Raw genomic sequence first — 57,671 nt, forward strand, 5'->3', positions numbered from 1 at the left:
TTCATCTGCATGATCCGCAGGCACTGGATGAAATCGAGATGATGTACGGACAGCGCAGTGACCTGATATTGCATCATGATCAATATGAAGCTGTACACAACGTACATGGGTTATGTGTTTTAACGGCCTGGAAACAATACTGGAGTCCGGATTTCAAACAGTTAAACCAATTGATGCAACATCCCTTAATTTTAGACGGTCGCAATATTTATGACCCGCACTATGTAAAAGCACAAGGTTTTGCCTATATGGGAGTGGGGCGTTAAAGATGACAAAACAGATACATCCTTTTCCGGTCAGGGAACAGACTTCGGTGGTAGAACAGTTAGCGGTTTTACAGAAACAATTTAAAGACCTGCATCTTAATACCCTGTTTGCAGCAGATGAGGCACGTTTTAAACGTTTTTCCGCTGAGTATGACCAGATTGTTTTTGATTTTAGTAAACATCGGATTGATCAGCAGGTTTTAAGCCAGCTGGTAGATTTGGCGCATGCGCAGGATCTGGATGGATGGATTAAACGTCTATTTTCATGTGAGCAGATTAACTACACGGAACAACGTGCTGCGATGCACTGGGCCTTACGCTTACCCAAATCCAGTCCAACGCTGCCCGTCGTGAATCAGGCGGTCCAAGCGCAACTTGAGCAAATGTATGCACTGGTTGAAAAAATTCATGCCGGCCAATGTCGTGGCGCAACGGGTGAAGTGATTCAGGATGTGGTGAATATTGGGGTCGGTGGATCAGATCTCGGTCCACTCATGGTCACGCATGCGCTTTCAGATTTTAAGGTCAAAACGGCAAAGCCCTTAGATATTCATTTTGTTTCAACCATGGATGGCAGTCAGCTCTCCGGGTTGTTGCATCAGCTGCGCCCTGAAACCACCTTATTTATTATTTCCTCCAAGTCGTTCGGGACCATTGATACACTTTCCAATGCCCAGACCGTACGTCAATGGTTAGAGAAAGCCTTAGGCAATAATGAAAAAATCCTCAAGAATCATTTTGTGGGGGTGTCGACCAAACCGGATAAAATGACCGAATGGGGTATTGCACCGGATAAGCAGCTTTTACTGTGGGATTGGGTCGGTGGCCGTTATTCATTATGGTCGTGTATTGGTCTGCCAATTGCACTGACCATTGGCGTGGAAGGCTTTAAGCAATTCTTGGCCGGGGCATACGCCATTGACCAACATTTCCAGACGGCCCCGTTTGAACAGAATATTCCGGTATTAATGGGCTTGTTAGGGGCATGGAATAATAATTTTCTCGATATCCAGACCCACGCCGTGCTGCCTTATGACGGGCGGCTCAAGTATTTTGCCGCTTATTTGCAGCAACTGGAAATGGAGTCGAACGGCAAATCCATCCAGCGCAATGGCGAAAAGGTCAGTTCAGTGACGTGTCCAATCGTTTGGGGCGAAGTGGGGCCGAATGCGCAACATGCATTCTATCAGTTGCTGCATCAAGGTACCCATTCCGTCAGTTGTGACTTTATTGCTCCGGTCAAACGTTATAATGCCAATCAGTTTACCTATGCAGAAAGTGCCGAAGCCTTAGTCGAGCAACATCATCTGGCTTTATCCAACTGTCTGGCCCAGTCACGCCTGCTGGCTTTTGGTAATCAGGCCTTGGCGGCAGATGAACTGCAAGGCCTACCTGCCTATAAGCAATATGAAGGCAATCAGCCGAGTTCAACCATTTTACTCAAAGAGTTGAATCCATATAGCTTGGGGATGCTGATTGCGATGTACGAACATAAAGTGTTTGTGCAATCGGTATTGTGGAATATCAATCCCTTTGATCAATGGGGCGTTGAAAAAGGCAAGGAAATTGCCAATCAGCTGTTGCCGATTCTTAACCGTGAGCAGGAAGATCTATCTAGTTTTGATGCATCAACGCAAGGCTTGCTTAAAATATTGCTAGGAAAAACAGATGGCTAAGATTTTAGTCACCGGCGGGGCTGGCTATATCGGTTCGCATACCTGTGTAGAATTATTGGATGCAGGCCATGAGGTAGTGGTATTCGATAATCTATCCAATAGCTCGGAAGAGGCTTTACGCCGTGTCGAAAAACTGGCCAATAAAAGCCTGGTATTCATACAGGGTGATATTCGCCATGCCCATGAACTGGACCCTGTTTTTCAAAATCATCAGATTGATGCGGTGATTCATTTTGCTGGCTTAAAAGCAGTGGGAGAGAGCCAGCAAATTCCTTTGGCATATTTTGATCATAATATTGCGGGAAGTATACAACTGTTTAAATCGATGCAAAAAGCGGGCGTATTGCGTTTGGTCTTTAGTTCCTCTGCAACGGTATATGGTGAGTTAAATCCTTCGCCCTATCAGGAAGACATGCCGCTGAGTTTGCCGAATAACAATTATGGTTATACCAAACTGATCATTGAACAGATGCTAGAAAAGATGGCGCTGGCAGATACAAAATGGTCGATTGCCTTACTGCGTTATTTTAATCCGGTCGGTGCACATAAAAGTGGACAAATTGGGGAAGACCCGCAAGGCATCCCGAACAACCTGATGCCGTATGTGACCCAGGTTGCTGTGGGACGACGTGAAAAACTATCTATTTTTGGTCATGATTATCCGACTAAAGATGGGACCTGTGAGCGGGACTTTATCCATGTAGTGGATTTAGCGAAAGCCCATGTGCTGGCGGTCACCAACCGGTTAAACAATCACGGTTGTCGGGCCTGGAATATTGGAACAGGTACACCAATTTCGGTTCTACAAATTAAAGAAACCTTTGAAAAAGTGAACAGGATTCAGATTCCAACCGAATTTGCGGAGCGCAGAGCCGGGGATTTGCCAGCATTTTATGCAGATGCTTCACGAGCGCAAGCTGAGCTCGGTTGGCAGCCGCAATATACGCTGGAAGATATGTTGGCAGACAGCTGGAACTGGCAAAAGCAAAATCCAAACGGTTTTAACTGATTCTCGGCAGCAATAAAAAAAGGAGCATAAAGCTCCTTTTTTTATTGCTTGGAATTAGCCCTGAATCAACGCGGTTAATTCATCGACATAGTGTTGCATCGGTTGCGGATTTTGATCGGCACGGCTTTCAATATTTAAGCGCAATAATGGCTCAGTATTCGATGCACGGACATTCAGACGCCACGCACCAAAATCCAGACTCACGCCATCGGTACGGTCCACTTGCGGATTTTGACCGGCATAATGATCAAAGATTTTTTGTACCGTCGCTTGGGTATCTGCAACTTTAAAGTTGATTTCACCACTGCATGGGAATTTGGCAATCATGTTTTCAACCAAGGTGGAAAGCGATTGACCTGTTTCTGACAGTAGCGCAATGGTGAGTAACCACGGAATCATCCCGCTATCACAATAAGCAAAATCACGGAAATAGTGATGGGCGCTCATTTCGCCGCCGTACACTGCATTGTGTTCACGCATCACGTCTTTAATAAAGGCATGGCCCGATTTCGACTGTACCGCGACGCCTTGATATTGATCGACGATATCAAAGGTATTCCAGACCAGGCGTGGGTCATGCACGATTTTTTCACCTGATTGTTTGATCAGGAAGGCTTGTGCCAATAAACCGACAATGTAATAGCCTTCAATAAACTGCCCTTTTTCATCAAACAGGAAGCAACGGTCAAAGTCACCATCCCAGGCAATACCCATATCGGCTTGATGCTGCAGTACAGCATCGCGGGTACTGTCGCGGTTTTCAATTAAAATTGGGTTAGGAATACCATTCGGGAAGGTGCCATCCGCTTCATGGTGGATTTTAATAAATTCCACAGGGATGTTGAGTTGCTGGAATTTTTGTTCAATCGCATCAATCACATGACCTGCTGCGCCATTGCCGGCATTCACTACCAGTTTAAGTGCTTTGATTTTTTGCGGGTCAATATAAGTGAGCAGATGCTCAACGAACTCAGGCAAAATATTATAGTTTTGCATAGTACCTTTATTCGCAACTTCAGTGAATTGCCCTGATTCCGCCAGTGCCTGAATTTCTTTTAAGCCTGTTTCCGCACTGATCGGGCGTGCATTTTCACGCACCAGTTTCATGCCGTTGTAATCCATCGGGTTGTGGCTGGCAGTGACTTCAATCCCGCCTTGTACATCGAGATGGAACGCTGCGAAATACACTTCTTCGGTGCCGGTCATGCCCAGATCAAGCACATTGACGCCTGCATCATTCAAACCACGAATGGTGGACTGTTTTAGACCTTCACTGCTTAAACGGATATCACAACCAATCACGACGGTTTTAGGCTGATAGATCTGTCCATAGGCACGACCAATGTTATAGGCAATCTCTTCATTCAGTTCGGTACCGAGTTTGCCGCGAATATCGTAGGCTTTAAAGCAAGTCAGTTGAGTCATATTGTTCAATTCATGGTGATGTGATTTGAGTTGTGACCACATTATACAGATATCGTCAGCAAGTCATATTTATAGTTCTTTATTGGTGGGTTTAAGTTGAGTATGAAGCTGAATAAAGATCGTAAAGGTAAATCATTTATCAGACTTTAGTCGAATAGCGAATAAAACGGCCAAGCTAAATGGATTGATTTAATTTAATTATTATTGGTCATACCAATTATTGTTTTGTTGATAGGGTTGCTCCTTTTAATTCGGGTAATTAAGATGCATAAAGATTGCAAATGGATGATATTTGCCGGTATAGTGAATATTGGTCATACCAATATAAAAAGATTCGTTCAAGATCGAAGTGAAAACAAAATGACGCCCAGCATTTCAAGGAGATGAGAATGCTAAATGTGTGGCAACAAATTTATGATCCTTTCAATAATATCTGGCTATCCAGTGCGGTGGCGCTGATCCCGATTATTTTCTTCTTTTTGGCTTTGGCGGTATTTCGTTTAAAAGGCAGTGTGGCAGGGACCTGTACCGTCATCATTGCCCTGCTGATTGCGTTATTCTTTTATCAGATGCCCGCTGAAATGGCATTTGCTTCGGTGATTTATGGCTTTTTTTACGGCTTATGGCCGATTTCCTGGATTATTATCGGTGCGGTGTTCCTGTATAAAATTTCCGTCAAAACCGGGCAGTTTGATGTCATCCGTTCCAGTATTTTATCGATTACCGAAGACCAGCGCTTACAAATGCTGTTGGTCGGTTTTGCCTTTGGGACATTCCTTGAGGGTGCGGCAGGTTTTGGTGCGCCTGTTGCGATTACCGCAGCCCTGTTGGTGGGATTGGGTTTTAAGCCGCTTTATGCTGCGGGACTCTGCCTGATCGTCAATACTGCCCCAGTTGCTTTTGGCGCAATGGGCATTCCGATTATTGTGGCGGGGCAGGTCTCGGGTGTAGAGACCATGGAAATCAGCCAGATGGTTGGTCGCCAGTTACCCTTCTTAACCCTTATTGTGCTGTTCTGGATCATGGCGATTATGGATGGCTGGCGCGGGGTAAAAGAGACCTGGCCTGCGGTACTGGTCGGTGGTAGTGCTTTTGCAATCGCGCAATATCTAACCTCTAATTTTCTGGGGCCCGAGCTACCGGATATTACGGCATCGATTGCTTCACTGGTCAGCCTGACCTTACTGTTCCGCGTCTGGAAACCAAAGCATATTTTCCGTTTTGAGGGTGTAGAGCCACAAAATACAAGCTCAGCAGCGCATACGCCACAACGCTATAGCATTGCGCAGATTGCCAAAGCATGGTCGCCGTTTATGATTTTAACCGTGATGGTGACGATCTGGAGTGTGCAACCGTTTAAAGCCTTATTTGCTAAAGATGGAGCCATGGTGGACTGGATGGTTAAAATCGAAGTGCCGTATCTGCATAAGCTGGTAGAAAAAATGGCACCGATTGTGCCTGAAACCACGGCCTATGAAGCGATCTATAAATTTGACTGGTTCTCTGCGACAGGGACCGCGATTTTCATTGCCGCCCTCATTACCATCATTTTCCTGAAAATGAAAACCCGTGAAGCGGTCAGTACCTTTGCTGAAACCTTGAATGAATTAAAAACCCCGATTTATTCGATTGGTATGGTGTTGGCCTTTGCCTTTATTGCCAATTACTCTGGTCTGTCTGCGACGCTGGCTTTGGCGTTATCGCATACCGGTCATGCCTTTACCTTCTTCTCACCCTTTTTGGGCTGGCTGGGTGTCTTCCTGACGGGTTCGGATACCTCATCTAATGCCTTGTTTTCGGCCTTGCAAGCGACTACCGCTCAGCAAATCGGGATTCCAGAAGTATTGCTGGTGGCTGCCAATACCAGTGGTGGGGTAACAGGCAAGATGATTTCACCACAATCAATTGCGATTGCCTGTGCCGCGGTGGGCCTGGTGGGGAAAGAATCAGACCTGTTCCGTTTCACGGTAAAACATAGCATCATATTTACAGTCTTTGTTGGCATCATTGTCACGGTTCAGGCTTATCTGCTGCCGTGGATGATTCCATAACTCTACTCAAGGAAATGTGATGAGAATCTCCGATCAAGTGGTCATGAAATTACAGGCACTCATTGAGCAACGCCAGATGAAACAAGGTGATCGTTTGCCCGCCGAGCGTCAGCTTGCGACCAGTTTAGGGGTCTCTCGTCCGTCCTTACGTGAAGCGATCCAGCAATTGAATAGTCAGGGCGTGCTCAGTAGCCGCCGTGGTGACGGGACTTACATTCAACAGTTACCAGAGCAATGGTCACAACAGTTGATTGTGAATCCGATCAGTAACCTGATTGAAGAAGATCCGTTGTACCGTTTTGATGTGCAAGAAGCGCGTCTGTTACTGGAAGGCGGCACCGCATGGTATGCGGCATTACGCTCAACCGCTGAAGATCGCGCCAAAATCCATCATTATTTTGATGAGATTAGCCGCCATCAGAATGCTGGGGATTCGGCTCAGGCGGCAGTGGCGGATGCTGAATTCCACTTAGCGATTGCTGAGGCCTCGCACAATATTGTGCTGATCCAGATGATGCGTGGCTTGTTTGACCTGTTGCAATACAACGTCTTACTGGGACGCAAGAAAGTTTATAACGATCCTGTCAATGGTGACTTGCTCAGTGAGCAGCATTTTCAGGTGATGGATGCGATTGATCGTAAAGATCCCGAAGCTGCACGCCAGGCGGTGTGTGGTCATATTGAATTTGTGATTAATCATGTACGTGCTCTGGATGAAGATGAAGCTCGCCAGAAACGTGCAACACGTTTAAGTAGAGTTGACTCAAAATGATTATTTCTTCTGGCAATGATTATCGTGCTGCGGCACAACGTCGTTTACCGCCATTTTTATTTCACTATATCGATGGGGGCGCCTACTCGGAATACACCTTAAAACGCAATGTACAGGACCTATCTGAAATTGCCTTACGCCAGCGGGTGCTGAACGACATGTCGGCATTGAGTCTGGAAACCAGACTGTTTAACGAAACCTTGTCCATGCCAGTGGCTTTGGCCCCTGTGGGTTTAACCGGTATGTATGCACGTCGTGGTGAAGTGCAAGCGGCGGTGGCAGCGGATAAAAAAGGTATTCCATTTACCTTGTCGACCGTGTCGGTTTGTCCGATCGAAGAAGTGGCACCTGCCATTCAGCGTCCAATGTGGTTTCAGCTCTATGTGTTGCGTGATCGTGGCTTTATGCGCAATGCCCTAGAACGTGCCAAGGCAGCAGGATGCTCAACACTGGTGTTTACTGTGGATATGCCGGTGCCGGGTGCACGCTATCGTGATGCGCATTCTGGGATGAGTGGACCGAATGCGGCGATGCGCCGTTATCTGCAGTCGATGTTGCATCCGCATTGGGCATGGAATGTCGGGATGTGTGGTCGTCCGCATGACTTGGGCAATATCTCCAAATATCTGGGCAAACCGACTGGGCTGGAGGATTATATCGGCTGGTTGGGGTCTAACTTTGATCCGTCGATTTCTTGGAAAGATCTGGAGTGGATTCGTGAGTTTTGGGATGGCCCGATGGTGATCAAGGGCATTCTGGATCCTGAAGATGCCAAGGATGCGGTGCGTTTTGGTGCGGATGGCATTGTGGTCTCCAATCATGGTGGACGTCAGCTGGATGGGGTGATGTCCTCTGCACGCGCTTTACCTGCGATTGCGGATGCGGTGAAGGGTGATCTGGCGATTCTGGCAGACTCAGGTATTCGCAATGGTCTGGATGTGGTGCGAATGTTGGCCTTGGGTGCGGATACGGTGTTATTGGGTCGCGCCTTTGTATATGCCTTGGCGGCAGCAGGTGGGCAAGGGGTGTCGAACTTGCTTGATTTGATTGATAAGGAAATGCGGGTGGCAATGACGTTGACAGGTGCCAAGTCGATTCAGGAGATTAATGCAGATTGTTTGGTACAAGCCATTAAACAAGGTTTTTAAGAATAATTTGCTAAGTGATGCAGTAGGCACTGCCTCATCATTGGGTGACTTGCGGGTTTCTAGTGTAGAGGCGTTTGTCACTTTTGAAAGGTCAAAAGTAACCAAAAACCTTTTGTTGAGCAAACCGTACCTCCCTGTACGGTTGCTCAACAGGCGGCATCCTTGCCGCCTTCCGCGATAGCAAATACAGGGCTGATTCGTATTGAAGAATGAGCTACTTAAATAGTTACTTATAAACAGTAAGACTCCGTTGTGCTGATCTAGTTTGAGCATGCATAAGATATAGCTAGATTTTATATGGATGATCCAAAGGAGCCATCATGCGAACATTTTCTCCCAAAGTGGTGATTGATCGTTTACAGCAGATTGTTGGACGTCAGCATGTACTGAGTGATGACCAAAGTACACGGCAGTATCGTCAGGGCCGTCGTTTTGGTGAAGGCAAAGTATTTGCAGTGGTCATCCCGGGTACCTTGCTGGAACAGTGGCAGGTGCTGCAAGCGGCGATTGCAGCGGATTGTATCGTCATCATGCAAGCGGCCAATACGGGGCTGACGGGTGGCTCAACCCCTTATGGCGATGATTACGACCGCCCTGTATTAGTGATGAGTACACGCCGTTTAAAAGGCATTCAAGTCATTCATGAGGGTAAGCAGGTGATTTGTTTACCGGGGGCGACCTTGGACAATCTGGAGCAGATATTAAAAGGCTATGACCGTGAGCCGCATTCGGTGATTGGTTCTTCCTGTATCGGTGCTTCGGTATTGGGGGGTGTCTGTAATAATTCAGGCGGTGCCTTGGTTCGTCGTGGGCCTGCCTATACCGAATTGGCGCTGTATGCACAGGTCAATGCCCTAGGTCAGCTGGAATTGGTCAATCATCTGGGCGTCAACTTGGGTTCAACTCCTGAAGAAATCCTGACCCGTTTAGAACAGCAACGCTATCAAGCCGCAGATATTTTAGATGATGCTGAAAAGCAGGCATCCGATCAACATTATGCGCAAGATGTCACACAAGTGGATGCTGATAGTCCGGCGCGTTTTAATGCCGATCCTTCACGCCTGTTTGAAGCCTCGGGTTCGGCAGGCAAAGTCTGTGTCTTTGCGGTGCGTCTGGATACCTATGAAAAGGTAGAAAGCAGTGTGTTTTATATTGGTACAAATGATGCCGATGACCTGACTGCGATCCGCCGTTATTTACTGACTTCCTTGCCAAACCTGCCAATTGCAGGCGAATATATTCACCGTGATGCGTATCATATTGGTGAAAAATACGGCAAAGATACCTTCCTGTTTATTGAAAAATTTGGCACAGCCAATGTACCCAAGGCCTTTGCACTGAAAGATAAGGTCGATGGCTTTTTAGAAAAGTTTAAAATCAAAGGGCTGACCGATCATATTCTACAAGTGATCACGGCTTTGTTACCGAGCCATCTACCTAAACGGATGACCGAATATCGTGATCGTTACGAGCATCACTTGATGTTACGCGTTGAAAACAATTGCAAGACTCAGACCGAGCAATTTTTACATGACTATTTTGCAGTGCATTCATCAGGCAATTTCTTCCTGTGTGATGCTGAGGAAGGGCGTAAAGCCTTTTTGCATCGTTTTGCAGTGGCAGGTGCAGCAATTCGTTATCGTGATACCCATCGGGATGAAGTTGAAGATATTGTGGCGCTAGATATTGCCTTACGTCGCAATGACCGTGAATGGGTTGAACAATTGCCTGCCGAGATGGAACAGCAGATCCTTCATAAGCTCTATTATGGACACTTTTTCTGTCATGTCTTTCATCAGGATTACATTCTGAAAAAGGGCCATGATCCTTTAGCAATGGAACATCAAATGTGGCATTTACTTGATGCCCGCCGTGCGGAATATCCTGCCGAGCATAATGTCGGTCATCTGTATATTGCCAAGCCTGCACTGGCCAATTTCTACCAGAAACTTGATCCGAATAACTGTTTTAATGTCGGGATTGGACAGACCTCTAAATTGAAGTATTGGGGCAAGGCCAAGTCCTGACTTTCAATAAAACAGGCCATAAAAAAAGGCGCTTGAAGCGCCTTTTTTTTTAGGTGTTACAACTTAAGCGGTTGCAGCAGATTTTGCTAAAACTTCAGCCACTGCTTTGGCAACTTTGTACACGTTGTTCATGTTCAGACCTGCAACACAGATACGACCACTGCGTACCAAGTAGATTGCATATTCTTCACGAAGAATGTCTACTTGCTCAGCGGTTAAACCGGTGTAGCTGAACATGCCTTTTTGGTTGACAAGGTAGCTAAAATCACGGTCTGGGAGTGCTTTAGTTAGCTCATCTTTTAAGATGCTACGCATTTTGATAATACGCTCACGCATCTCTTTCACTTCGCCTTGCCATTGTTGATTGAGATCAGCGTCATTTAACACTTGATCAACCAACCAAGCACCTGTTGTAGGTGGGCTAGAGTAGATACGACGTACTGTGGCTTTCAACTGACCGAATGTGCATTTTGCTGCTTCTGCATCGTCACATACGAAAGTCAAACCGCCAACGCGCTCACCGTAAAGTGAGAAGATTTTAGAGAACGAGTTACTGACAATAAAGTTCAGACCCGCTTGGTCTAGAGCACGGATGGCATAAGCATCCTGTTCCATACCATCGCCAAAACCTTGATAGGCGATGTCGAGGAATGGAATCAGGTTACGTTCTTTTAATACCACAATCACTTGATCCCATTGTGTCGGGTTCAAGTCTGCACCTGTTGGGTTATGGCAGCATGGGTGCAATAACACAATGCTTTGTTCTGGCAATGTTTTTAACGTAGACAACATCCCCTCAAAATCAACGCCACGTGTTTCAGCATCGAAGTACGGGTAGAAGTTGCTCTTGATGCCTGCACCATTGAAGATGGCAACATGGTTATCCCAAGTTGGCTGGCTGACCCAAACTTCTGAATTTGGGAAGTAGGTTTTCAAGAAGTCTGCACCGACTTTTAATGCACCTGAACCACCAAGCGTTTGAATCGTTGCAACACGACCTTGTTGAATTGCAGGGCTATTTGCACCAAATAATAAGGCTTGAATCGCATCACGGTAAGGCTTGAAACCTTCCATTGGTAAATAAAGCTTGGTTTGCGTGTTTTTAGGGGCAATACGTTTTTGCGCTTCGATAATGGTATCAAGCTGAGGAACGATACTGTCTTCGTTATAGTACAAACCAATACTGAGGTTTACCTTTTCAGCACGCGAATCAGCATTGAACTGTTCCATGAGTGATAGGATCGGATCGCCTGCATAAGGTGGGATATGTTGAAACATTAACAATGTCCTTTTCTTCAACAAAGTGCATAGATGTCTGGGGAGGTCGGCGCTTCTGAAGCGGAACCTTCGATGCCCAATAATGTATCAATAAAGACTGCATGAAGCACGCTGTTATTTACATTTTGGTGCAGTATTTACTTACAAAATTTGTCGCCATGTGATCATTATAAAGATTGTCTACAATCAGGCTGTCATACCATGGTCGTAGCATGAACAGTCTAAGCCTGCCCAGTCGGTCGGATTGCAGGACTAAATGATGCGTAGAGCCGTAATTAAGTTATTGTTTTATCTATTTATATATAAGTTTTTTGATAGTACATTGATTCGCCGTTAAGTCAGGCTCATACAGTAGGATTGAAAGCATCAGTCTAATTTATTGTCGACAATCCTATTGCATTTTTTCTTTTACCTCGTTATAAAATCATCAAAACCGTAGAGATTGTCGACAATATGCAAGATACCCTTGTTCCTCACGCCCTCAGCACCAGTCAGGGAATGACCCTGACGGAACACGTATTCAAGCAAATTCAGTCGGCGATTGTATTGGGACAGATTCCTGCGGGCAGCAAGATTTCAGAACCTGAGCTGGCACGGATGTATGGCATCAGTCGAGGTCCATTGCGTGAGGCGATTCATCGGCTGGAAGGGCAAAAGCTGGTGGAACGAACGGCCCATGTTGGTGCGCGTGTGGTGTCACTGTCGTTACAGCAGTTTCAGGAACTCTATCAGATCCGTGCATCATTAGAAGGTTTGGCCTGTAAATTGGCCGCGCAGCATATTGATAAAAAACAGATTCTGGCCTTGCGTGATGTATTGCGTATGCATGCCGAGGATGAAAATTTTAAAGCAGGTAAGGGCTACTATTTGCAAGAAGGTCAGGACGACTTCCATTACTGCATTATCAAAAGCAGTGGTAATAAGACCCTCGAAAAAATGTTATGTGATGAGCTGTATCACCTCATCCGTATGTATCGAATCCAGTTTTCAAATACCCCAGATCGACCAAGCAAGGCTTGGGATGAACATATCCGCATTTTAGATGCGATTGCTGAAGGTGACGGTGAGCTTGCCGAAATGCTGATGCACCGTCACATCAATGCATCCTACAAAATTGTTGAGCAAACATTGCTGCAAAATCAAGGAGAACAACAACATGGCTAAACAGTCAGCTGGTCAGCTATTCCGCGACGCGGTCGCAAATGAAAAACCATTACAGGTGGTGGGTGCGATCAATGCCAATCATGCGTTATTGGCAAAACGCGCTGGCTACAAGGCGATCTATTTGTCTGGTGGTGGTGTTGCCGCAGGTTCTTTGGGCCTACCTGATTTGGGCATCAGTAACCTTGATGATGTATTGACCGATGTACGCCGTATTACAGACGTGTGTGACCTGCCGTTATTGGTCGATGTCGATACCGGTTTCGGTGCTTCTGCCTTTAATATCGCACGGACCACCAAGTCGATGATCAAATTTGGTGCTGCTGCCATGCATATCGAAGACCAGGTGGGTGCCAAGCGTTGCGGTCATCGTCCTAACAAGGCAATTGTAAGCCAGCAAGAAATGGTCGATCGTATTAAAGCCGCAGTTGATGCACGTACCGATGACAGTTTTGTGATCATGGCGCGTACCGATGCACTTGCGGTTGAAGGCTTGCAGGCAGCGATTGACCGTGCCGGCGCGTATATCGAAGCGGGTGCAGACATGCTGTTCCCTGAAGCCATCACTGAATTGGCGATGTATAAGCAGTTTGCAAATGCCACCAAAGTGCCTGTTTTAGCCAATATCACTGAATTTGGTTCAACGCCATTATTTACCACGGAAGAACTGGCTTCTGCCGATGTCAGCATTGCGCTGTATCCACTTTCTGCATTCCGTGCCATGAACAAGGCCGCAGAAAATGTTTATGAGACGCTGCGTAAAGAAGGTACGCAAAAGAATGTTGTCGATACCATGCAAACCCGTCAAGAACTGTATGAACGCATTAACTACCACGCGTTTGAACAATATCTTGATGGAACTTTTGCGAAGACTAAATAAGTAAAACCTTAATTCATAAGAGTTTAGGTTGAAATTTGCTATGCAGAAAAGTCATCTGCAACCTGCGCGGTTTAAACAATATATTGTTTCTGCGATAGATTGATTAAATGGTGTTATTGGACAGGTTTTGCAGATGACAATGGTTTTGCCTACTTTTCCCGAATGAAAAGTAGTTCGAACCGAAGGTTTATCCTGAAATAGGATGAGAACTCGGCACGACTCCGTTGAGTTGCTCAAAAATAAATTAAATAGATAGAAAAGGACAATCTTATGAGCAGTAATGAAACAACAACAGGCTTTAAACCAAAAAAATCAGTGGCCCTCAGCGGACAAGTGGCAGGCAACACCGCACTGTGTACCGTAGGCCGCAGCGGCAACGACTTACACTACCGCGGCTATGACATTCTCGACCTTGCAGTCGGCAGCCAGTTTGAAGAAGTGGCACACCTGCTGGTACACGGTAAATTACCAAACAAAGCCGAACTCAAAGCCTATAAAGCAAAATTAAAGGCACTCCGTGGCTTACCTGCAGCACTGAAAACTGCACTTGAGCAACTGCCGCCATCAGCACACCCAATGGATGTGATGCGTACCGGTGTATCAGTTTTAGGTTGTTTAACCCCTGAACATGAAGACCACAACGAAGCAGGCGCAAAAGACATCGCTGATAAATTGATGGCTAGCTTGGGCTCAATGTTGTTGTACTGGTATCACTTCAGCAACAACGGTCGTCGTATCGAAGTTGAAACCGATGATGACTCGATTGCTGCGCATTTCTTGCATCTCCTGCATGGTGAAGCGCCATCGGAAGAATGGATCCAAGCGATGCACACCTCTTTGATTCTGTATGCAGAGCATGAGTTCAACGCTTCAACCTTTACCTCACGTGTGGTGGCAGGGACAGGTTCAGATATGTATTCAGCCATTACTGGTGGTATCGGTGCGCTACGTGGCCCTAAACATGGTGGTGCCAATGAAGTGGCATTCGTGATTCAACAACGCTATGACAATGCTGATGAAGCCGAAGCTGATATTCGTAAACGTGTTGAAAATAAAGAAGTCGTGATTGGTTTTGGTCATCCGGTGTATACCGTGTCTGATCCACGTAACGAAGTGATCAAGCAAGTGGCGCGTGAACTGGCTGAAGCACAAGAAAATACCAAGATGTACCTCATCGCTGAGCGTTTAGAAGCGGTGATGAAAGAAGTGAAGAACATGTTCCCGAACCTCGACTGGTTCAGTGCAGTAAGCTATCACTTGATGGGCGTACCAACGGCCATGTTCACGCCATTATTCGTGATTGCACGTACTGCTGGCTGGTCTGCACACGTGATTGAACAACGTCAGGACGGCAAGATCATTCGTCCAAGCGCCAACTATACCGGCCCTGAAAACCTTGAATTCAAACCATTGGCGGAGCGTGGTTAATGAACACAAAATATCGTAAACCGCTGGCAGGTACCCAGCTCGAATACTATGACGTGCGTCAAGCCGTTGAAGATATTCAGCCAGGCGCATACGCAAAGCTGCCATACACCTCGAAAGTACTGGCTGAGCAGCTGGTGCGTAAAGCTGATGCCGAAAATTTAACGGCCTATTTAACCCAGCTGATCGAACGCCGTCAGGATCTCGATTTTCCGTGGTACCCGGCACGTGTGGTCTGTCACGACATCTTGGGACAAACCGCACTGGTGGATTTGGCTGGTTTGCGTGATGCGATTGCCGATAAAGGTGGTGATCCTTCTAAAGTCAATCCTGTGGTGCCAACCCAGTTGATCGTGGACCATTCATTGGCAGTGGAATATGGTGGTTTTGATCCGGATGCCTTTGAGAAAAACCGTGCCGTAGAAGACCGTCGTAATGAAGACCGTTTTCACTTTATTGAGTGGACCAAGACCGCCTTTAAAAATGTTGATGTGATTCCTGCGGGTAACGGCATCATGCATCAGATCAACCTGGAGAAAATGTCTCCAGTGATCCAAAACCGTGATGGTTTGGCGTTCCCTGATACCTGTGTCGGTACCGATTCACATACGCCACATACTGATGCATTGGGTGTGATTTCAGTCGGTGTCGGTGGTCTGGAAGCTGAAAACGTGATGCTTGGTCGTGCATCCTGGATGCGTCTGCCAGACATCATCGGGGTTGAGTTTGTCGGTCAGCGTCAGGCCGGTATCACCGCAACCGATATCGTGTTGGCATTGACTGAATTCTTGCGTAAAGAGCGTGTTGTTGGTGCTTATTTAGAGTTCTTCGGTGAAGGTGCTGACAGCATGTCGGTGGGCGACCGTGCCACCATCTCGAATATGACCCCTGAATATGGCGCAACTGCGGCGATGTTCTATATCGACCAGAACACCATCGACTATTTACGTCTGACCGGTCGTGAAGATGCGCAAGTGGCTTTGGTTGAGCAATATGCCAAAGAAATCGGGCTTTGGGCATCGGATATGACCCAAGCTGAATACCCACGTGTCCTTCGTTTTGACCTTTCAACAGTGACCCGTAACATTGCCGGCCCATCAAACCCACATGCACGTGTCTCTACGGCTGACTTGAAAGAGAAAGGCATTGCTGGTGTAGTTGAAAACCGTACTGATGGCTTAATGCCTGATGGCGCAATCATTATTGCGGCCATTACCTCTTGTACCAATACCTCTAACCCGCGTAATACCGTGGCGGCAGGTCTGTTGGCACGTAAGGCCAATGAGCTCGGTTTAGTGCGTAAACCTTGGGTGAAATCCTCATTTGCACCGGGTTCAAAAGCGGCTGCACTGTATCTTGAAGAAGCGGGTGTACTCAAAGACCTTGAGAAGCTGGGCTTTGGTATCGTGGCTTATGCTTGTACCACCTGTAATGGTATGTCAGGCGCACTTGATCCCGTGATTCAGCAAGAAATCATTGATCGTGACCTGTATGCGACTGCGGTACTTTCGGGTAACCGTAACTTCGATGGCCGTATCCATCCATACGCAAAACAGGCATTCCTTGCATCTCCGCCACTTGTGGTGGCTTATGCGATTGCAGGAACCATTCGTTTTGACATTGAAAAAGATGCGCTGGGTACAGACAAAGACGGTAAGCCGATTTACCTGAAAGATATCTGGCCTTCAGATGCTGAAATTGATGCACTTGTGAAAGAAGCGGTGAAGCCTGAACAGTTCCGTAAAGTCTACATTCCAATGTTTGACTTGGGCGAAGTTGAACAAGCCGAAAGTCCGTTATATGACTGGCGTCCGCAGAGTACTTACATCCGCCGTCCACCATACTGGGAAGGGGCGTTGGCTGCACCACGTACCTTAGCCAATATGCGTCCGTTAGCGATCTTGGGTGACAACATCACCACCGATCATTTGTCACCATCGAATGCGATTCTGATGGATTCGGCTGCGGGTGAATACCTGCATAAAATGGGCGTACCTGAAGAAGACTTCAACTCGTATGCAACCCATCGTGGTGACCATTTAACGGCACAGCGAGCAACCTTTGCCAACCCGAAACTGTTTAATGAAATGGTAGTCCGTTCCGACGGCAGCATTAAGCAGGGTTCAAAAGCGCGTGTCGAGCCAGAAGGCGAAGTGATGCGTATGTGGGAAGCGATTGAAACCTACATGAACCGTAAGCAACCATTAATCATTGTGGCGGGTGCGGATTATGGTCAGGGTTCAAGTCGTGATTGGGCTGCGAAAGGTGTTCGTCTTGCAGGTGTTGAAGCGATTGTGGCTGAAGGTTTTGAGCGTATTCACCGTACTAACTTGGTAGGTATGGGCGTTTTACCGCTTGAGTTTAAGCCGGGTGTGAACCGTAAAACCTTAAAGTTGGATGGTACGGAGCTGTATAGCGTGATTGGTAATATTGCACCGCGTTCGACATTAACGTTAGTGATTGAGCGTGCTACAGCGGATGGTAAGGAAGAAATTCTGGAAGTGCCTGTAACCTGTCGTTTAGATACAGAAGAAGAAGTTTCTGTATATGAAGCGGGTGGGGTATTACAGCGTTTTGCACAAGACTTTTTAGAAGGCCAAGTGGCGTAATACTTTGATCTGAAAATAATTGATTCAGTTTAATAAAAGCCCTATCTTAATGATGGGGTTTTATTTTTTGAGTGTATATGCGAGATTTAGGACAATTAGGTGAAAGCACTTTTGCAATGTGGTGTGCTCAAGTTGGTTTAATTGCAAATAATTCATCAATTGATAAAACTGGATGGGATTATTATGTAGAATTCCCAATATCTTCAAATATAACTACTCATGAATTACATAAATCAGCTTTTGAATGTAAAGTCCAAGTTAAAGCAACGGATAAGCAAGATAGAAAACTACCTGTTACTGTTTCAAATCTTCGGCGGATGGCAACTTTACAAATGCCAGCGTTTTATATTTTTCTAGAGTTTGATGGTAAGAATGAAGTTCAAAATGCATTTGTTTTACATATAGATAATGAATTGATTTATAAAATTCTTAAAAGAGTCCATCAAATAGAACAAAGTGAAAATAATAAAGATCTAAATAAGAGAACAATTACTCTTACTTATAGTGAACAGCAAAGAATTGAGAAATTAGATGGTGAAAATCTAAAACAAACTCTGCTGAAATATATAGGTGAAAACTATTCTGACTACATAGTTAGTAAAAATAAATATTTACAAGAGTGTGGTTTTGAGGATGGATATGGGACGGTTCAATTCTCTATTGAAGGTGAAGATGGTATTCGGAAAATTATTGATGCTTCTTTGGGGTTAGAGGAGGAGATAGATGTCCAAAATTTAATTAATATTGAAAAGAGATTTGGAATACCATCTAAAAAGTCTAGTTTTGAAATACCTAACGCCAAATTAAGTTTAGGGATGCATCCACCAAAAAGAGGAAAAATTAGATTTAAAGAAGACAGCCTCTCTAGTGGTTTAGTATTTGATATAGTTTTTTATAACTCACCTTTTAGTTTTAATGAGTTTAGAGAATTTGCAAAATTTAGAGTTGTTGGTGATTTCTTTGATATGACTTTAGAGCCATATAAAAAGCAATCTAATTATAGTTTTACTTTAGGTGAGAATAAGAGGTTTGAGTTAAAAAAATTAAAAGATGCTATTGGTTTAATTGAGCTGATGAGTAGAGATAACCAAAATATTATTATGGTGTTGGAAATAGAAAGTTTTAAGCCTTTACTATTTGATTTAAAAACTAAATTTGTAAAAAGAGAGTTAAGTATATTTGATGACTTGTTGGATAATGCATTACAAATATGTTTTAAAAATAAAATTTATGATGAGATATCTATTTCTATACAGGAATTATATAACTATAGAGAAGAAATTAAACAGTTTCATACTATAATTACTAAAACGAATGAATGTGATTTTAGAGCTGAGTTTGAGGTGGATAGTAAATATACATTTGAATTCGAGAAAACGACTTCGATTTCGGCTGTATTTTGTAGGTTAGGTAGTCATTGTATAGGAGCAATCCTAACAATTATTGGTAAACCTGAGGAAATATCAGAAAATAAATTTAGGATTGATAAAGGTGAGTTAATGATAGAAAGAATCCTGATTTTTACGCGAGAACATGAAAATATTAATGAAGATATTAGTAGAGTAATAAAAAGTACAATAAGCAAATATACAGATACATATGATGTTTTTTATAACTGGGGGGATGAAGCTGTATAGAATGCCTGACATTCCTATAGAAATATTTCATATATGATTTGTGCCGTATTTTATGAAATTATTTTTAGAGAGAAAAGTATAAATTTTACTCTTCACCTTTCCGCCATCACCACTCGTCGGAAAGGTCAATAAATAATCAAAACTATCACGCTATAGTATATGTACCATTTCTAAAATCTATGGAGAGCAAAGATGGTAACTGCTGGCGAAAAACCTGGAACAGGCTTCTATTTTTGTGTTCAATGCGGACACCGCACCTATTTAGAAATTGGTACTGATCGTTTACCTCCGTGTACCAAATGCCTTGGCAATCAATTCAACAGTAAGAATGCCTAAGCCGCAAAATACCAAACAGTTACCCACTGTTTGAATAAAAGCCCTATCCCTTGATAGGGCTTTTTGTTACCTTAAAAATAAGATTTAAATAACAAGACCTGTCATAGGCATAGAAAGGTAATCCGTGATGGAAACAATTTTAGGACTCTGTATTGGCGTTGGACTCAGCGCAGCCTGTGGATTTCGTGTCTTTGTGCCGCTGTTGGCGATGAGCATTGCTACCCTCATGGGATGGTATCAACCTGCCCAAGGCTTTGAATGGCTGGCTCTTCCATCGGTGTGTATGGCACTGGGTTTTGCTACCATTTGTGAAATTGCAGCCTACTATGTGCCGTGGGTAGATAACCTGTTAGATACCATTGCGACACCTGCAGCTGTAGTGGCAGGGACACTGACCACGATGGCAGTCAGCAGTGGCGAAATGTCGCAGTTTGCGACTTGGGCTGCTGCATTGATTGTCGGTGGTGGAACCGCAGGCGTGGTGCAAATGAGTACGGTAGCGGCACGCGGGGTTTCGACGGCAACCACAGGTGGGCTGGGTAATTTTGTGGTGGCTACCGGTGAATTGATTGGCTCGATCTTATTATCCATTCTCGCCTTTATCATGCCTGTGCTGATTACCGTTGTGGTGATCATTTTAGTGATCGTCACGGCACGCTGGATTCGTGCAAAACGCCAGCAGAAACTCAGCCATTCCCTGTAAAGGCCATAACAGTAATCACGCCCTAAATGATGAAATAACAATGAAGAAGAAATGTATTGCACTGATCTTGGCTTGCTCAAGCCTATCCATATTGCCGCAAACAACGTTTGCTCAAGCACAGCCAACGGCAGAAGAGCTGAAGCTGCGCAAAGATAAAGTCACTTATAAAGCTTATCTCCCTGCAAAATATCAACTGTTTGAAACGATTGAAGGCGACCTGAATAAAGATGGTTTGAAGGATGTGGTACTGATCGTCAAAGCCACCGATCCCAAAGCCTTTGTACAGGATGAATATCGTGGGCGCTTAGACCGCAACCGCCGTGGTGTGATTGTATTGCTGAATCAAAAAGGTACATACAAAGCGATCGTCACTAACCTAAATTGTTTTAGCTCGGAAAATGAAGATGGCGGGGTCTATTTCCCACCTGATCTATGGTTTGAAATTAAAAATAATCTATTGAGTGTCTATTATTCGCATGGACGTTATGGTTATTGGCGTTACCTGTTCCGTCTGGAAGGCAATGATCTACGCCTGATTGGTTATGATGATTCAAGTAATCATGGCCCGCTCATTCAAAGCCAGACCAGTATTAACTTTTTAACGGGTAAAAAACTCATTCGTGAAAATTTAAGCCAAGACCCAGAAGAAGATCCAAGATTTAAAGAAACATGGAGCAAAATCAATCAGCTACCGATCTATCTGTCCAAAGTGAAAGACTTTAATGATTTAAGTTTTTAAGCACTGACGACTATCGAAAAAACAGTCAGAACCGCGTAAATTAGCGGCACTGATAATATTGCGTTCAAGCTTATGATGATTACTTGGATTCTGTTCACCCTGATGGCTGCATTCATGCAGGCTTGGCGCAATGCATTTCAAAAACAACTCAGCACTACTGTCGATGTCTACGGTACCACGCTGGCGCGATTTATCTTTTCACCGATCTTTGCCTTTAGCTATCTGGCCTTTCTGTATCTGCATCAGCCTGTCACCGCATCGGTGCATTTTTCCGATAAATTCTGGTTCTATATTGTGATTGCAGGCATTAGCCAGATTTATGCTACGGCCTTGATGGTGAAACTGTTTCAGCAAAAGAACTATGCCATTGGCGTGGGACTCGCCAAAAGTGAAGCGATCTTGGCCGCCTTGGTCGGGGTACTATTCTTACAGGAACATCTCAGCACATGGGGCTGGGTCGGGGTGGTGATTGGGGCGCTGGCGGTATTCTTACTGAGTAAAGGCAAACAACAGTCTGATCTGTCCTTGAAAACGCTGATGATTGGGCTGGGTAGCGGGCTGTGTTTTGCCATCACCTCTTTATTGGTGCGTGAAGCCAGTCTGGAACTGAGCATGTTGCCATTCCTGCATCGTGCCGCTTGGGTGTTGTGCAGTCTGATCAGCTTTCAATGCATGGTATTGCTGATCTATCTCGGTTTTTTTAGTCGACCAACGCTCTATAAAATGTGGCAGCGTGTTGGACTGACCTTAAGAGTGAGTATTTGTAGTTTTCTGGCCTCGGTTGGCTGGTTTAGTGCCATGAGTATGCAGACCGTCGCTATCGTCAAAACGCTGGGGCAGGTTGAAATCTTATTTAGTTTGTTGATTTCGGCCTTTTTCTTTAAGGAGAAACTCGCCAAAACCGATCATTTAGGTCTGTGGCTGGTGATTGTGGCCGCGATTATGGTGATTTGGGCCTAAATCACAATCTCTTTTTGAAAAAATACACATGTAAATTTGAATTTATCGGAATATAAATCGTAGTTTTTTAACAGAAGTGGGAAATATTTCAATATTTATTTTTTGGCATGAAAAATTATTTCATTGGGCGTAAAAAATAGCAGTTTTTAGGAAAACAATCCCGCCGTGATCTGCCTAAACTATGTCTCAAGGGTGTGAAAGGGATCGAAAAGAGTAGCATGCACCGACGCTTATAAAGCAAGTGTGTACGTACCCAAAAGGTCTCGATTCGGCTTAGGACGCTATAGATCAAAAGTTTATAGGCAAAGGTTATGGCTTACAAAGTCATAGGTGTTGAAGTAAACAACCTCTGTTTTCCCTTGATACCCTAAAAAATTTAACCAAATAGAAAATAATAATCAGCGCCAAATAATAAACACTGCATCAATAAAATCAAAAACGAATGTGATATCCATCCTGTAATCCTGCCATTATGAAGATAAGTCGATATTTTTATATTAAAAAACAAAATGATATAATTTTCTTTATACCTAAAAATCAAAACATGATCACAGGAACAGGTCAATACAAGAATGAATCAGTTTGAGCTTAAAATCCGCTATCCCCATCAGATCAATCGTAATGAAATCGATGCGATGGGGACATTTGACCTGGCCTCGATTTTAATTAAATTTGACGAGATGAGCTGGCGTCAGCAACTGGTTCGTCAATTACAGCTCAACGGTGCCGATACCCGTTTTATCGTGACCGATCTTGATACCGGTCAGACTATTGCCATTACGCTGGATGCCTATGCCAAATCACAACAACTGGAATTTAAACTGGACAGCGATGTTGTGGTGATTGTGCCGAAAAAAGATGTATTTGGACTGGTGACCCGTAAAAGTAAAGACACCATCGCCTTTAAACAGTTAAGTCTGGCGCGGGCAAAAGACTATCTGATTGCCTTTTTAAACCGGGACATTGCCTTGCTGGAACAGAAATATAAAGACAACTTAAGCAAAGGCATCAAAGTTCATTTTTAATCATTCACCGCTCTGGCCGATAACATCAGCCTGTTGCGAAACTGTTGTGCAGCACTATAATCGCTGCTGTTTCCGTCCTCGTGCCTGCCTGGCTATTTTCTCATGCCTTTAAATGACAACTTTGTATATGCTCCTCCACAACATCCCTTAGAAATCATCTATGAAGATGAGGACCTGATTGTGGTGAACAAGCCTGCGGGATTATTATCGGTGATGGGACGTTTACCCGAGCATCAGGACAGTGCCTATTTACGGGTTTTACAACAGCATCCTGCGGCCAAAGTGACGCATCGTCTGGATATGGCGACCTCCGGGCTGTTGATGTTTGCCAAGCATCGTGAAGCAGAAGTCGCCGTCAGTAAAATGTTTCAGGCACGAACCGTCAAGAAATACTATCAAGCACTGGTACAAGGCGAGATTCAGGCCGAGGGCAGTGTTGACGTTCCGCTGATTACCGATTGGGAGAACCGTCCACGCCAGATGGTGCATTTTGAACTGGGCAAGCAGGCCAAAACCTTATTCCAGCGTATCGATTATGATGCGGCAACCGATCAAAGCCGTGTCCGTCTGGAACCGGTAACAGGGCGTTCGCATCAATTGCGGGTGCACATGATGCACATTGGCCATCCGATCATGGGCGATAAACTGTATCATCCTGAGCCTGCCCGCTTTCATTTAACCCGCATGGCACTGCATGCCGCTTATCTGGCCTTTCAGCATCCACTCAGGCAGCATCAGGTTGAAATTCATTCTGAGGTAAACTTCTAAAAGACCATAAAAAACAGGCAAGCTGATGTATTCGATTCAACAGGTGCTTTGGCAGACCTTGCTGCCTACACAACAACGGCAACTCAAAACCTTGTTGCTGGAGGCCGATCCGGATTGGGCGGCGATAGAGGCCTATCTATTTAACTCAGATATGTTTGTGCTGCTCAATCAGCAGGCACAGATCATTGCCCAGCTGTGTTTATGCAAAAGCGATGATCAGGCTGAAATTAAAAATCTGGCTGTAGATGCAGGTTATCAAGGGCAGGGTTTGGCTAAAACACTGATTCAGCATGCGATTGCGTATGCTCAACAGCTGAAGGTTCATACGTTATGGGTCAAGACGGGCAACTCCAGTCTGGATCAATTGGCGCTGTATCAAAAATGTGGTTTTAGGCTGTCACATATTGAAGCGGATGTTTTTAAAGATTATCCGGCGCCGATTTATGAAAACGGGATTCGCTGCCTCGATCAGGTGGTGCTATCGATTGTATTTGAGTGAGCGAATAGATCATTCACTGAAAGCTATTTATTTTTTCACTACAATAATGTTATCAACACGTCTAAAAACTGCAATAAAAATCGGTTAATCTATAGCCAAATATCAAGTCCAAAACACAACAAAGGATATGCATATGACACGTGATTATGACAAATTTCCAGATAATGATAACGGCAACGTCCTGTGGCAGATGGTTGAAGATGGCAATGACCTGAATGAACCCCATGAAGTTGAATTTTCGATTGTTTTTGAGACGCAGGAACAAATTGAAAAATGTGCCTTACACCTTTTACACCAAGAGCAAAAAATCTCCCTTTATCAAGAAGAGCAACATTCAGACGGGTCGGATCTGTGGGTGCTGAATATCCATGTGAATATGATCCTGGAATATGAAGATATTGCTGATCTGGAAGAGTGGATGACCAAGATTGCTCAGGAGTTTAATGGTGAATATGATGGCTGGGGCTGTATGAGCTACATTTATGACGAAGAAGATGAGTAAGCGGATCACTGTTTGAGTAAAGGCCCTGTTTAAAGGGCTTTTTTATTGTGTATGCTTGGAGGCTAGACACCCATATCCAGATATAAAGATTCTTTCACTTCCTCCATCACCACATAGCTATGCGAAGAAGCAGAGGCAGGTAGTTTTTTCAGTAAATCCCCTAACAGACGACGGTAGGCGCTCATTTCTTTGAGACGTGCTTTCACCAGATAATCAAATTCTCCTGAAATCAGATGGCATTCCAGAACCTCTGGAATATCCACCAGATCACGTGCGACCTGATCAAAGACATCGCCCGATTTCGCCGACAGTTTGATTTCCAGAAACACCAACAGGTTTCGGTCGACGTATTCCGGATTGAGGCGGGCGTAGTAGCCCATGATGATGCCTTCACGCTCCAGACGCTTGACCCGTTCTGAACAGGGTGTGGTCGATAAGTTGACCCGTGAAGCCAGCTCACTGATCGCAATACGTCCTTCCCGCTGCAGAATATCTAAAATCAGGCGATCAATCCGGTCTAATTTACGCATCATATATTCCCTTTTATTTTAATTTTTCCGTGACGAAAACATCAAATTACCTGGATTATACCCATAAAATCAGTGAAAAAAACTATTGATCCAAAAATATACTAGTTAAATAAACTAGTGTGTGCGTGAGGGAACGACGATGCGCGTAATCGTTTTAGGAAGTGGCGTCATTGGTGTGGCAAGTGCCTATTATCTTGCACAACAAGGTGCGCAAGTGACGGTACTTGACCGTCAATCAGGACCTGCAAAAGAAACCAGCTTTGGTAACGCAGGCCAAATCTCCCCAGGATATTCAACGCCGTGGGCAGCCCCTGGCATTCCGTTTAAAGCGGTTAAGTGGATGTTCCAGCATCACGCGCCCTTAGCGATTAATATTGATGGCAGTATGTGGCAGTTGCAGTGGATGGCACAGATGCTGAAAAACTGTAATCCACAGAGCTATGCGGTCAATAAAGAACGCATGATGCGTGTTGCAGAATATAGCCGTGACTGCTTACGTGATCTAAGAGCGCAAACAGGCATCAACTATGAAAACCGCGCCAAAGGTACGCTACAGGTGTTCCGTAGCGAAGCGCAGCTTGAAGCGGTACAACGTGATATTGAAGTGCTGAAAGAATGTGGCGTTGATTTTGATTTACTCAATGCTCAGGAACTGGCAAGTGTTGAACCTGCTTTAGCGCATACCGATAAACTGGTCGGTGGTTTGCATTTACCGAATGATGAAACCGGCGATTGTTATCTGTTTACCAATGCCTTGGCGAAACTGGCTCAAGACTTGGGCGTAGAGTTCAAGTTTGATCAAAATGTCGAAAACCTGATTGTTGAAGGCGACCAGATCAAAGGTGTTGTAGTCAATGGCGAAGTCCTGACTGCGGATCGCTATGTTCTGGCCTTTGGTAGTTATTCACGTGATTTCCTTAAACCGCTTGAGCTGAATTTGCCTGTGTATCCGGTTAAGGGCTATTCACTGACCATTCCAATTGTGGAACCAAAATTTGCACCACAATCAACGGTACTGGATGAAACCTACAAGGTTGCCCTGACCCGTTTTGACCAGCGTATCCGCGTTGGTGGTATGGCAGAACTGAGTGGTTTTAATTTGGGACTGAAAGAAGACCGTCGTGCCACGCTGGAAATGGTGACGCAGGACCTGTTCCCGGGCGGTGACTTATCTCAGGCTTCATTCTGGACAGGCTTACGTCCGATGACCCCAGACAGTACCCCGATTATTGGTGCAACAAAATATAAAAATCTGTTCCTGAATACCGGTCATGGAACGCTTGGTTGGACCATGGCGTGCGGTTCTGGCAAGTTGATCAGTGATCTGGTTATGAACCATCGTCCAGAGATCAGTACCGACGGTTTATCCATTCAGCGTTATTCACACGCTGCATAACCACGCTTTACAAGGAAGTTTAGTATGCCTCGCCCGATTACTGCGGTGATTCATGCCCAGGCCTTACGCCAGAATCTGGCGGTCGTCAGGCAGTCGGTTCCTAACAGCAAAGTCTTTGCCGTGGTCAAAGCCAATGCGTATGGACACGGGATTGAACGGGTCTATGACGCTTTTAAAAGCGCCGATGGTTTTGCCTTACTCGATCTCGAGGAGGCAAAACGTCTACGTGCTTTAGGCTGGACCGGCCCGATTTTATTGCTGGAAGGAATTTTCTCTCCGCAAGACCTGTTTGATTGTGCGCAGTATCAATTAAGTTTTACCGTGCATAGTGAGCAGCAGCTGGCCTGGTTGCAGCAACATCCGTATCCTGCCCAGTTTGATATTTTCCTGAAAATGAACAGTGGTATGAATCGTTTAGGTTTCAAGCCAGCGCACTATCGTGAGATCTGGCAGCAATTGTTTTCGTCTGCGAAAGTGAGTTCAGTGACCCATATGATGCATTTTTCTGATGCCGATGGTGATCGTTTCGGTCAGAAGGGCATTGACTATCAGCTCAGCGAGTTTGAAGCCACGATTCAGGATTTACCCGGCCAAAGATCGGTCAGTAACAGTGCTGCAATCTTAAGATATCAAACGCAATTACAATCGGATTATGTGCGTGGCGGCATCATGCTGTACGGCAGTTCTCCCGATTATCCCAAACACAGCATTCAGGACTGGGGCCTTGCGCCAACCATGAGCTTGCGCAGCGAAATCATTGCCGTGCAACAGCTCAATGCTAATGAAAGTGTCGGTTATGGCTCCAGCTATATAGCCGAACAGCCAATCAGGATCGGTATTGTGGCTTGTGGTTATGCCGATGGTTACCAACGTATTTCAGCGACTGGTACGCCGGTACTGGTAAACGGAATCCGGACCCGTACCATTGGTCGTGTCAGCATGGATATGCTGGCGGTGGACCTGACTCCGATCAGTGATGCACAGGTGGGCAGTGAAGTGGTGCTGTGGGGCCAATCCAGCACAGGAACAATTTTACCGATTGACGATGTCGCGGCGACTTCAGGCACCATTGGTTATGAACTGATGTGCGGTGTCACGGCACGTGTCAATTTTATCTATCAGGAATAAGGAAATAAGCATGTCAAATTCAGATATTCAAAAGATCAACACCAACGAAGTCATGAGTGCGGTAACGGTATTCAATAAAGTGGTGTATTTGTCCGGTCAGGTGCCTAAAAATGCCGATCTGGATATTGAAGGACAAACCCGTGAAGTGCTTGCCACCATCGAGCAATTACTGGCTTCAGCAGGAACCGATAAATCACGCTTGCTCTCTGCGCAACTGTTTTTAAAGGATCTTTCAGATTTCCCTGTGGTGAATAGCATCTGGATTGACTGGTTAAAAGGTCATGTTGCGCCTTCACGTGCCACCATTCAGGCAGATCTGGTCAATCCAAAGTGGTTGATCGAAATTGCGGTTGTTGCAGCACAAAAATAAAGCGATCCGCTTTATTTTTGCTTAAAAAATATAAAAAAAGAAGAAAAGTAACGTATTTGCAGTAGATAAAACGTAGTGAGATACGTATTTTCTTGCAATTAAAAATGAGTCAGCCCGCAGGAATGGACGGCTAGCAATAGCACAACAATAACAGGCTGGCTCATGAGGGAAACGTAAAAAGGAACTTTTGGTTATGACGGTTACACATCAACAGTCAGAAGGCGAACAGTCGCCCAATGACTTGCAGCGCAAACTCTCCAATCGCCATTTGCAACTGATTGCAATTGGCGGTGCCATCGGTACGGGCCTGTTCATGGGCTCAGGAAAAACCATTTCACTGGCAGGCCCATCGATTCTGTTTATTTACATGATTATCGGCGGGATGTTCTTCTTTTTGATGCGAGCACTCGGTGAGTTGTTGCTGGCAAATTTACACTATAAATCTTTTGTCGACATGGCGCATGACCTGATTGGGCCATGGGCCGGCTACTATATGGGCTGGACCTACTGGCTGGGCTGGGTACTGGTCGGAATCGCCGATCTGGCCGCCGTGATCAACTATTTAACCTTCTGGCTGCCCGAAGGCACCATGTTTACCCCGATCGGGCAGGCCGCAATCAGTGCCGGTTGTGTGCTGTTTGTGTTGTTCCTGAATCTGCTGACGGTGCGTCTGTTTGGCGAAATTGAATTCTGGTTTGCCCTGATCAAGATTCTGGCCATCCTCGGGCTGATTGGTGTCGGCGGTTATATGATCTTTAGCCATTTCCATGCTCCACATGGTGCGGTGGCATCACTGAGTAATGTCTGGTCGCATGGCGGGATGTTCCCTAAAGGACTGGATGGTTTCTTGGCGGGTTTCCAGATCGCAGTCTTTGCCTTTGTCGGGGTGGAGCTGATTGGGACCACAGCGGCAGAAACCAAAGATCCGCATAAGAACCTGCCAAAAGCAATTAATGCAATTCCGATCCGGATTATCCTGTTTTATGTACTGGCTTTACTGGTAGTAATGTCGGTCACGCCATGGAATATTATCCGTGCCGACAAGAGTCCGTTTGTAGAATTATTCATGAATGCCGGGATTGTCACCTCGGCTATTATCATGAATCTGGTGGTGCTATCTTCGGTGATGTCATCGATGAACAGTGGCGTATTCTCGACCAGCCGTATGTTATTTGGCCTGTCTAAAGATGGTCAGGCACCGAATGCATTTGCACGGTTATCCAAAAGTGCTGTACCTGCTAATGGCCTGATCTTTTCCTGTGTGTTCATCATGGGTGGGGCAGTACTGCAATACTTTGTACCGAATACGCTTGAAGCCTTTACCTTGGCGAGTTCATTGTGTGTCATTCTGTTCATCAGTGTCTGGAGTCTGATTATGGTGTGCTATATCCGCTACCGTAAGTTACGCCCAGAATTGCATGCACAATCGAAGTTTAAAATGCCGGGTGGTGTCTTCATGTCTTATGTGGTGATTGCCTTCTTGCTATTTGCACTGGTGATTCTGGCATTGGAACCGGATACCTTAAAAGCTCTGTACGTCAGTCCGTTATGGGTGATTCTGTTGGCGGTGACCTATCAGTTGCTATATAAGCCAAGAATGAAAAAACTCGGTCGTGAACTGGTGCAATAAATCCTGCCGAGTGGATGAAAGCCGATCTATAGTGATCGGCTTTTTTTATGCTCCGGTTGAATTGTGCTAGTCCACCAGTAACTGTTGGTATTGATCTGCCTGCTGTCGTAAATAATCCCAGACCAGTTTGATGCGCGGATCATGTTGTAGATCAACAAAAGTCAGCATCCAGAAGGTATGGGTAAAGCGCACCTGTTGTTGCAATACCGCTTCAAGCTCAGGTTTATCGTCGGCCAGAAACTTGGGCAAAATCGCCAGTCCTGCGCCTGCACTGACTGCAATCTGTTGCGCCAGAATACTGCTACTCCGGAAGTTGGCGCTCAATTTTAAGGGTAAGCGTTCCAGACAATACAGCTCCGGGCTATACACCAGATCATCAATATAATTGACGAAACGATGCTGGGTTAAATCATCCAGACCCTGAATCGGCGGGTTTTGGGCTAGATAGCGCTGGCTGCCATAAATTTTTAAACAATAATCGGAGAGTCGGGTAATGATATAAGGCCCCGAGGTTGGACGCTCAATCGACACCACAATATCCGCTTCGCGATGCGACAGCTTGATCATTTTCGGTACCGGAATCAGGTCAATGGTGAGTAACGGGTACTGGATCGAAAACTCTGCCAGCAAGCGGGCTAAAAATGCGGTACCAAAGCCTTCCGGTGTGCCAATTCGCACACGTCCTTGCAAAGGCTGATCGGGCTTTTCAATTTGCAGAAAGGCCTGTTCCATTTGTTCGACCCGCGGGACCAGCGCCATTCCTTCCAGCGTCAGCTCATAGCCTGTGGCTTCACGCTTAAACAGGGTCGTGCCTAAGGTCTGCTCCAAGGCCTGAATCCGTCTGGCGACAGTACTATGTTCGACGCCAATCACGCGTGCTGCATTGGTCAAGGTCTTGGTTCTTGCCAAAACCAGAAAAAATTGTAGATGATCCCAATCCACTTTCATTGTTATTGTATTCCCTGTGCATATTTGCACAATAATCGTGCATGAATTTGCATTGGTGGTCAAAGCTTTCTTTGTTAGTCTCAAATAAAAGCCCAATCAGGAAAATACCACCCAAGTGTATTTCCGATGATTTAACACAATAAAAATACGACCTATGGAGAGGTTATGAACACAATCCAGAACATCCAGTTGGACACCGCCAAATTACTCATTAACGGCAATTTTATCGAGTCTGAAACCCAGCAATGGCAAGACATTGTCAACCCTGCGACGCAGCAAGTGATTGGTCGTGTACCCTTTGCAACGGCGCAGGAAGTTGATGCGGCGATCCAGGCTGCACAAGACGCTTTTGCATCGTGGCGTCAAACCCCGATTCAGGCACGTATGCGCATCATGCTGAAACTGCAAGAACTGATTCGTGCCAACATGAAAGAAATTGCACAGGTACTAACTGCCGAACAAGGTAAAACGCTGGCGGATGCGGAAGGTGATATTCAACGCGGTTTAGAGGTGGTTGAGCATGCCTGTTCAGTCGGGACCTTGCAAATGGGTGAATACGTCGAAGGGGTGGCGCGTGGTGTCGATACCTATACCTTGCAGCAACCGTTGGGTGTGTGCGCGGGCATTACCCCATTTAATTTCCCTGCCATGATTCCGTTGTGGATGTTCCCGATGGCGATCGTCTGTGGCAATACCTTTGTTTTAAAACCATCCGAACAGGATCCGTTGTCGACCATGATGCTGGTGGAACTGGCAATTCAGGCAGGCATTCCAGCGGGTGTGCTCAATGTCGTGCATGGCGGTAAAGAAGTGGTGGATCGCCTATGTACCCATCCTGATATTAAAGCGATTTCATTTGTCGGTTCGACTGCGGTCGGTACCCATGTCTATAACCTTGCAGGGCAACATGGCAAACGTGTGCAGTCGATGATGGGCGCGAAAAACCATGTCGCGGTAATGCCTGATGCCAATAAAGAACAAACCCTGAATGCCTTGGTGGGGGCCGCTTTTGGTGCAGCAGGACAACGCTGTATGGCATTGTCAGTGGCGGTGATGGTCGGTGACAGCAAGCACTGGATTCCAGAACTGGTTGAAAAAGCCAAGACTTTAACAGTCAATGCAGGGCATGAGCCGAATACCGATATTGGCCCAGTCATTTCAAAACGTGCCAAAGCCCGTGTACTGGACTTGATCAATAGCGGGGTCGAGCAAGGTGCAGAACTGCTGCTTGATGGTCGTGAGGTTCAGGTGCAAGGTTATGAAGCAGGTAACTTTGTCGGGGCGACAATTTTTAGTGGCGTGAATACCGACATGCGCATTTATAAAGAGGAAATCTTTGGCCCAGTACTGTCGATTATCTGTGTCGATACGCTTGAACAAGCGATTGCGCTGATCAATGCCAATCCATTTGGTAATGGCGTGGGCTTATTCACGCAAAGTGGTGCGATTGCGCGTACTTTCCAGAACCTGATTGATATCGGTCAGGTGGGAATCAACATTCCGATTCCAGTGCCTGTACCGTTCTTTAGTTTCACGGGTTCCCGTGGTTCAAAACTCGGTGATTTGGGACCTTATGGCAAACAGGCAGTGCAGTTCTATACCCAGACCAAAACCATTACCAGTCGCTGGTTTGAAGACAGCCACGAAGTTGGTGCTGTTAATACCACCATCAGTTTACGTTAAGGGGATCACGGATGAATATCGCCTTTATCGGTCTAGGCAATATGGGCGGCAGAATGGCCCAGAACCTGCTTAAAGCCGGACTTACAGTCTATGGTTATGATCTCAGCGACGTGGCCATTCAGCACTTTGCCGAGGCGGGTGGTGTGGTTTGCGACAGCCCGCAGGCAGCGGCGAAAAAAGCCGATGTCGTGATCAGCATGTTACCTGCGGCAAAGCATGTTAAAGACGTTTACTTAGGTGACAATGGGGTTTTGGAAGTACTGAAAGCAGGCAGCTTATGCATTGACAGCAGTACCATTGACCCGCAAACCATCAAAGACATTGCAGCAGTTGCGCAAGCTAAAAATATTCATATTTGTGATGCGCCTGTTTCAGGTGGCACCATTGGCGCACAAGCCGGTACGCTGACCTTTATGGTCGGTGCCAATGATCAGACCTTTGATGAAGTGAAACCGGTACTCGGTCACATGGGCAAAAACGTGGTGCATTGTGGCGATGTCGGCGCAGGTCAGATTGCCAAAATCTGTAATAACCTGATTCTCGGGATTTCCATGGCGGCGGTGGCGGAAGGCATGGCACTGGGCGCCAAACTTGGCATTGATCCGCAGGCTTTGGCTGGTGTGATTAACACCTCAAGCGGTCGTTGCTGGAGCTCGGAAGTCTGTAACCCGTGGCCACATATCAGTGAAAATGCCCCTGCTTCACGGGGCTATCAGGATGGTTTTGCCACCCAGTTGATGCTGAAAGATTTGGGTCTTGCAGTTGAAGCCGCAGGGCAGGTGAAGCAGCCTGTAGTGTTGGGCGGGATGGTGCAGCAGCTATATCAGCAAATGTGCATGCGTGGTAATGCACACCTTGATTTTTCCAGCATTATTCAGCAATACCTGCCGCCAGAGGCATAAAAGCTAAAGCCAAAGGATGGCTTTTATTCAGAAATTAAACCCTGTCATGAATAACAATGAATCCAGACTGAGGGAACACAGATGTTGAATTATAAAGAGACGGTACAGGCTTTCGATCTGGAAAGTACTGCAAAACAAATGCTATCCGGTTCAATGGATGCACTGAATGCCTGTTATGAATGTTGTGATCGACATGCGCAAGGCGACAAAATCGCGTTGTACTGGCAAGGCAAAGATGGTCGTAAGCAACAATACACCTTTCGCCAGTTGCAGCAATGGTCGAGTCAATTTGCCAACTTTTTAAAGTCGCAAGGGGTGCAGGCGGGTGACCGTATTTCAGGTCTATTGCCGAGAACGCCTGAACTTTTGGTGACGATTTTTGCGGCTTGGCGTATTGGCGCTGTCTATCAGCCCTTATTTACAGCCTTTGGCCCAAAGGCAATCGAGCATCGTCTGCAACTGGCACAAAGCAAGTTGGTGGTGACCGATGTGACCAACCGCAGCAAACTGGATGAGATTGCACACTGTCCCGCGATTGTCACGGTTGCTGATCCACACGGTACGCCGCTGAAGTCAGGTGACTTTAACTTTTGGGATGCAGTCAAACAGCAGTCTGATCAATGCGAACTGGTGATGCGAAGCATCCAGGATCCTTTTTTGTTGATGTTTACCTCGGGCACCACAGGGCCTGCCAAACCGCTAGAAGTGCCGTTAAAAGCCTTGCTGGCGTTTGGTCGTTATATGCAAGATGCCATTGGTTTGAGAGAAGAAGATTCGTTCTGGAATATTGCCGATCCAGGTTGGGCTTATGGTTTGTATTACGCCATTACCGGGCCACTATTCTTGGGCCATGCCACCTTGTTCTATGAAGGGGGCTTTAGTACCGATAGCCTGTGCCAAATTGTGAAAGATTATCAGATTACCAATCTGGCGGGTGCACCCACAGCGTACCGTATGATGATGGCGGCTGATCCGGCACAGATGGCGCCGTTAAAAGGCCAGTTCCGAGTGGTCAGCAGTGCCGGTGAACCGCTTAATCCTGAAGTGATTCGTTGGTTTAAGCAGGTGCTGGATGCGCCGATTTATGATCATTATGGCCAGACCGAAGTCGGCATGGTGGTGTGTAATCATCATGGTTTAAATCATACCATCCGTGCAGGTTCCGCCGGTTTTGCCAGCGCAGGTTATCGCGTTGCGGTGGTCAATGAACAGGGTGAGGAGCTTCCAGCGGATACCCCCGGAATTCTGGCCGTGGATATCAGCCAGTCGCCGATGATGTGGTTTGGCGGCTATAAGGAAAGTCGCAAATCGCCGTTTGTCGGGCACTACTATCTCACAGGTGATACCGCCGAGTTACATGCCGATGGCAGCATGAGCTTTGTTGGACGTAGTGATGACGTGATCACCACCTCAGGCTATCGGATCGGGCCGTTTGATGTGGAAAGTGCCTTGCTGGAGCATGATGCGGTGGTTGAGGCAGCGGTCATCGGCGTGCCTGATCCGGACCGTACCGAGGTGGTGAAAGCTTTCGTGATTCTGGCGGCGGGGATTCAACCTCTGGAACAGTTGGCGGAAGAGTTGAGCCAGTTTGTGAAAAAACGCTTATCAGCACATGCTTATCCACGACTGGTCGAATTCGTGACTGAACTGCCGAAAACACCAAGTGGTAAGATTCAGCGCTTTTTATTACGTAATCAGGAAATTGCCAAACAGCAAGCAAAGGCAGGGTAAGGAACACAAGATGCAATTGACCGAAGAACAAGTCTTAATACGTGATATGGCGAAAAGTTTCGCCCAAGAACAGCTTAAACCCAATGCCAGTGATTGGGATCGACATGGTACCTTTCCCAAAGATGCGCTTGCACAAATGGGGCAGCTCGGTTTTATGGGCATGCTGATTCCCGAGCAATGGGGCGGTTCGGACACCGGTAATCTGGCCTATGTGCTGGCACTTGAAGAAGTCGCTGCGGCCGATGGTGCGACCTCAACCATTATGAGTGTACATAACTCGGTGGGCTGTGTGCCGATTTTAAAATTTGGTAGCGATGAGCAAAAAGAACGCTTTTTAAAACCCTTGGCACAAGGTGAAATGATCGGTGCTTTTGCCCTGACTGAACCGCATACAGGTTCAGATGCCGCAGCCATTAAGACCCGTGCAGTAAAAGATGGCGATGACTATATTCTGAATGGCGCCAAGCAGTTTATTACCTCGGGTGATAACGCAGGTGTGATTATCGTATTTGCCGTGACTGATCCGAGCGCCGGTAAAAAGGGCATTAGTGCCTTCCTTGTGCCACGTGATACTCCGGGTTATGAAGTGATTCGGGTTGAAGAAAAACTCGGCCTGCATGCTTCGGATACCTGCCAGATTGCCCTGACGGATGTGCGTATTCATAAAAGCTTGATGCTGGGTAAAGAGGGTGAAGGTTTAAAAATCGCGCTGGCCAATCTGGAAGGGGGGCGTATTGGTATTGCCGCACAGGCCGTCGGTCTGGCACGGGCGGCGCTGGAAGAGGCCACCCGCTATGCCAAAGAACGGCTGACTTTTGGCAAACCGATCTTTGAACATCAGGCACTGGCATTCCGTCTTGCCAGTATGGCAACCGAAATCGAAGCGGCACGACAACTGGTGCACTACGCTGCACGACTCAAAGAAGCAGGGCAGCCCTGTCTCAATGAAGCTTCAATGGCCAAGCTGTTCGCTTCGGAAATGACCGAACGGGTCTGTTCAAATGCATTACAGGTATTTGGTGGCTACGGCTATCTGAAAGACTTCCCGATTGAGCGGATATACCGTGATGCACGTATTTGTCAGATTTATGAAGGCACCAGCGATATCCAGCGTTTAGTGATCGCACGTAGTCTATAAAAGCAAAGCAAGGAATCAAGCATGCAGTGGAACAGTATTTTATTAGAAAAGCGTCATGGGGTTGGGCTGATTACCCTGAACCGTCCGCAAGCCTTGAATGCGCTGAATAGTGAATTGATTAGTGAAATCAATCAGGCTTTAGACCAGCTCGAAAAAGATCGTGAGATTGGCTGCATGGTATTGGCAGGCTCGGAAAAGGCTTTTGCCGCCGGTGCCGATATTAAGGAAATGGCTGATCTGGCATTTCCAGATATCTACTTCGACGACTTTTTCCATCTGGCGGACCGTATCGCGCAGCGCCGTAAACCGCTCATTGCAGCGGTGAGTGGCTATGCTCTGGGTGGTGGTTGTGAACTGGCACTGATGTGTGACTTTATCTATTGTGCCGACAATGCCAAGTTTGGTTTACCCGAAGTGACCTTAGGGGTCATCCCCGGCATTGGTGGTACACAGCGTTTAACCCACGCAATTGGCAAAGCCAAAGCTATGGAAATGTGCTTTACCGCACGGCAAATGGGTGCGATCGAGGCAGAGCAAAGTGGTTTGGTGGCACGTGTATTTAGCAAAGAACAATTACTAGAACAGACCCTACAAGCCGCAGAAAAAATTGCAGCGCGTTCTTTAACCGCCAACATGATGCTGAAAGAAACCATTAATCGTGCTTTCGAGGTCAATCTCACTGAAGGTCTGCGTTTTGAGCGCCGTATGTTCCATTCGATTTTTGCGACCTTAGATCAAAAAGAGGGCATGCAGGCCTTTGTAGAAAAACGGCAGGCAAACTTTAAAAATCAATAAGGGATCAAGAGAATGAATACAGAAAATCACTTAATGATTGAGCAACAAGGTAGCTTAGGCGTCATCAGTCTGGATCGGGTCAAGCATTTAAATGCGTTATCGCTCGATATGATTGAAGGCATCTGCACACAACTGGAGCTGTGGCGCAATGATGCTACCATTCAGGCGGTTTTGTTCAAATCGAATAGTCCCAAAGCCTTTTGTGCGGGTGGCGATATCCGTTATCTGTATGACAGTTATAAGAATGAAACGGCTGATTATAAAGGCTATTTCAGCGCTGAATATACCATGCTGAATCTGCTACGCGAATATCCAAAGCCTGTGATGGTCATCCTCGATGGCTATGTACTGGGTGGCGGTTTTGGCTTGGCCCAGGCCTGTCATATTGTGGTGAGTAGTGAAAAGTCCAGATTTGCCATGCCTGAAACCGCGATTGGCTTTTTCCCAGACGTTGGTGCAACCCATTTCCTGTCTCGGCTGGATGATATCGGCGTATATATGGCGATTACGGGAGAACAGATCAGCAGCAGTGATGCGCTCTATCTTGATCTGATCGATTACCATGTGCCGAGTCAGCAATTGTCTGCCTTACAGGCGGCGTTGATTGCAGCACCGAACCTGAGCAAGGCCAATATTGAACAGATCATTGCCCGCTTTATTACCCGTCCTGCTGAAAGTGAACTCCAGCAATTGGTCGAGCCGATCCGTAAGCATTTCGGTTTTCAGCATCTGGATGAGATTGAGCACAGTCTTGCACATGAACAGGAGGAACCGTTCAAAGCATGGACCAGCAAGCTGCTGGAGATTTTGCAACAGCGTTCCTTTATCGCCAAGCAAACCAGCCTGAAATTACAGTATCTGGGCCGTGGACTGTCTTTGCAGCAGTGCATGCAACTGGAACGGGATTTACAGGATATCTGGTTTGAACATGGTGATTTTATTGAAGGTGTACGCGCCTTAATTGTCGATAAAGACAAACAGCCCAAATGGCAACAGCGTAATCCAGAGCTGGAACAGATTCTGGAAAAACTAAGCTAAATACACTCTCCCTTCTATCTACAAACCTCAAGGAGTATCAACCCTCTGAACATGCTGCTGATCAGGATTGAGCATCAGCACAAAAATATAAAACAAGAATATCCAAGCAAGGAAAATGACGATGCAAACAATACATGGAAACGGTTCATCTCCTAACAAGTCATCTCATCGACTGGCAGGTATCTCCAGTATGGTGGGGACCACCATTGAGTGGTATGACTTTTTTATCTACGGCGCAGCAGCCGCCTTAATTTTCAATAAATTATTTTTCCCGAATCTTGACCCGTTGACGGGCGTACTCGCTGCCTTTGCCACTTACGCGGTGGGCTTTATCGGACGGCCACTTGGTGGTCTGGTGTTTGGCCATTTTGGTGACAAGATAGGCCGCAAATCGATGTTACTGTTGACCTTGATGCTGATGGGAATCCCCACCGTGCTGATCGGTCTGTTACCGACCTATGAATCAATTGGTTACTGGGCTGCCATTGGCTTGGTGATCTTGCGCTTTATCCAAGGGATGGCGATGGGTGGTGAGTGGGGCGGTGCCGTGCTCATGGCTGTTGAACATGCGCCAGAGGGAAAAAAAGGCTTCTGGGGCAGTCTTCCTCAGGCCAGTACGGGCGGCGGGCTGATGCTGGCTTCGATTGCCTTGGGGCTGGTGTCTTTATTGCCTGAACAGGCCCTGTTTAGCTGGGGCTGGCGGATTCCCTTCCTGGCGAGCATTATTTTACTGGTAGTCGGTTGGTATATTCGGGTGAAGGTGCCGGAGTCACCAGACTTTGAAAAAGTCAAACAACAGGCTGAAGCAGTTAAAGTGCCGGCCTTACAGGTATTCAAGCAACATCCCAAGCAATTGATCAGCATTATTGTGGCACGTGCGGCGGAGAATGCATGGTTTTATATTGCCTCTACCTTTACCTTGGCCTACACCACCACACAACTGGGCATTGACAGACAGGAAATTTTATTTGCCACCATTTGCGGTGCCGCCGTGATTTTAGTGATGACACCTTTATGTGGGCATTTGTCCGATAAGGTTGGGCAGCGCAATATGTTCATGTTCGGTCTGTGTGTGCTGGCGCTGTATTGTTATCCCTTCTTTAGCATGCTCAATAGCAAAGACCCGGTGCTGGTGTGGACGGCAATTGTATTGGCAATCGGTGTGGTCTTTCCGCTCATGTATGCACCGCAGGCACAATTGTTTGCACGGCAGTTTCCCGCAGAGATCCGTTATAGCGGTATCTCGATTTCGGTCCAGCTGGCAGGTGTCGTCGGTGGTGGTCTTGCACCGCTGATTGCGACCAAACTATTAAGCGTTGGCGGTGGCAATCCTTATCTCATCATGTTGTATATTGCTTCGATGGCAGTTGTTGCCATTATTGCCACTTCATTTATGCCACGAGATCACCATCAGCAGGCATTGGCCACAGAGAACAACAAGCAAGGCGTCAAATTGCAAGCCAAGATGACAGAATAGCGGTTTATTCAAAATGAAATGAAAAAGGTGTCTTTCGATGCAGAGGGGCACCTTTTTATTTTTTAAGGATTTTTATGCAAGGTGGGGAAATCTAATATTAGCGCTTAATTATTTTTGATGTTCCACGTGGAGCATTATCTTTAGACAAAGAAAAAAGCCCTCATCTTTTGATAAGGGCCTTTTAAATTTGGAGCGGGAAACGAGACTCGAACTCGCGACCCCAACCTTGGCAAGGTTATGCTCTACCAACTGAGCTATTCCCGCATATTGAGCAGTTTTTACTAAAACTTACACTTAAAAAAACCAATCTGGAGCGGGAAACGAGACTCGAACTCGCGACCCCAACCTTGGCAAGGTTATGCTCTACCAACTGAGCTATTCCCGCGTGCCAGCTATAATACATTAAGCAAAATAAGGGTCAACAACTTTATGCAAAGAAATTGTTTAATTGCATAAAATAAAAGCATTTTCATTCAAAAATAACCTGAAAAGCAAAAAAATGGATAAAAGTTTCGCTTCAAGAGAGGTCATGTATACTAATGAACTATCTCAATCTGACCGGACAGCCTGACTCATGAATTTAGAACAACAGTTGATTGAACGTTTACAAACACTGGCACCCACTCATCTCGAAGTGATTAATGAGTCAGCAGGACATGGTGGTTATTTCCCAGGGAAAGAATCACATTTTAAAGTGATTGTGGTCAGTGATGAATTCCAAGGCTTACGTCTGGTACAGCGTCATCAAAAGATTTATGCCGTTGCTGCCGAGCTAATGAGCCCGGGTCGTATCCATGCGCTGGCGATTCATGCCTATATCCCGAGTGAATGGCAAGGTGAAGCACCAGCCAGTCCTGACTGTGCACATGCACCAAAAGCTTAAGGACGGATCATGGACCTACATCTCATTACGAAAATGCTGCATCTGCTTGCAATGAGTCTGTTGATTATTGCTTTTGTATTACGCGGTTCGACCTTATTTGTGGGTATACAGGATCAGCAGCCCAATCTAAAGGCCCGTAAAGCGATGGTTGGCTTACAGCATTTATCGTTGACCCTGATTATTGTTACGGGTGTGATCTTGCTGGCAATGAAGAATTTTGATGTACAGCCGTGGTTCTATGCCAAAGTGATCCTGTTCTTTGTGTTGTGGTCGTCATTGATCAAAACCTATAAGCAAGACAGCAGTATCTTGCTGGAACAACGCCGTGCAGGGTTGCTGATTGGTACAGTGGCCATGGTCGGGATTCTCGGTCTTGTGATGATTAAACCGGTTTTTGCCTGATTGTTGGACATTGTATTTAGAAATTGTTTTTGCACTAGGTTAAACTGCGTGCAGTTTAAAAAAAACAGGGTAGAGGGAAATCATGTTAACGCGTGTGGTGTTTAACCAGAAAGGTGGTGTGGGGAAATCGAGTATTACGGTTAATCTGGCCGCAATTAGTGCAAAACAGGGCCTGAGAACACTGGTCATTGATCTTGATCCACAAGCAAACTCAAGCCAGTACCTGTTAGGTGAGGATGCCACCTATTCGGCGGACAAAGCCGCGTTAGAACCCAATATTGAAAATTTCTTTGATGACGTTTTAGGCCAGACCCAGCAAAAAGGGCTGATTGGCAATGCTATTGGTTCGATTTTAAAAGCACCTCGTGGTAAGGGACTGGACAGCTATGTGCATCGCTCATCATTCGAGAATCTGGATGTCATTCCGGCCAGTCCAAGTCTGGGTAGCTTAGAGCATGCACTGGAAAGTAAACATAAAATCTATAAATTGCGTGATTCGATTCAGTCACTCAGCGCACGTTATGACCGGATCTTTATTGATACGCCGCCTGCCTTTAACTTCTTTACCTTATCTGCGTTGATTGCAGCAGATCGTGTACTGATTCCATTCGATTGTGATGTATTCTCCAAACGCGCGTTACAAACTTTGATTGAAAATGTGCTCGAAACCCAAGATGATCATAATGATCGCCTTGAGATTGAGGGAATTGTGGTCAACCAGTTCCAGTCTCAGGCAAAGTTACCTCGAGAAGTGGTTCAACAACTCAAAGATGAAGGTTTGCCTGTGCTGGATAGCATGTTGCCGCCGTCGATCTTGATGAAAGAATCACATCAAAAGAATTTACCATTGGTTCATCTGGCATCTGAACACAAGTTGACGCTTGCTTATGTCACCCTGTTCAATGAGATTGAATCGAAGCAATAAGAGAACATTATGAAACGTTTATATTGGATGCCTGTTCTGGCGGCAAGTATGCTTTTGGGTGCTTGTGCATCAACGGTTAAGCCAGCTTATGTTTCACCGACGCAATATCAGGGCTTGAACTGTCAGCAATTACAGGCCGAGTACAACCGTATTCAGTTGTATATTGAAAACGGGGTTCAAACACCAAAACGTACCGGTATGGGCGTGGGGGTAGGACTCGGTGGCGGCTGGGGCCGTGGTGGTTGGGGCTTCGGTCCATCCATTTCTGTCAACATGGGTCAGTCGATGAATACCAAGAATACCGAACTTGCCAATGTGCTGGGACAGCAAGATGCGATCGTGCAGGCAGCCAAGTTTAAAGGTTGCCCGATTATCGTAAAACAGCGTCCGAAATCTTAATTTTTACCCGTTTATCACCATAATTCGTTATGGTGATAAATAACTAAATTATCGCAAAATGTTTCAAAAAATAATCATAAAAATCAATTTTTTAAAAAATTATCTCGTCTAAATCCCGCTATTTTTACTGCTGTTTTTATTACCGAAATTTGTATTTTTGCCCTAAATTCGTTTAAGGTGGCGCCCATGTATAGTCGTTCGGTATGTGTATGATTGAGAGTTGGTTTTTTGTTTTGGCGATGTTGGCAGTGTTACTGATTCCAGGTCCGACCAACGCTTTACTTGCCAGTGCAACCCACCAACAAGGTGTACCCAAAACCATCAAATTTATTCCAATCGAATGGTTGGGATATATGTACGGCATCAGTTTATGGGCACTGTTAATTCATCTTTTTGATCCGATCTGGCCTGCACTGGGTGCGATTTTACATACCGCAAGTTTGCTTTATGTGCTCTGGATGGCTTTTCATCTCTGGAAAAGTTCACATCTGCAAAAACATGATCAGCATCATCCGCATATCCGCAAGCGACAGTTGTTCATGTCGACCTTAAAAAATCCGAAAACGGTGTTGTTGGCCGCAGGCATTTTCCCTAGTGAAACCTGGAATTCAATCGAAAATGCGCTCATGGTATTTGCCGTGTTTAGCCTGATTCTTTTACCGGTCAGTATTTTCTGGATGATCTTCGGACGTGCATTAATGGCGGGAAGTCTGATTGGAATTAAAGCCGATCATTTATATAAAGGATCGGCTGTGTTATTGCTGATTTGTATGTTACCGATGATCTTCCGCCTGTTTTAAAGCGGCTATCGATTATTGACCTTTACGGTTACTGAGTTTCTGACGAATAAAACCAATCACACCCGGTAACACACTGATAATAATGATACCGAAAATCAGGTGCGTGAAATTATCCTTTACAATCGGCATGTTGCCGAATAAATAACCCAATGTAATAAACGATGCAATCCAGCAGAACGCACCAATCACGTTATAAGTCAGGAAGAACTTATAGTTCATGCTGCCTGCACCGGCAACAAAAGGTGCAAAAGTACGGGCAAAAGGCACAAAGCGGGCGAAAATAATGGTTTTACCGCCGTGGCGTGCAAAGAAATGCTGGGTTTTGATCAGGTGCTGTTTATTGATAAAGCGTGAATTGGTTTCAAAGACCCGCGGACCAATATAACGTCCAATATGATAATTTACGGTATCGCCGAGTACGGCAGCAATAAATAATAAAATACCGAGTACCCATGGATCCATGGCACCTGTTGAAGCGGCGAGTGCCCCTGCTGCAAATAACAGGCTGTCACCGGGTAAAAATGGCATCACCACCAGACCGGTTTCAACAAAGATAATTAAAAATAGGATGGCATAAATCCACACGCCATAATTGGTAATAAATTCTAAAAGGTGTTCGTCAACGTGCAGAATAAAATCAATGAGTTCCATGAAGATGTTAACACTGTAAATGTGAGCTAAATCCTAGCAGTGCCTCTATAGAATGTCAGTATAAAAAGCAAATTAATTGGTAACTTTGCAGGGGGGTGAGGGGAGGGAGCACATTCAGATCATGCTTTTATTGTTGCAAATAAAGAACGATATGTTAACTAATTTGGTATTTATTGCATAATTAAAGATACATAAACTTGCTAACATGTTAAAAAACAAACCGTATGGGATCAACCATGTTTAATCCGAATGTTGTTTTAAAAAATATCGTAACGCAAACTGGCGTAGCAAATGGTGTTATTTTGGTTGCACGTTTATTGCTCGCTTATATCTTTCTTGTGGCTGGCTGGGGCAAGATTGTCGGCTATGCAGGCACCGCTGGCTATATGGAATCCATGGGTGTTCCGGGTGCTCTATTACCCTTAGTGATTCTGGTTGAGTTTGGTGGTGGCTTGGCCTTACTATTTGGCTTCCAGACCCGCTTTGCATCATTGGGCTTAGGTATCTTTAGCATTCTCACTGCATTCATCTTCCATGGTGGGCCAGATGATGCGATTAACTTTATGAAGAACTTTGCAATGGCAGGTGGTTTCTTCGCGTTAATGCTGTATGGCGCAGGCCGTTTCAGTCTGGACCATCTCATCGAAAAATAATCAAAAAATCCTAAAGCCCGCGCTGAGACGCGGGCTTTATTTTGTCCGTACATAAAGTTCACGCTTGATTACAAACTTAAGCCGACATGCACCTCTATTTCTGTTTAGATCATAAGTCTTGAGAATAAAACAGGAGATGACATGAAAAAATTCATCGCAAGTTGCGGGATTGTGATTTTAGCGGGACTATCAACCACGAGCTGGGCAGGTAAAGATGACCACGTGATTGTGCAGGAAGCGGCAAAGAATGTGGTAACGGTCAGTCAGGTGGCAAAACTTGCCGATGAAACCGGCATTACGCTCACGGGTCAGATCACCAAACAATTAAAAGGTGATCACTATGAGTTTAAAGACAAGAGCGGGACCATTGGAGTCGAAATCGATGATGACATCTGGCGTCAGGCCCAGCTCAAAGTCGGTGATCATGTCCGTTTGGTTGGCGAAGTCGATACGCATCGTTATAAGCCGACCGATATTGAAGTGGTCAAAATTGAAAAACTTGCCCATTAATTAAAAAAAAGGAAGCCTAAGCTTCCTTTTTTACTATCTTTCATTACTTTAAAGCATAAAGTGAATCTGCATTTCCCCAACCAGAAAACCCAGTACCGCACCGACAATAATCAAAGACCATTCATCTTCTTTAAAGGCCGGGCGCAGCATGCCTTCAAACTCTTCCGGACTCAGTTTTTGCATGCGCTCAACCAGAGTATTACGCACGTTCATGGCATCTTCAGCATAAGATTCCACGTAGCGCATGGTGTCTGGAAGCTGTTTTAAAATCCGCTCCGCCACATCAGCTTTCAGGTTTTGATATTTTTCACCGCCAATGGCGTAGACCACCAGTGGGCGAACAATACCGGCCTGTAAATCAATTTCCTGTTTGACCTGACGGCTGACCAGTTCGATGACTTTGTCCGAATGGGTGCCGGAAAACAGCTCTTCCATCATGTTACGTGAGGTGAGGAGCTGTTTTGAAATCAGGGCTGCATAATCAGCCGCCACTTCATTCTGACGTTTAATGAATAAACCTTGCCAGGTATAGCCCATAATCTTTTTCGGATATAAAGGGCGGAACATCATTTGCAGCGCCATCCAGTCACTAAAGAAACCGACAAAGCCACCAAACATCGGCAACATCCATGGATATTTACCTTGTGTGACGATCCAGCACAGCATCTGCACCACACCAATCGCGAAACCAAATACAAAACCGACATTACTAAAGAACTTGAATTCCTGTTTGCCAACTTTTTTAAAGATTTCATTCAGCAGGCGTTTATCTTTGAGCAGGTTGTTGACCACCATATGTTTGATATCGAAGTACTTGGCCACATCTTTCTGTACTTCACTCATGATGTGTTCAACAATTTCCGGGGCTTTGGCCTGAACCCGCTTGATCAGTCGCTGACGGGCAAACTCTGGCATGCCTTCCCATAAACCCGGCTGGTATTGCTGCGCGACTTCACGGGTAATATCTTCGGCAGCCGCCATTAACGGTTTTTCAATTTCCTGAGCAATACGTTTGGGGTCGAGTCTGGCAAAGATTTCTTCAGGTTTGATGAGTTTGGAGGTCATCAGCTCAACGGCTGTAGTTGCCATTTTCTCAGCTTTGCGCGGCACGATCCCTTGCCATCCGAGTGGAAGTCCAAATAATCTCAACCCTTTAAATTCGAGGGGAGAAAACATCATTTGAATGGCAATGACTTTGGTCACATAACCAATAAAGCCGCTGATAAATGGAATGGAAATATATAGCCAGAAATTTTGGTGAAAATCCGCAATCATTTCTTGAAACATTATTTTATTGGTCCTTCAAGTCCTAATTGTTGCTCGTAGTCGGGCAAGCGCTAGATGATAGTAAAATGTTTTAGGACCTTGGTGATTTACCAAGACCTTGTGATGCTTAATTACCTTTTTATTTTTCCTTTCATTCAGGACATCACAATCGCATAAAAAGGCAATGATGCTGTCGATTGAATACCTGTCCGTGGTAATCCCTATTTCGAGTCATCATCTTAGCACCAATTTTTGTTTTGTGTTGAGCAGAATAGGCAAGAATTGTTGATTTAACTCTCCTTATTCTGGAGGTATTTATGGAATTTTACTTTAAATTTCAGTGCCGATTTTCAGGTCCAATTAAAAAACAAGATAGATGATGAATTGCGGTGCGTCAAAGCGTGAAAAATGTTAGAATGTGGCGCTTAATTCATTTGCCTTTAAGATGAACCATGACGACCAATACTCAAATTACTGAAGATCGTATCCTTATTCTGGATTTCGGCTCTCAATATAGCCAGCTCATTGCACGTCGTGTACGTGAAGCGGGTGTCTATTCTGAAATGTATGCATTCGATATGTCTGAAGAAGACATTCGTGCGTTTAATCCGAACGGGATTATTTTATCAGGTGGCCCTGAGAGCGTACATGAAGAGGGAAGCCCACGCGCACCGCAAGTGGTATTTGAATTAGGCGTACCGGTATTGGGTATTTGCTATGGTTTACAAACCATGTCTGAGCAACTTGGCGGTAAGGTAGAGCCGGGCACAGTGCATGAGTTTGGTTATGCGGAAGTTGATATTCTGGTCCGTGATAAATTGATCGGTAACTTGCAAGATCGCGAAAACCAGCTCCATGTCTGGATGAGTCATGGCGATAAAGTCAGTGCGATTCCGGAAGGCTTCCAGGTGACTGCAAGCACGCCAAGCTGTCCATTTGCTGCAGTAAGTGATGAAGCACGTCGTTTCTATGGCGTTCAGTTCCACCCAGAAGTGACTCACACCGCTAAAGGTGCTGAATTACTGTCTAACTTTGTTCATCAGATTTGTGGTTGCCGCGGTCTGTGGACCCCTGAGCACATTATCGATCTACGTGTAGAACAGTTACGTGAACAAATCGGTGATGAAAAAGTTCTGTTAGGTTTATCAGGTGGTGTAGATTCATCAGTGGTTGCTGCGCTGTTGCATAAAGCCATTGGCGATCAGTTAACTTGCGTATTTGTAGACAATGGTTTACTTCGTTTAAACGAAGGTGATCAAGTGATGCAAATGTTTGCAGACAACATGGGCATCCGTGTAATCCGTGCACAGGCTGAACAACGGTTCTTGTCGGCATTGGCAGGTGAAGTTGATCCTGAGAAAAAACGTAAAATCATTGGTCGTGAATTTATCGAAGTCTTTGCTGAAGAAGCGCGTAAACTGGATGGCGTGAAATTCCTGGCGCAAGGTACGATTTACCCAGACGTGATCGAATCTGCTGCAAGCAAGCAAGGTAAGGCACACGTGATCAAATCACACCACAACGTGGGTGGTTTACCAGAAGATCTAGCCTTTGATCTGGTTGAGCCATTACGTGACCTGTTCAAAGATGAAGTCCGTAAATTAGGTACCACGCTTGGTTTACCGCATAGTATGATTTACCGTCATCCATTCCCGGGTCCAGGTTTGGGCGTGCGTATTTTGGGTGAAGTGAAGAAAGAATATGCTGATATTCTTCGTCTTGCAGATGACATCTTTATGCAAGAACTGCGTGACAGCGGCTGGTACGACAAAACTGCTCAAGCATTTGCGGTCTTCCAACCGGTGAAATCAGTCGGTGTTGTCGGTGATGGCCGTCGTTATGCATGGGTGATTGCACTTCGTGCGGTTGAAACGGTTGACTTTATGACAGCCCGTTTTGCGCACTTGCCATATGAACTGGTTGATAAAATCTCAACCCGTATCATGAACGAAATTAAAGATGTTTCACGTGTTGTATATGACGTGTCATCTAAACCACCAGCTACGATTGAGTGGGAATAATTAAATGAAAAGGCAGGATGAACATCCTGCCTTTTTTTATGCGATTGTTAAAGAGGTAAAGCATGTCCGAAACCTTGCAACTGGAACAGTTAACAGGATATTTACAGCAGCTTTTGGGTGAATCCCTCTTTGCCATTTATCTGTATGGATCAGCTGTTGATGGCGGGCTAGGTCCAGAAAGTGATCTGGATGTTCTGGTTGTGCTGAGTCAAGCAATCACACTTCCGCAACGACAGCAACTGGCAGAAACCTTATTACAAATTTCGCACCCGATTGGTGCTGCACATCGTGCACTTGAAGTCACCATCGTACGCAAAGACCATATTCTTTCGGGAAGTTATCCCCTCAGCTACGAACTACAGTTTGGGGAATGGTTGCGGGATGAGTTAAGCCAAGGCGATATACTTAGCGAACATGCAGACCCAGATCTGAGTATTTTGCTGAAGAAAGCGCAAATGCATCACCAAACCTTGTTTGGGCCAGATCTAAATTCTTGGTCGGTTATGATTCCGGATCAGCAACTCTGGCAGGCGATGGCAGATACCTATCCATCGATAGTGGCGCATTGGGATGAAGATGCGGATGAGCGTAACCAGATTTTGGCCTTATGCCGTATTTATTTTAGTTTGGTGACGAATGAGATTGCACCTAAAGATCAGGCTGCGCAATGGGTGATTGCTCAGTTACAACCGCAACATCAGCCTGTTTTGCAGCGAATGGTGCAAGAATATAAAGGTGGGATTGAAAAGCAAAACTGGCAACAACAGCATCATGCTTTACAACCTGTTGTTGATTTCCTGACTTCAAAAATTGATGAACAGTTTAGACAGAGAGGCTTATTAAGGATTGATGAATAAAGAAGTTATTTGCAATTTCTTAATCAAATTCATTCTAGCAAAAGCACCAAAGTGCTCTTTTTCTATTTTGAAAAATCATCTATTCCTCATTTTATATAATTTAAGACATATCCAACTTGCTGAAGCAGAAGCTTGATGATTAATCAACGATTAACAATTTAGCTCCTTTTGAAGTAAAAGACTGATGAGGTTCTGAATGATCACCCACTTGATAACTCATGCCTGAGGTTAAAATAAATTTCCTTCCATCTTTTAATCTGCTTTCTAACTCGCCTTCCAAACAGAATAAGATATGACCTTTTTCACACCAGTGATCAGCTAAATAATTAGCAGAATACTCAACGAGTCTTACTCTAATTCTATTGCCTTCTTCACCAAAATATTGTGTTCTCCAATATGCTATTCCTGTTTCACCATAATGCTCTGTTTTTTCTATTTGAGCCCAATCGGTTATTTGAAATGGGAAAGGTGCAATATTCATATCATTTTTACTCCATACATTTAATTATTTTTACAGCAATGACCAAAATAGTTCAAATCGTTCTATTCAGCCTAAAAGCTAAAAAACGCAACCTTAAAAATTTTTTATAAAAAATAATTTATTAGATATCAAAATCTTAAAAATTAAAGATATATCTTAACTTGCTATAAGATATATTAAGATATATCTTAATATGCATAAATTAAGCAATCCGAGAACAATAAAGATGAAACAGGCATCAGCTCATCACGGCAGCCAAGGTGATCTTCAGCATGCAGAGCAGCATCGCTCAGGCCGCCGTGGACGCCTTTTTGAATCAGGCCGCATGAAACTTTTGGTCCTGCATCTCATTCAGCAAAGTCCAAAGCATGGCTATGAAATCATTAAAGAAATTAGTGATCTGGTCGGCGATGGCTATTCACCCAGTGCAGGGACTATCTATCCCACCCTGACAGCTTTGGAAGAGATGAATTGCATCTCGTTGCTTGATGCTGAACGTAAGCAATATCAGATTACCGACTATGGCGACAGCTATTTAAAAGAGCAGCAAGACATGCTGTTGGCACTTCTACAAAAGCTGCGACTAAGACGTGAAATTCACAATAATGACCAGCTGATAGATATTCACCGTGCCATGGAAAATCTCAAAACCGCATTACGTTTAAAACTGAATATCGCGGACTTAAAGCCCGAGCAAATTCACCAGATTGCAGAGCAGATCGATCAGGCCGCGATTGCCATTGGGCGGCTATAGACGGGAATGAAAGCTGTTAGGGCGACAGCAAAAAAACAAACAGGTGCAATTGCTGCGTTCATTAAAAATAGTATTTAACCCATATCTGGTTGGCCTGATGCAGGTCGAAATTAAGAAGAGTGCCTAAGCATTCTGGAGTAGAACGATGAAACAACATCAATATCATGTGACTGTACAACACTTAAAAGATAACAAAGGACAGGCGTCGACCTATACCGAACGTCTGGAATTTTATACTGGCAATCATGATGACATTTTCGAGATTGTTGAGCGTTTAAAGAAGGGCGAGTTTTTTGATGATCAAACCACCAAATCATTTGCAGTGGGTTTAAAGCTGTTTAGTGAAGTCATGCTGGAACATCGTGATCATCCACTCTTTGAAGATTTCTGGCCGCAGTTTGGTCAGTTTATGAAGCATCTTAAACAGCAAGTGAAGAAATAGAGATGAAACTGTACACCTCGAACAATCTGATTTTATGGAAGCGCGTTTAATATGCAGGAATTGAAAATAACCCCACGCCTGATCAGTAAATTGCCTGCCAAATATGCCGCCTGGATTTTGCCGCTGATTTTATCTTTTTTAATGAGTGGAGCACTGTCGTTTGTGAATATGTGGATGAGCCTAGGGTTTATTCCAGAATTTCTGCATAAATGGTCAGCGACATGGATGTTTTCTTGGTTGATTGCTTATCCGTTGGTGCTGGTTTTACTGCCATTGGTCCGGCGTCTAACGGCTTTGATTGTCGACATGCAGCCTAAATAATCGTTGATTGGTTCAGTGCTAAAGATAAGTTCTTATGCCATGTGGGACTAAGATTGTCTCATGCATGACACTCTGCGTATTACCAAAAGACTATATTGAATGGGGGTGGTATTGTTAAGATCAATAAAACGACTCATTGCAATGGCATAGGTAGAAGAGAGCAATATCATGAGCAATAATAACGAATACGATATTTCTGATTCAAAAGACTGTGAAACGTATATCAATCAATTTATTCAGGAATTTACCATTCGCTCGGCTGAAATTGGGAAAGGAACCGTGATTAAGCGGGCTTTACCGAGCCGCCAGAAGCGCTTGGTGGGTGCCTGGTGTTTCCTTGATCATGCGGGGCCAGTCAGTTTTCCGGCGGGCGATGGTCTGGATGTAGGACCGCATCCGCATATCGGTTTGCAAACCTTTACCTGGATGATTGAAGGCACCATGATGCATACCGACAGTCTGGGTTCAAAACAGTTGATCCGTCCTAAACAGGTGAACCTGATGACTGCCGGTCGCGGTATTTCGCATACTGAAGTGGCGCCTGATAGTGAAACCAAAATGCATGCGGCGCAGCTCTGGATTGCCTTGCCTGATGATAAGCTCAATATGGACCCTAAGTTTGAGCATTACCCTGAATTGCCAGTGGTCAGCCAGGATCAGGTTGAGTTTACCGTACTGGTCGGTGACTTTCTGGATACCACCTCACCTGTGCAGGTGCATACCCCTTTGGTCGGCGTTGATTTAACTGCACAAGCCGATACTAAAACCCGTATTCCACTTAATCCAAAATTTGAATATGCCTTTATGGCTTTAGAAGGCACAGCGCGTGTAAATGGGCATGAACTCACCGCTGATAACATGGTGGTGCTGGACACTGGATTGACCGAAATTGAGGTCGAGTTAAGCCAAGGCCATCGCTTGCTGTTAATTGGTGGTGAACCGTTCGAGTCACCAATCCTGCTATGGTGGAACTTTGTAGGTCGTACCATGCAAGACTTGCAGCAAGCTCGCGAGGACTGGATCAATCATGATGCACGTTTTGGTGAAATTCCTGATTATCAAGGCAAGCGCTTAGAAGCGCCGGTATTACCAGACCAGATGAGGGCGTCAAAATGAGCATCATTGCCAGCAGTAAAGTCCTGACCTTGCCTGAACCCTGGAAAGGAGAGGTCAGTAGCGGCACACATCAGTTTCTTACCGATAAGCCAGAACAGTTTGGTGGGCATGATACAGGCCCTGCGCCGTATGATTTCCTGACGGCCAGTCTGGCCTCGTGTACCATGATCACCTTGCGAATGTATGCGCAGCATAAGCAGATTGATTTGGGTGAATTTACGGTTGAGGTTGATTTTCATACCAATCGCGAGCAGCAGGAGCGTATTGAACGCCGAGTTGTATTCCGGCAACCTGTGTCACAGGACTTACAAGAAAAACTTCTCAACGTCTGTAGTAAAACTCCGGTGACTAAAACTTTGTTACGTAGTTTAGACATTCACACCATGATTCTTTAAGACTAAAGTGCTATTGTGCTTGGGCAAAACATAATTCTAAGTGCAATTGTGAGAGGGACCTAAAATCGCAATTGCACAGCAAAAAAGCAGGCACAAAAATGATTACCTTACATTATCTACAATGCTCACGTTCGTTTCGTATCCTGTGGGCATTAGAAGAACTTGGGATGGATTATCAGGTTGAGTATTATCAAAGGCTGCCGAGTTATGGGGCACCAGAGAGTCTCAAGAATATTCATCCTTTGGGTAAAGCACCGATTCTGGTAGATGATGACGAGGTGATTGTAGAGTCTGCCGTGATTCTGGATTATTTACAACAACAGTATGATTCTGAAAAACAATTCAAGCCAACATCCGACAAAGACCAGCGGCAGTATGCTTACTGGATGCACTATGCTGAAGGTTCTTTAATGCCTTTGCTGGTGATGACCCTGGTGATGAATAGTGTTAGCAAGCATGTACCTTGGGTAATTCGTCCGATTGCAGAGAAAATTACCGGTGGGGTAAAAGCCAGTTTTGTTCGGCCACGGGTAAAAGAACATATTCTGTATCTTGAGCAATATTTATCAGAACATGATTATTTTGCGGGTGACTTTTCTTTTGCGGATATTCAAATGGCCTTTCCACTGATTGCCATTCAAAATCGCTTGCATGGCAAATATCCGAATATTCAGGCTTTTGTTCAACGTGTTCAGCAACGTTCTGCCTTTCAAAGGGCGGAGCAGAAAAGCTTGCATTCGCAGTGCGCCTAAAATTGAAGATGAAAAAGGGGAGCACATTGCTCCCCTTTTTTAATCGGTATCTGTTTAGCGTTTGATCACAATCGAATCAATGCCACTATGTTGTAAGGTTTGTTGCGCTGCAAGTGCTGAATCCTGACTATCATAAGGGCCAGAGAACACACGATACCAAGTCTGACCATTTTCCACACTTTTCACCACATCTGCAGACAAGCCATTCAGGATAATTTCGGCACGACGTGCATCGGCACTGTCAGGATCCGGATAGCTGCGGACTTGTAAAATATAAGTTGCGTGTGCCGGCGCAACCGGTTCAGCTGGCGTGAGACCTGCTGGATCTTCTGCTGCCGGGGCTTCAGGTTTTGGCGATTCAATGATTACCACATTCCCTTGCTGTTTGGTCTCAGGGACTGCCTGTTCAGGAATTGGAGTCACTTGCTGTTGAGGCAGCAAATCATAGAAACGGTAATCTTTATTGGTGTTTTCTTCCTGGTAATGCTCGGAAGTGACCTGATTTTTGGTCGGGACAGGTTGCCAAGGCTGCCAAAGCATCAGCATCACAGCTACGCATAGGATCGCAAGAATAGCGACAAGCATTCCTAACCACTTCGGAATGAGTGGTTTTTTAGGCTTGTTTGGTCGTTCAGATACACCACGTTGCGTTTTTCCAAACACCGGAAATTCCTCTTGATCCTATTGATTTATTTGTAACTTGAGTTTACTTAAAAACAAAGCATTATGTTTAAAAATAATGCTTTGTTTACCATATTGTTTAACAACGATGGCTTAAGTTTACATGGCTTTAAGCTTTGCTGATTACATCGTCTCAGGCGCTGATACACCGAGCAATTCCAAGCCATTGCGTAATACTTGCTGGACGTTGATTGAAAGCAACAAACGCGCTTGTGTCAGTGCCACATCATCGCCCAATACTTTATGTTCATTGTACCAAGCATGGAACAGGGCAGCTAACTCTTTAAGATAGTTACCAATCTGATGCGGTTCGTAGGCATTGGCTGCACGTACCAGAATATCTGGATAAGCGGCAAGTTTAGACAAGATCTCGGTTTCAGCATCGAGTTCTAAACGGTTGGCATGTTCGCGTGCTGCGCTGAGGTCGAAATTAAGACCAGTCGTCGCTGCTTTTTCTAACATACGGCAAATACGTGCATGCGCATATTGGATGTAATACACTGCATTATCTTTGCTTTGTGAAACGGCAAGGTCAAGGTCAAAGTCGATGTGCTGTTCAGATTTACGCATCACATAATAGAAACGCGCGGCATCATTACCCACTTCCTTACGCAAGTCACGTAAAGTCACGAACTGACCTGAACGCGATGACATTTGCACCATCTCGCCGCCACGCCATAAGCTCACGAACTGAACCAAAAGTACGGTGAGTTTCTTCGAATCATAACCCATTGCATCAATGGCAGCTTTTACACGTGAAATATAACCGTGGTGGTCTGAGCCCCAGATATCAATCAGGTCGGTATAGCCACGTTGTAATTTATTCAGGTGATAAGCGATGTCAGAGGCGAAGTACGTGGTTTGACCATTGCGACGTTTGACGACACGGTCTTTTTCATCACCGAATTCGGTTGATTTAAACCAGATGTTGCCGTCTTTTTCGTAGAGGTAGCCACGTTGATCCAGTGTTTCAAGTGCTTCATCAATCTTGTCAGTCAATGAGTCTTCGCTGAACCATTTGTCGAAGGTTACACCAAAGTCAGCCAGGTCATCTTTGATATCATCCAGAATGGCATGTAAAGCTGCCTGATGGAACACGCGATAAGCTGCACCCAAGTGTTGTTGCGAGTTCGCAATCAAACCATCAATGTGCTTTTCTTTATCGCCTGAAAGCACAACTTTATTGCCTTCAGCATCAAGTTCTTCAGCATATTGCACATCTTCTGGTACATCTTTATAGATGTCAGCAACGGCACGAACGTGTGCATCGCCATCTTTATCAATAATTTCCTGTGCGATTTCTTTAACGTAGTCGCCTTGATACGCATTCTTCGGGAAAACCAGTGTTTGCCCGGTCAATTCTAAATAACGTAAATAAGTTGAAGTCGCCAAGATATCCATCTGACGGCCAGCATCGTTGACATAGTATTCGCGGTCAACTTTTGCACCCGTTGCTTCGAGTAAGTTCGCAACGGTCATGCCATACGCTGCACCACGACCATGGCCGACATGCAGGCTAGAGGTCGGGTTTGCCGACACAAATTCGACCTGAATTTTTTTAGTCGCGTTGGCCTGACTACGACCGTAGGCATCTTTTTGTGCCTGAATCTGGTCGAGCACCGCATAGCGCTGGTCTGCATTTAAAAAGAAGTTAATAAAACCCGGACCTGCAATTTCTGCTTTGGTAATGTCTGCCACTTCTGGTAGTGCTGCCAGAATTTTTTCAGCCAGATCACGTGGTTTCATGCCCGCGGCTTTAGAACCGATCATGGCAATATTTGAAGCAAAGTCTCCGTGACTTCGGTCTTTGGTACGGGTTAAATGGCTCGTGTTGGTCCAATCTGAAGGGAGTACACCTTGCTGTTGCAGGGTTTGTACCGCATGATCAAGAGCTGCTTGTATTGCCGTATTCATAGTTACCGAAAATAAATGTCGCGGAAAAACGTCAAATATAACAAATTTTGCAGGCTTAAGGGGAGAGTGATTTGGCAGGAATTGACTTATTCCGTTAAATCTTTTGTCAGTTCTTGTTTTTACTATGATTGCTTAGATGCTATGCTATTGAATAACATAGCATCTTTGATTTTTTAATCTGCTAAAATCTGTTCCAGCAATTCATCACTAGGCGCAAAATAATAAGCACCATCAATCGCCGTGGTAAAATGCAATAAGCGGTCATGGATGCCATCTCCAGCTGTTCCAAACATGCGTTTCAGCATTTCATCAATGATGCTTAAATTATTGGTATACGCCACAAAGAAAAGTCCTTGTTCACCCTTGCCATCTCCATAAGGCAGGCTGTGACGCAAGATTTCCATTTCTTCGCCTTCATCATCTTCAACGACTGTACGCGCGACATGGGAGTTTTCCGGTTTGATGTCATCATCGAGTTCAATCGATTCCAGTTTGGTACGACCAAATACATGTTCCTGTGCATCGACTTTGAGCTGGCGCCATTTGACCAGATCATGGGTATAACGCTGGGCAAAGATAAAGCTGCCATCTGCAAATGCACCCGCTTGTTCGGGCAGTAAAGCCGCTTCAGCACGATCCTCAGGGAATTGTGGATTCTCTGTTCCATCAATAAAGCCGGTCATGTCGCGACCGTCAAAGAAACGGAAGCAGGCACGCTCATCCAGTACCTCAACTTTATCCTGAATGCCGGTAAAGAAGGCCTGGCTCATGGCAAAGCAGATATCTGCACGGGCGCTGGCAATATGGATAAAGACATCAGCGGGCACCACCGGCATGTTAAATGCGCCACTTTGAGGGTCAAGTTGTTTAAAACCTGCAGGTGTTTGCGGGTAGAGTCGAGCCCAAAGTTCAGGCCCAAATGCGATGGCTGTTTTAATCTGGTCATTCGGATGTTGCGTGATTAAACGGTCACGCGTAGAGAGTAGCGCTTCAATCTGTTGTTTTAATTCGGCAATGGTGAGGTCTTTTAAGCGTAAAACAATAAAGCGAGCATGATCAGAAGGTAATGGAAGAATGACAGATTGCGCAGTCATTAAAATCTCCTTAGCTTTTAAGGGATAAAAAGAATAATTGTGCCTGATGTCGCTGCAGCTGAGTAGCATATTTGTGCAATTTTATTGCCTGTAATGTCATCCGGTCTTGCTTTAAATCGATATAATTTAGTTTTTATGAGTTGATAACATTGTTATGTCTGTGCAGGTCTGGTTTGCTTTTATGTTGGCGTGCTGGGTGATTAGCATTTCACCGGGCGCAGGTGCCATCGCTTCCATGTCGAGTGGTCTCAATTATGGCTTCCGGCATGGCTACTGGAATGCAATTGGTTTACAAGTGGCATTGATTGTTCAATTCATGATTGTGGCTGCAGGGGTAGGGGTGCTGTTTGCAACCACACCCTGGGCGTTTCAGGCGGTAAAATGGTTTGGCGTGGCTTATCTGGTCTATCTGGCATATAAACAGTGGACTGCACCGATTCAAACTATTGAGATTGAGCAGGAACAATATCAATCCGCTTTCGCCTTAATCATGAAAGGTTTTGTGGTGAACATGAGTAACCCTAAAGCGATTGTGTTTTTGCTTGCGGTGTTGCCACAGTTTCTGGATTTGAGCCGACCGCAATGGTTACAGTACCTGATCATGGCCATTACCATGGTAAGCATCGACCTGATTGTGATGGCGGGTTATACCGGGCTGGCATCCAAAGTTCTCAGATTACTGCGCTCACCGA

At 45.3% G+C, this 57,671-nt stretch carries 57 protein-coding genes and 2 tRNA genes (2 of these 59 cut by a window edge); 47 read left to right on the plus strand and 12 right to left on the minus strand.

The genetic code is table 11. The features are described 5' to 3' along the window. The 3 genes in view from JO943_RS16325 to galE are tightly spaced (at most 2 nt apart) and all read left to right on the plus strand, a layout consistent with a single transcriptional unit that may run on beyond the window. A protein-coding gene (locus JO943_RS16325; protein WP_202741327.1) for a nucleotide sugar dehydrogenase crosses the window boundary here: on the plus strand, positions 1–266 show its end. It extends 994 nt beyond the left edge of the window; 266 of the gene's 1,260 nt are visible here — the last part of the coding sequence; its start codon lies beyond the left edge, outside the window; its stop codon occupies positions 264–266. 2 nt (positions 267–268) lie between these two features. After that, positions 269–1,942 carry a glucose-6-phosphate isomerase gene (gene pgi, locus JO943_RS16330; RefSeq protein ID WP_032876712.1) on the plus strand — a complete coding sequence of 558 codons (1,674 nt, stop codon included), beginning with the start codon at positions 269–271 and terminating at the stop codon, positions 1,940–1,942. Next, on the plus strand, positions 1,935–2,951 hold the full coding sequence (gene galE, locus JO943_RS16335; protein ID WP_202741328.1) for a UDP-glucose 4-epimerase GalE: 1,017 nt from the start codon (positions 1,935–1,937) through the stop codon (positions 2,949–2,951). Before pgi ends, galE begins: the two co-directional genes overlap by 8 nt. Positions 2,952–3,005: 54 nt before the next feature. Here the strand turns inward: galE and JO943_RS16340 are convergent, their stop codons facing one another. Then, positions 3,006–4,376 (minus strand): phosphomannomutase CpsG, encoded by a 1,371-nt coding sequence (locus JO943_RS16340; RefSeq protein ID WP_202741365.1) that lies wholly within the window; start codon positions 4,374–4,376, stop codon positions 3,006–3,008. A gap of 383 nt (positions 4,377–4,759) precedes the next feature. Between JO943_RS16340 and lldP the strand changes: the two genes are divergently transcribed. The 4 genes from lldP to dld all read left to right on the plus strand — a co-directional run bounded on the left by lldP (position 4,760) and on the right by dld (position 10,374). Beyond that, the gene (lldP, locus tag JO943_RS16345) at positions 4,760–6,427 is read left to right on the plus strand and encodes an L-lactate permease (RefSeq protein ID WP_199949991.1); all 1,668 of its coding nucleotides are present in this window, start codon (positions 4,760–4,762) and stop codon (positions 6,425–6,427) included. Positions 6,428–6,446: 19 nt separating this feature from the next. Then, positions 6,447–7,199, plus strand: a complete 753-nt coding sequence (gene lldR, locus JO943_RS16350; protein ID WP_005228317.1) for a transcriptional regulator LldR — start codon at positions 6,447–6,449, stop codon at positions 7,197–7,199. Further along, positions 7,196–8,347, plus strand: a complete 1,152-nt coding sequence (gene lldD, locus JO943_RS16355) for an FMN-dependent L-lactate dehydrogenase LldD (RefSeq protein ID WP_202741329.1) — start codon at positions 7,196–7,198, stop codon at positions 8,345–8,347. The genes lldR and lldD overlap by 4 nt, the downstream gene beginning before the upstream one ends. 320 nt (positions 8,348–8,667) lie before the next feature. After that, entirely contained in the window at positions 8,668–10,374 is a 1,707-nt protein-coding gene (gene dld / locus JO943_RS16360) for a D-lactate dehydrogenase (protein WP_202741330.1), read from the plus strand. Positions 10,375–10,437: 63 nt separating this feature from the next. On the opposite strand, the gene JO943_RS16365 is transcribed toward dld, so the two are convergent. Beyond that, on the minus strand, positions 10,438–11,652 hold the full coding sequence (locus JO943_RS16365; RefSeq protein WP_202741331.1) for an aromatic amino acid transaminase: 1,215 nt from the start codon (positions 11,650–11,652) through the stop codon (positions 10,438–10,440). A gap of 453 nt (positions 11,653–12,105) precedes the next feature. Between JO943_RS16365 and JO943_RS16370 the strand changes: the two genes are divergently transcribed. The 13 genes from JO943_RS16370 (at position 12,106) to JO943_RS16430 (ending at position 24,896) form a co-directional block, all read left to right on the plus strand. Further along, positions 12,106–12,816: a GntR family transcriptional regulator gene (locus tag JO943_RS16370; protein ID WP_202741332.1), complete on the plus strand. Its 711-nt coding sequence runs from the start codon at positions 12,106–12,108 to the stop codon at positions 12,814–12,816. Then, entirely contained in the window at positions 12,809–13,693 is an 885-nt protein-coding gene (prpB, locus tag JO943_RS16375; protein WP_202741333.1) for a methylisocitrate lyase, read from the plus strand. Before JO943_RS16370 ends, prpB begins: the two co-directional genes overlap by 8 nt. A gap of 270 nt (positions 13,694–13,963) precedes the next feature. Beyond that, positions 13,964–15,121: a 2-methylcitrate synthase gene (gene prpC, locus JO943_RS16380; protein WP_202741334.1), complete on the plus strand. Its 1,158-nt coding sequence runs from the start codon at positions 13,964–13,966 to the stop codon at positions 15,119–15,121. After that, on the plus strand, positions 15,121–17,727 hold the full coding sequence (gene acnD / locus JO943_RS16385) for a Fe/S-dependent 2-methylisocitrate dehydratase AcnD (RefSeq protein ID WP_202741335.1): 2,607 nt from the start codon (positions 15,121–15,123) through the stop codon (positions 17,725–17,727). Before prpC ends, acnD begins: the two co-directional genes overlap by 1 nt. A 77-nt stretch (positions 17,728–17,804) precedes the next feature. Further along, positions 17,805–19,364: a DUF4365 domain-containing protein gene (locus JO943_RS16390; protein ID WP_202741336.1), complete on the plus strand. Its 1,560-nt coding sequence runs from the start codon at positions 17,805–17,807 to the stop codon at positions 19,362–19,364. Positions 19,365–19,556: 192 nt separating this feature from the next. After that, positions 19,557–19,700, plus strand: a complete 144-nt coding sequence (locus JO943_RS16395; RefSeq protein WP_004637424.1) for a zinc ribbon-containing protein — start codon at positions 19,557–19,559, stop codon at positions 19,698–19,700. A 127-nt stretch (positions 19,701–19,827) separates the two neighbouring features. Beyond that, complete coding sequence (locus JO943_RS16400; protein WP_202741337.1) at positions 19,828–20,403, plus strand: DUF4126 domain-containing protein; 576 nt, start codon at positions 19,828–19,830, stop codon at positions 20,401–20,403. 40 nt (positions 20,404–20,443) lie between these two features. Then, positions 20,444–21,142 carry a hypothetical protein gene (locus tag JO943_RS16405; RefSeq protein WP_202741338.1) on the plus strand — a complete coding sequence of 233 codons (699 nt, stop codon included), beginning with the start codon at positions 20,444–20,446 and terminating at the stop codon, positions 21,140–21,142. A gap of 72 nt (positions 21,143–21,214) precedes the next feature. Next, a complete protein-coding gene (locus tag JO943_RS16410) occupies positions 21,215–22,102 on the plus strand; it encodes a DMT family transporter (RefSeq protein ID WP_202741339.1) in 888 nt (295 codons plus the stop codon). Positions 22,103–22,674: 572 nt separating this feature from the next. Continuing rightward, on the plus strand, positions 22,675–23,127 hold the full coding sequence (locus tag JO943_RS16415; protein WP_202741340.1) for a hypothetical protein: 453 nt from the start codon (positions 22,675–22,677) through the stop codon (positions 23,125–23,127). A 102-nt stretch (positions 23,128–23,229) separates the two neighbouring features. Next, a complete protein-coding gene (locus tag JO943_RS16420; protein WP_150956828.1) occupies positions 23,230–23,895 on the plus strand; it encodes a pseudouridine synthase in 666 nt (221 codons plus the stop codon). 25 nt (positions 23,896–23,920) lie between these two features. Further along, the gene (locus JO943_RS16425) at positions 23,921–24,394 is read left to right on the plus strand and encodes a GNAT family N-acetyltransferase (RefSeq protein ID WP_202741341.1); all 474 of its coding nucleotides are present in this window, start codon (positions 23,921–23,923) and stop codon (positions 24,392–24,394) included. Between the two features lie 133 nt (positions 24,395–24,527). Beyond that, entirely contained in the window at positions 24,528–24,896 is a 369-nt protein-coding gene (locus tag JO943_RS16430; RefSeq protein ID WP_199950004.1) for a ribonuclease E inhibitor RraB, read from the plus strand. 62 nt (positions 24,897–24,958) lie between these two features. Here the strand turns inward: JO943_RS16430 and JO943_RS16435 are convergent, their stop codons facing one another. After that, positions 24,959–25,426 (minus strand): Lrp/AsnC ligand binding domain-containing protein, encoded by a 468-nt coding sequence (locus JO943_RS16435; protein WP_004773316.1) that lies wholly within the window; start codon positions 25,424–25,426, stop codon positions 24,959–24,961. Between the two features lie 139 nt (positions 25,427–25,565). Between JO943_RS16435 and JO943_RS16440 the strand changes: the two genes are divergently transcribed. The 4 genes from JO943_RS16440 (at position 25,566) to JO943_RS16455 (ending at position 29,950) form a co-directional block, all read left to right on the plus strand. Next, on the plus strand, positions 25,566–26,822 hold the full coding sequence (locus JO943_RS16440) for a D-amino acid dehydrogenase (RefSeq protein ID WP_032870935.1): 1,257 nt from the start codon (positions 25,566–25,568) through the stop codon (positions 26,820–26,822). Between the two features lie 24 nt (positions 26,823–26,846). Further along, the gene (gene alr, locus JO943_RS16445; protein WP_202741342.1) at positions 26,847–27,950 is read left to right on the plus strand and encodes an alanine racemase; all 1,104 of its coding nucleotides are present in this window, start codon (positions 26,847–26,849) and stop codon (positions 27,948–27,950) included. 10 nt (positions 27,951–27,960) lie between these two features. Continuing rightward, a complete protein-coding gene (locus JO943_RS16450; protein ID WP_032876656.1) occupies positions 27,961–28,320 on the plus strand; it encodes a RidA family protein in 360 nt (119 codons plus the stop codon). Between the two features lie 193 nt (positions 28,321–28,513). Further along, positions 28,514–29,950, plus strand: coding sequence for an amino acid permease (locus JO943_RS16455; RefSeq protein ID WP_005228338.1), 1,437 nt, complete (start codon positions 28,514–28,516; stop codon positions 29,948–29,950). Between the two features lie 66 nt (positions 29,951–30,016). Here JO943_RS16455 and JO943_RS16460 read toward each other — a convergent pair whose 3' ends face one another. Continuing rightward, the gene (locus JO943_RS16460; protein WP_202741343.1) at positions 30,017–30,898 is read right to left on the minus strand and encodes a LysR family transcriptional regulator; all 882 of its coding nucleotides are present in this window, start codon (positions 30,896–30,898) and stop codon (positions 30,017–30,019) included. 165 nt (positions 30,899–31,063) lie between these two features. On the opposite strand from JO943_RS16460, the gene JO943_RS16465 reads away from it, so the two are divergent. The 7 genes from JO943_RS16465 (at position 31,064) to JO943_RS16495 (ending at position 39,662) form a co-directional block, all read left to right on the plus strand. Continuing rightward, the gene (locus JO943_RS16465; RefSeq protein WP_005228340.1) at positions 31,064–32,581 is read left to right on the plus strand and encodes a CoA-acylating methylmalonate-semialdehyde dehydrogenase; all 1,518 of its coding nucleotides are present in this window, start codon (positions 31,064–31,066) and stop codon (positions 32,579–32,581) included. Between the two features lie 11 nt (positions 32,582–32,592). Continuing rightward, positions 32,593–33,483: a 3-hydroxyisobutyrate dehydrogenase gene (gene mmsB, locus JO943_RS16470; RefSeq protein ID WP_202741344.1), complete on the plus strand. Its 891-nt coding sequence runs from the start codon at positions 32,593–32,595 to the stop codon at positions 33,481–33,483. Positions 33,484–33,564: 81 nt separating this feature from the next. After that, a complete protein-coding gene (locus tag JO943_RS16475; protein WP_202741345.1) occupies positions 33,565–35,214 on the plus strand; it encodes an AMP-binding protein in 1,650 nt (549 codons plus the stop codon). Between the two features lie 10 nt (positions 35,215–35,224). Further along, entirely contained in the window at positions 35,225–36,352 is a 1,128-nt protein-coding gene (locus tag JO943_RS16480) for an acyl-CoA dehydrogenase family protein (RefSeq protein WP_032870952.1), read from the plus strand. Between the two features lie 21 nt (positions 36,353–36,373). Beyond that, entirely contained in the window at positions 36,374–37,147 is a 774-nt protein-coding gene (locus tag JO943_RS16485) for an enoyl-CoA hydratase (protein WP_202741346.1), read from the plus strand. Positions 37,148–37,159: 12 nt separating this feature from the next. After that, the gene (locus JO943_RS16490) at positions 37,160–38,185 is read left to right on the plus strand and encodes an enoyl-CoA hydratase/isomerase family protein (RefSeq protein WP_202741347.1); all 1,026 of its coding nucleotides are present in this window, start codon (positions 37,160–37,162) and stop codon (positions 38,183–38,185) included. A 121-nt stretch (positions 38,186–38,306) separates the two neighbouring features. Continuing rightward, on the plus strand, positions 38,307–39,662 hold the full coding sequence (locus JO943_RS16495; RefSeq protein WP_202741348.1) for an MFS transporter: 1,356 nt from the start codon (positions 38,307–38,309) through the stop codon (positions 39,660–39,662). A 188-nt stretch (positions 39,663–39,850) separates the two neighbouring features. Here the strand turns inward: JO943_RS16495 and JO943_RS16500 are convergent. Both JO943_RS16500 and JO943_RS16505 read right to left on the minus strand, forming a co-directional pair. Beyond that, positions 39,851–39,926 (minus strand) — tRNA-Gly (locus tag JO943_RS16500). Positions 39,927–39,971: 45 nt separating this feature from the next. After that, a tRNA-Gly gene (locus tag JO943_RS16505) sits at positions 39,972–40,047 on the minus strand. A gap of 189 nt (positions 40,048–40,236) precedes the next feature. On the opposite strand from JO943_RS16505, the gene JO943_RS16510 reads away from it, so the two are divergent. The 5 genes from JO943_RS16510 (at position 40,237) to JO943_RS16530 (ending at position 43,071) form a co-directional block, all read left to right on the plus strand. Further along, a complete protein-coding gene (locus JO943_RS16510; RefSeq protein WP_005228347.1) occupies positions 40,237–40,545 on the plus strand; it encodes a BolA family protein in 309 nt (102 codons plus the stop codon). A 9-nt stretch (positions 40,546–40,554) separates the two neighbouring features. Further along, entirely contained in the window at positions 40,555–40,947 is a 393-nt protein-coding gene (locus JO943_RS16515; RefSeq protein WP_202741349.1) for a SirB2 family protein, read from the plus strand. Between the two features lie 82 nt (positions 40,948–41,029). Beyond that, on the plus strand, positions 41,030–41,872 hold the full coding sequence (locus tag JO943_RS16520; protein ID WP_032876321.1) for a ParA family protein: 843 nt from the start codon (positions 41,030–41,032) through the stop codon (positions 41,870–41,872). A 9-nt stretch (positions 41,873–41,881) separates the two neighbouring features. Further along, positions 41,882–42,271: a hypothetical protein gene (locus JO943_RS16525; RefSeq protein WP_005228352.1), complete on the plus strand. Its 390-nt coding sequence runs from the start codon at positions 41,882–41,884 to the stop codon at positions 42,269–42,271. 209 nt (positions 42,272–42,480) lie between these two features. After that, complete coding sequence (locus tag JO943_RS16530) at positions 42,481–43,071, plus strand: LysE family translocator (RefSeq protein ID WP_005228353.1); 591 nt, start codon at positions 42,481–42,483, stop codon at positions 43,069–43,071. Positions 43,072–43,083: 12 nt separating this feature from the next. Here the strand turns inward: JO943_RS16530 and JO943_RS16535 are convergent, their stop codons facing one another. Then, positions 43,084–43,722 carry a DedA family protein gene (locus JO943_RS16535; protein ID WP_005228354.1) on the minus strand — a complete coding sequence of 213 codons (639 nt, stop codon included), beginning with the start codon at positions 43,720–43,722 and terminating at the stop codon, positions 43,084–43,086. A gap of 236 nt (positions 43,723–43,958) precedes the next feature. On the opposite strand from JO943_RS16535, the gene JO943_RS16540 reads away from it, so the two are divergent. Then, on the plus strand, positions 43,959–44,375 hold the full coding sequence (locus JO943_RS16540) for a DoxX family protein (protein WP_202741350.1): 417 nt from the start codon (positions 43,959–43,961) through the stop codon (positions 44,373–44,375). Positions 44,376–44,516: 141 nt separating this feature from the next. Beyond that, entirely contained in the window at positions 44,517–44,885 is a 369-nt protein-coding gene (locus JO943_RS16545; RefSeq protein WP_005228356.1) for a NirD/YgiW/YdeI family stress tolerance protein, read from the plus strand. Between the two features lie 48 nt (positions 44,886–44,933). Here the strand turns inward: JO943_RS16545 and JO943_RS16550 are convergent, their stop codons facing one another. Then, positions 44,934–46,160, minus strand: a complete 1,227-nt coding sequence (locus JO943_RS16550; RefSeq protein ID WP_171062171.1) for a DUF445 family protein — start codon at positions 46,158–46,160, stop codon at positions 44,934–44,936. A 443-nt stretch (positions 46,161–46,603) separates the two neighbouring features. On the opposite strand from JO943_RS16550, the gene guaA reads away from it, so the two are divergent. Further along, positions 46,604–48,172, plus strand: a complete 1,569-nt coding sequence (gene guaA, locus JO943_RS16555) for a glutamine-hydrolyzing GMP synthase (protein WP_005228357.1) — start codon at positions 46,604–46,606, stop codon at positions 48,170–48,172. A gap of 62 nt (positions 48,173–48,234) precedes the next feature. Further along, a complete protein-coding gene (locus JO943_RS16560) occupies positions 48,235–49,029 on the plus strand; it encodes an ANT(3'')-II family aminoglycoside nucleotidyltransferase (RefSeq protein ID WP_032870968.1) in 795 nt (264 codons plus the stop codon). A 139-nt stretch (positions 49,030–49,168) separates the two neighbouring features. On the opposite strand, the gene JO943_RS16565 is transcribed toward JO943_RS16560, so the two are convergent. Continuing rightward, positions 49,169–49,510: a DHCW motif cupin fold protein gene (locus JO943_RS16565; RefSeq protein WP_202741351.1), complete on the minus strand. Its 342-nt coding sequence runs from the start codon at positions 49,508–49,510 to the stop codon at positions 49,169–49,171. A gap of 226 nt (positions 49,511–49,736) precedes the next feature. Between JO943_RS16565 and JO943_RS16570 the strand changes: the two genes are divergently transcribed. The 6 genes from JO943_RS16570 to JO943_RS16595 all read left to right on the plus strand — a co-directional run bounded on the left by JO943_RS16570 (position 49,737) and on the right by JO943_RS16595 (position 53,290). Continuing rightward, positions 49,737–50,264, plus strand: a complete 528-nt coding sequence (locus JO943_RS16570) for a PadR family transcriptional regulator (protein ID WP_032870971.1) — start codon at positions 49,737–49,739, stop codon at positions 50,262–50,264. 145 nt (positions 50,265–50,409) lie between these two features. Continuing rightward, complete coding sequence (locus JO943_RS16575) at positions 50,410–50,706, plus strand: DUF3861 domain-containing protein (RefSeq protein WP_005228360.1); 297 nt, start codon at positions 50,410–50,412, stop codon at positions 50,704–50,706. Between the two features lie 51 nt (positions 50,707–50,757). Then, on the plus strand, positions 50,758–51,027 hold the full coding sequence (locus JO943_RS16580; protein WP_005228361.1) for a DUF2798 domain-containing protein: 270 nt from the start codon (positions 50,758–50,760) through the stop codon (positions 51,025–51,027). 168 nt (positions 51,028–51,195) lie between these two features. Further along, positions 51,196–52,143, plus strand: coding sequence for a pirin family protein (locus JO943_RS16585; protein WP_005281263.1), 948 nt, complete (start codon positions 51,196–51,198; stop codon positions 52,141–52,143). Then, positions 52,140–52,538, plus strand: coding sequence for an OsmC family protein (locus JO943_RS16590; RefSeq protein ID WP_032870975.1), 399 nt, complete (start codon positions 52,140–52,142; stop codon positions 52,536–52,538). Before JO943_RS16585 ends, JO943_RS16590 begins: the two co-directional genes overlap by 4 nt. A 98-nt stretch (positions 52,539–52,636) precedes the next feature. After that, positions 52,637–53,290, plus strand: coding sequence for a glutathione S-transferase family protein (locus JO943_RS16595; RefSeq protein WP_150956781.1), 654 nt, complete (start codon positions 52,637–52,639; stop codon positions 53,288–53,290). A gap of 54 nt (positions 53,291–53,344) precedes the next feature. Here the strand turns inward: JO943_RS16595 and JO943_RS16600 are convergent, their stop codons facing one another. From JO943_RS16600 to JO943_RS16610, 3 genes are all read right to left on the minus strand, one after another. Beyond that, a complete protein-coding gene (locus JO943_RS16600; protein ID WP_150956778.1) occupies positions 53,345–53,953 on the minus strand; it encodes an SPOR domain-containing protein in 609 nt (202 codons plus the stop codon). Positions 53,954–54,094: 141 nt separating this feature from the next. After that, positions 54,095–55,885, minus strand: coding sequence for an arginine--tRNA ligase (gene argS, locus JO943_RS16605; protein ID WP_005281252.1), 1,791 nt, complete (start codon positions 55,883–55,885; stop codon positions 54,095–54,097). A 173-nt stretch (positions 55,886–56,058) separates the two neighbouring features. Further along, positions 56,059–56,979, minus strand: coding sequence for a Dyp-type peroxidase (locus JO943_RS16610; protein WP_150956772.1), 921 nt, complete (start codon positions 56,977–56,979; stop codon positions 56,059–56,061). Positions 56,980–57,133: 154 nt separating this feature from the next. On the opposite strand from JO943_RS16610, the gene JO943_RS16615 reads away from it, so the two are divergent. After that, positions 57,134–57,671, plus strand: the 5' portion of a protein-coding gene (locus tag JO943_RS16615) for a LysE family transporter (protein ID WP_009510468.1). 86 nt of this gene lie beyond the right edge of the window; the window shows 538 of its 624 coding nt (coding positions 1–538); its start codon is at positions 57,134–57,136; its stop codon lies beyond the right edge, outside the window.

It is taken from the genome of Acinetobacter sp. 'aerobic (ED)', assembly GCF_904886855.1.
GTDB classification, from domain to species: domain Bacteria; phylum Pseudomonadota; class Gammaproteobacteria; order Pseudomonadales; family Moraxellaceae; genus Acinetobacter; species Acinetobacter courvalinii.

What these genes read in the sequence shown, in the direction of transcription:
- pgi (WP_032876712.1), top strand. Translation starts at nt 269, where the DNA reads ATGACAAAACAGATACATCCTTTTCCGGTCAGGGAACAGACTTCGGTG.
- galE (WP_202741328.1), top strand. Translation starts at nt 1,935, where the DNA reads ATGGCTAAGATTTTAGTCACCGGCGGGGCTGGCTATATCGGTTCGCAT.
- JO943_RS16340 (WP_202741365.1), bottom strand. Translation starts at nt 4,376, where the DNA reads ATGACTCAACTGACTTGCTTTAAAGCCTACGATATTCGCGGCAAACTC.
- lldP (WP_199949991.1), top strand. Translation starts at nt 4,760, where the DNA reads ATGAGAATGCTAAATGTGTGGCAACAAATTTATGATCCTTTCAATAAT.
- lldR (WP_005228317.1), top strand. Translation starts at nt 6,447, where the DNA reads ATGAGAATCTCCGATCAAGTGGTCATGAAATTACAGGCACTCATTGAG.
- lldD (WP_202741329.1), top strand. Translation starts at nt 7,196, where the DNA reads ATGATTATTTCTTCTGGCAATGATTATCGTGCTGCGGCACAACGTCGT.
- dld (WP_202741330.1), top strand. Translation starts at nt 8,668, where the DNA reads ATGCGAACATTTTCTCCCAAAGTGGTGATTGATCGTTTACAGCAGATT.
- JO943_RS16365 (WP_202741331.1), bottom strand. Translation starts at nt 11,652, where the DNA reads ATGTTTCAACATATCCCACCTTATGCAGGCGATCCGATCCTATCACTC.
- JO943_RS16370 (WP_202741332.1), top strand. Translation starts at nt 12,106, where the DNA reads ATGCAAGATACCCTTGTTCCTCACGCCCTCAGCACCAGTCAGGGAATG.
- prpB (WP_202741333.1), top strand. Translation starts at nt 12,809, where the DNA reads ATGGCTAAACAGTCAGCTGGTCAGCTATTCCGCGACGCGGTCGCAAAT.
- prpC (WP_202741334.1), top strand. Translation starts at nt 13,964, where the DNA reads ATGAGCAGTAATGAAACAACAACAGGCTTTAAACCAAAAAAATCAGTG.
- acnD (WP_202741335.1), top strand. Translation starts at nt 15,121, where the DNA reads ATGAACACAAAATATCGTAAACCGCTGGCAGGTACCCAGCTCGAATAC.
- JO943_RS16390 (WP_202741336.1), top strand. Translation starts at nt 17,805, where the DNA reads ATGCGAGATTTAGGACAATTAGGTGAAAGCACTTTTGCAATGTGGTGT.
- JO943_RS16395 (WP_004637424.1), top strand. Translation starts at nt 19,557, where the DNA reads ATGGTAACTGCTGGCGAAAAACCTGGAACAGGCTTCTATTTTTGTGTT.
- JO943_RS16400 (WP_202741337.1), top strand. Translation starts at nt 19,828, where the DNA reads ATGGAAACAATTTTAGGACTCTGTATTGGCGTTGGACTCAGCGCAGCC.
- JO943_RS16405 (WP_202741338.1), top strand. Translation starts at nt 20,444, where the DNA reads ATGAAGAAGAAATGTATTGCACTGATCTTGGCTTGCTCAAGCCTATCC.
- JO943_RS16410 (WP_202741339.1), top strand. Translation starts at nt 21,215, where the DNA reads ATGATGATTACTTGGATTCTGTTCACCCTGATGGCTGCATTCATGCAG.
- JO943_RS16415 (WP_202741340.1), top strand. Translation starts at nt 22,675, where the DNA reads ATGAATCAGTTTGAGCTTAAAATCCGCTATCCCCATCAGATCAATCGT.
- JO943_RS16420 (WP_150956828.1), top strand. Translation starts at nt 23,230, where the DNA reads ATGCCTTTAAATGACAACTTTGTATATGCTCCTCCACAACATCCCTTA.
- JO943_RS16425 (WP_202741341.1), top strand. Translation starts at nt 23,921, where the DNA reads ATGTATTCGATTCAACAGGTGCTTTGGCAGACCTTGCTGCCTACACAA.
- JO943_RS16430 (WP_199950004.1), top strand. Translation starts at nt 24,528, where the DNA reads ATGACACGTGATTATGACAAATTTCCAGATAATGATAACGGCAACGTC.
- JO943_RS16435 (WP_004773316.1), bottom strand. Translation starts at nt 25,426, where the DNA reads ATGCGTAAATTAGACCGGATTGATCGCCTGATTTTAGATATTCTGCAG.
- JO943_RS16440 (WP_032870935.1), top strand. Translation starts at nt 25,566, where the DNA reads ATGCGCGTAATCGTTTTAGGAAGTGGCGTCATTGGTGTGGCAAGTGCC.
- alr (WP_202741342.1), top strand. Translation starts at nt 26,847, where the DNA reads ATGCCTCGCCCGATTACTGCGGTGATTCATGCCCAGGCCTTACGCCAG.
- JO943_RS16450 (WP_032876656.1), top strand. Translation starts at nt 27,961, where the DNA reads ATGTCAAATTCAGATATTCAAAAGATCAACACCAACGAAGTCATGAGT.
- JO943_RS16455 (WP_005228338.1), top strand. Translation starts at nt 28,514, where the DNA reads ATGACGGTTACACATCAACAGTCAGAAGGCGAACAGTCGCCCAATGAC.
- JO943_RS16460 (WP_202741343.1), bottom strand. Translation starts at nt 30,898, where the DNA reads ATGAAAGTGGATTGGGATCATCTACAATTTTTTCTGGTTTTGGCAAGA.
- JO943_RS16465 (WP_005228340.1), top strand. Translation starts at nt 31,064, where the DNA reads ATGAACACAATCCAGAACATCCAGTTGGACACCGCCAAATTACTCATT.
- mmsB (WP_202741344.1), top strand. Translation starts at nt 32,593, where the DNA reads ATGAATATCGCCTTTATCGGTCTAGGCAATATGGGCGGCAGAATGGCC.
- JO943_RS16475 (WP_202741345.1), top strand. Translation starts at nt 33,565, where the DNA reads ATGTTGAATTATAAAGAGACGGTACAGGCTTTCGATCTGGAAAGTACT.
- JO943_RS16480 (WP_032870952.1), top strand. Translation starts at nt 35,225, where the DNA reads ATGCAATTGACCGAAGAACAAGTCTTAATACGTGATATGGCGAAAAGT.
- JO943_RS16485 (WP_202741346.1), top strand. Translation starts at nt 36,374, where the DNA reads ATGCAGTGGAACAGTATTTTATTAGAAAAGCGTCATGGGGTTGGGCTG.
- JO943_RS16490 (WP_202741347.1), top strand. Translation starts at nt 37,160, where the DNA reads ATGAATACAGAAAATCACTTAATGATTGAGCAACAAGGTAGCTTAGGC.
- JO943_RS16495 (WP_202741348.1), top strand. Translation starts at nt 38,307, where the DNA reads ATGCAAACAATACATGGAAACGGTTCATCTCCTAACAAGTCATCTCAT.
- JO943_RS16510 (WP_005228347.1), top strand. Translation starts at nt 40,237, where the DNA reads ATGAATTTAGAACAACAGTTGATTGAACGTTTACAAACACTGGCACCC.
- JO943_RS16515 (WP_202741349.1), top strand. Translation starts at nt 40,555, where the DNA reads ATGGACCTACATCTCATTACGAAAATGCTGCATCTGCTTGCAATGAGT.
- JO943_RS16520 (WP_032876321.1), top strand. Translation starts at nt 41,030, where the DNA reads ATGTTAACGCGTGTGGTGTTTAACCAGAAAGGTGGTGTGGGGAAATCG.
- JO943_RS16525 (WP_005228352.1), top strand. Translation starts at nt 41,882, where the DNA reads ATGAAACGTTTATATTGGATGCCTGTTCTGGCGGCAAGTATGCTTTTG.
- JO943_RS16530 (WP_005228353.1), top strand. Translation starts at nt 42,481, where the DNA reads ATGATTGAGAGTTGGTTTTTTGTTTTGGCGATGTTGGCAGTGTTACTG.
- JO943_RS16535 (WP_005228354.1), bottom strand. Translation starts at nt 43,722, where the DNA reads ATGGAACTCATTGATTTTATTCTGCACGTTGACGAACACCTTTTAGAA.
- JO943_RS16540 (WP_202741350.1), top strand. Translation starts at nt 43,959, where the DNA reads ATGTTTAATCCGAATGTTGTTTTAAAAAATATCGTAACGCAAACTGGC.
- JO943_RS16545 (WP_005228356.1), top strand. Translation starts at nt 44,517, where the DNA reads ATGAAAAAATTCATCGCAAGTTGCGGGATTGTGATTTTAGCGGGACTA.
- JO943_RS16550 (WP_171062171.1), bottom strand. Translation starts at nt 46,160, where the DNA reads ATGATTGCGGATTTTCACCAAAATTTCTGGCTATATATTTCCATTCCA.
- guaA (WP_005228357.1), top strand. Translation starts at nt 46,604, where the DNA reads ATGACGACCAATACTCAAATTACTGAAGATCGTATCCTTATTCTGGAT.
- JO943_RS16560 (WP_032870968.1), top strand. Translation starts at nt 48,235, where the DNA reads ATGTCCGAAACCTTGCAACTGGAACAGTTAACAGGATATTTACAGCAG.
- JO943_RS16565 (WP_202741351.1), bottom strand. Translation starts at nt 49,510, where the DNA reads ATGAATATTGCACCTTTCCCATTTCAAATAACCGATTGGGCTCAAATA.
- JO943_RS16570 (WP_032870971.1), top strand. Translation starts at nt 49,737, where the DNA reads ATGAAACAGGCATCAGCTCATCACGGCAGCCAAGGTGATCTTCAGCAT.
- JO943_RS16575 (WP_005228360.1), top strand. Translation starts at nt 50,410, where the DNA reads ATGAAACAACATCAATATCATGTGACTGTACAACACTTAAAAGATAAC.
- JO943_RS16580 (WP_005228361.1), top strand. Translation starts at nt 50,758, where the DNA reads ATGCAGGAATTGAAAATAACCCCACGCCTGATCAGTAAATTGCCTGCC.
- JO943_RS16585 (WP_005281263.1), top strand. Translation starts at nt 51,196, where the DNA reads ATGAGCAATAATAACGAATACGATATTTCTGATTCAAAAGACTGTGAA.
- JO943_RS16590 (WP_032870975.1), top strand. Translation starts at nt 52,140, where the DNA reads ATGAGCATCATTGCCAGCAGTAAAGTCCTGACCTTGCCTGAACCCTGG.
- JO943_RS16595 (WP_150956781.1), top strand. Translation starts at nt 52,637, where the DNA reads ATGATTACCTTACATTATCTACAATGCTCACGTTCGTTTCGTATCCTG.
- argS (WP_005281252.1), bottom strand. Translation starts at nt 55,885, where the DNA reads ATGAATACGGCAATACAAGCAGCTCTTGATCATGCGGTACAAACCCTG.
- JO943_RS16610 (WP_150956772.1), bottom strand. Translation starts at nt 56,979, where the DNA reads ATGACTGCGCAATCTGTCATTCTTCCATTACCTTCTGATCATGCTCGC.